This window comes from Nocardioides sp. Z40_12, from assembly GCF_058215795.1.
On the sequence record NZ_JBZAJA010000006.1, the window covers coordinates 169,778 to 224,804 of the forward strand.

Consider the following 55,027-nt stretch of genomic DNA (forward strand, 5'->3'; position numbering starts at 1 on the left):
CGATCACCGGCATCCGCCACCGCACTGGGGACTGGAACGGCCAGGCGGCCGAGTCCTCCCACCCGGTGGCTTTCACGGTCTTCGTCGCGTGCCGACCGTCCTTCGACCGGTGTCACGTCCTGCGCCTGTCGCAGCTCGGCAACCCCTTGAGGTGAGCACCCATGGGCCTCAAGGGCGTCGTCGCCGGGGTTGCCGCCGTCGTGCTGTTCGCGCCCGGCGCCGCAGTTCTCGGCGTGGCGACCCTGGTCAGCCCGGCCGAAGCAGGATCTGGCACCTGCCTCTGGGACGATCAGAGGATCGGCAGCCTTTCGGTCAAAGGCTCGGTCCCGGCCACCCTCAGCGCAACCAACGCGAACGGCGAGACGGTCACCCTCGACCAGCAGCAGCTCACCCGAGCGGCGTCGATCGTCGCGGTCGGCCACAACGACGGCGTTCCCGTGCGCGCTCAACTGATCGCCGTCATGACCGCGATGACCGAGTCCTCACTGAGGGGTCCTCTCGAACACGACTGCCTACCCGGCATCCGGCCGCCTCCCCAACGATGGGGACGGCAGCGACCACGACTCCGTGCGGCTGTTCCGGCAGCGACCGGCCGCCGCGTGGAGAACCGTCGAGGACCTGATGGACCCGGTCTGATCCTCCCGCGCCTTCTACGGCGGCCCGAACGGACCCAACAATGGCTCGCCTCGCGGCCTGCTCGACCTAGACGGCTGGGAGACGATGGAACCAGGCGCCGCCGCTCAAGCGGTGCAGGTCTCCGCCTACCCGGACCGGTACGCGGTGAACCAGCCGATCGCCGAACAGGTGCTGAGCACCCTCGCCTGCGTCTCGCTCACGAGCGATCTCGAGTGCGCCCAACCGTCGAACGCCCCATCGACACCGACTGAACTCCCAGCCGGCTTTCCCGGTGCCCTGATCGCGGCGGCAGCATCCCAGCTGGGCAAGCCCTGCGTGTGGGGCGGCGGCGACTTCAACGGACCCACCGGCGGAGGGTTCGACTGCTCAGGTCTCGTCCTGTACGCCGCCTACCAAGCTTCGGGTCGGCGTATCCGTCTCCCCCACTACACCGGCTTCCAGATCACGCTGGGGCAAGACATCGCCTGGGGCGACGAACAACCGGGCGACCTGATCTTATTCGGCTTCCCCGGGGCCGGAGGCCCGCACCACGTCGCGATCTACATCGGCGGCGAGCGGATCCTTCACGCACCCCGGACCGGTGATGTCGTCCGCTACGGGACGATCTCCGAGTTTGAGGGAGAGGTCATGACCGTCCGGCGGCTAGCGTGAATCCCGATGAGGATGGGTTCGCTGGGATGCAAACTGCTGTAGGTCACTCCAGCGAACCGACGCTGTCCCCGCATCCACGCACTCAGTCTGTCGATCGGCCGGAACGGCGCTTGAGGAAAGGCCATCGGGCGCGCTACCGCGGCAGTTGGCCCAAGTAAACCAACTCGCCCTCCACGAAGGTCGCTGCGTCCCCGTCGTCATCCACAAAGACGCGGCCTCCATCCGGCCTTACAACTAGAAACGCGTCGACCACGTTTGCCGCATCTCTTTCCTTGATCAGATCACGCAAGGGAACGTCGTCTCTTACGCGCACCATCGTGTGGCGTCGCGCTGAGAGAACCCATGCATCCCGGCCACGGGGATAGGGCCACGCGTCGCCTGGGGAAATCCGCGACCCGTCAGAGATCTCTCTGACCTGTGTCCAGGGAGCGAGGGGTTCATGTTCCCCGCGTCGATCTAGCGCCGCGGATGAGGCTTCGGCAAGAGCGTGGTAGCGCAGACCTTGGGCTACCAGCCGTTCCATGACATCGCGGCTCTCCTCATCCAGATCGCCCATCTCGAGGGCCCATTCATTGGTTTGCGTGAGCACGGCCACAGCTTCAAGGTGATCGTCCACCCACAATTCGATCTGGTCAAACACGTCAGGCAAGCCATTAACGTGGCGATGAGAAACACCCAGATCGTTGAGCAGGGACACCAGGTCCTGCTCGAGTCCCACAACTAATACGTTTGCGGGACCACCTTCACTTTCCGATGCTGCCACAGCCAAAGCTTGATTGATAAGGCGACCCGTTCCGACCGCAGCCGCGTGCAGATGTGCAAGAACTTCCCCAATTGTCGGTGGCAGTTCAGCAGGAACGGTCCCTTGGGCGGCAAGACTGTCTTGATGGGCCAAGAGATCCCGTCGGTGCTGCTCGGCAATCTCCGCTTCTTGTCGCCGACGCTCCGCCTCGGCACGAGCCATCACCAACTCGGCTTGGACTCGCGCGACCTCGGTCTCCGCCGCCGCCACGGCAGCCGTCTGCTTCTCCAGTGCGAGGACTAGTTCCGCTGAACGGTCAGATTCCTCGGCTTGCTCGGCCGCTCTGACCTCAGCCGCCGCCAGTGCGCGGGTCAGTTCCGCATTCTTCGCCGCAAGTTCGGACGCCTCATGGATGCTAGGCACGGCCGGCTCAATACCTGTGTGAAGCCTCCCAATCTGGTCAATGACAGACTGGATCTCGCGAGCACATCGTAATCTGAGTTCACTGGCCGCCAACGAGATCGCCTTCAGGCGACGAATTGCCTCTTCGGGATCCGCGCCTCCAGTCACGTAGTGACAATGCTCGTGCCGCGCAGTAGCGGCATTGGAGAGACGTCGTCCAAAAACATCCGGCATGGTGAAAAATGCCGCGCTTGCTCGCGCAGGCGACGTTGGATCCTGCAATTCTTTGAGCCAGAACAGTGGGTCGAGAGGGTGCGGAGTTCGCCGATTGCCGGCGACTACGCGCGGCCAATCCAGACCGTACCGGGTCTCCATCGAGCGATGAAACTTCCCGTGCGCATCCGCACCGAACAACCGTAGTGCTGAGTCCACACAGGCACGAAGAGTTTGTACGCCCAAATCTTCGGGCACTCCTAAACGCGCTTCAGAAGCGTCCCCGTCGTGCATTCTGTGAGTCCCCAATTCGTTCTCTAAGGCGTCCGTACGGCTAGGGGCAGGCTACGTTCGAAAGACGGCGTTAGTGGCTGTTACGCCAAGATGCGTAGCTTCTACACGACGAAGACCGCTTGCCGTGTCCCTCCTACCTGACGAGCATGCGAACAGTACGCCTCCTTCTCGCTGCCGTCGGGCCCGCCTTCGGAGCCGTCGGCACGGCAAGCAACCTCGGACCGTCGTCGCCCTGCCGACCTACGCCCTGATCGTCGCCGTCCTCATGCTCGTCATCTCGGCCACCACGTGGGCCGTCCCCTCCAACTCGGGCAGTTGGCACGATGCCTGCGACGCCGGGGTGGTGTGGGTCCGAGTAGCGGGGCATCTGGGTCCTGGGGCGCCGGCGGCATGGGCGCAACGGTCGGGTCCGCGGCAGCAGGAGTAGCTGCTGGAACGGCCGTGCTCAAGCCGCCTGCTGCTGCAGGACCCCGCTCGGCAACTTCGTCGCCGCCCAAGCGAAGACGCAGACCGATCACAACCACGCGGCCCCACCCGAATCCACACCACCAGGTGTCGCCGATTCACAGCTCTCGACCTCCGCGCAGAAGAGGTGAGTTCATGAGCGCCAGTCCCACTGCCGAGTCGCGGCTAACGCCGGTGAAGTTCTCCCGACTGAATCGACGAGGCGTGCTCCTCGGGCGCTCCAGTCGGCAGTTGGTGGTGGTCGGTCTCGGCGCCGCCAGCCTCATCCTGGGGCTGTACGCCGGCGTCGTCGTCCTGGCCCTCCCCGTGATCGCGGTGGCAGTCGTCTTGGCGTTCGTCGGCGTCGGTGGCCGCAAGCTCATCGAGTGGACCCCCATCGGAGCACGTTGGGTATGGCGAACCGCCGGCGGACAGCTGATCTACCGCCGCCGTGTCATCCGCCCACGCCCCACCGGAACCCTTGCTCTCCCTGGGAACGCCGCTCTCCGTCAGTGGGTCGACCCAGAGACCGGAGCGTGATGGTCCACGACCCCCACGCGGCGACCTTGACCGCGATCATCGGCGTGGCGCACCCGGCCTTCATGCTGCTGGATCCCGCCGAGCCGGAACGCCGCGTCGTCTCCTGGGGGCGGTCCTGGCGACAGTCTGCCGCTCCGTGCGCATCGCGTCCGTCCAAGTCATCGAGCGCACCCTGCCCGACTCCGGCAAGGGACTCGCGCAGTGGTGGGACAGCCACGGCACACAACTCGACCTGGGCATCGACGACGTACGCCGAGCTGATCGACCGAGCCGGACCCACCGGCGAACGGCACGCCAGCACCATCTCGATCTCGCTGGACATGAAGGCCGCGAGCCGCGCCTCTCGCGCCGCCGGCGGAGGCATGAAGGGCGCAGCCGCAGTGCTCCGCCAGGAGATGGCCACTCTGCTCGCCGCCCTCCGGTCTGCGGACCTCTCCCCCGGCGAATGGCTCTCCCCGGGCGACCTAGCCCTGATCCTGCGTTCGGCCTACGACCCAGCCGTCGCCGGGGCACTCGACCGCCACGGTGGCCTGGGTCGCGACCTCGCCATTGCCGGACCCGTCGCCGTGACCGTGTCCTGGGGAAGCCTGCGCAGCGACTCCGCACACCACTGCGTGCTTTGGGTCAGCGAGTGGCCACGAGCCCTCGTGTTCCCAGGATTCCTGGCCCCTGTCCTGCTGTCGTCTGGGATCCGGCGGACCTTCACGCTCCTCTACACGCCGCTGCGAACAGACCGCGCCGCCAGGGACATTCGCAAGAAGAAGACCGAGTACATCTCCGACGCCGCGCAGCGGCAACGCATCGGGCAGATCGAGGACGCCCAGCAATCGGCGGAGTACCAGGACGTCCTCCAGCAGGAAGCTGACCTCACGGCCGGCCACGGAGTTCTCCGCTGCACAGGACTCGTGGCCGTCAGCGCTACCGACCCCGACGAGCTTGAACAGGGGGTCGCCGCGATCGAGCAAGCCGCGATTCAAGCATCTTGCGAGACGCGGCGACTGTGGGGACAACAGGCTCAAGGGTTTACGGTCGCGGCCCTGCCCCTTGGTAGATCGGTTTGACGGCTGGCTCGACCAAACACGGTCGGCCAAACGCCACGCCTTCAAATCCTCTCGGCGTCGCCTAGGGGAAACAATCGCGGTCGAGGCTTCGGGAGGCTCGGAGTTAGCCGCTGCGCTTCACGATGACGTCGTCTGCCCTCTGGATGGAAAGCCATTCCTCACGTTGCAGCCCAAGGAGCTCTTGGCCTGGAAGGAGGAAGTCGTTGCCGTATGAGCCGACCTGATGGACCCCATGCTTCTCGAAGCGCGACGTTGACCACCCCAGCGGGCGTATCCTTTAGCCACACGACATCGCAGAACGGATCACGGATGCCACTCAGGTGTACCAAGTCAGCAATCGCCGCATTGGCCGTACTGGTTCCACTCTTATCCTCGTGCAGTCAAGACAAGGACGGATCCGTCGATTCGTCAATTGATAGGCTGCGTCTTGAGTACGTATTCGATCGCTGCAGCGACCAAGGTGGCGATCAAATCGAGTTCTACGGCGGGGAGATTTTGGTGCACGATGTGGTGGGATACATGCCTTCGCCCCTATCTTGCATTCGCGACGTGTTGGGTCTTAGCAGCGGCATTGGTCCGGGAGACAAAAGGGCTGGTTCTGACTTCCTAAATGCAGGCACGAAGGGCCAAGGTGGTTGGACTGAGGCCGGCGTGCGGTTCGACTGGCGAAACGAGCCATTCGAGGACCCTCGAGCAATTGGGGACGACCCAAGTGCTAGCGAATTCGTCATTTCCGACACGTCGGAACTGACCTGGAAAGAGCACGAACTGGAATTCCCTGAGGAATGACACTCCAGTCTTTGCCGATTGGGGTGATTTGTGTTTGCAACGCACATATGGGAACTCGCCCGACCGCAACGTCAAGCTTCTCAGACCGGCGCAGCCCCAATGTTTAACACTTGCGAACTTAGCAATGTACGGCCAGATCCACCGCGGCGTCTTCGGCCTCCGGTCCGTCTCCCATCGCCACCATGCGGGCAGCTTCGCACTGCTCGTTCGACCAGTCCTTGTATGACTCTGTTTCGCCACAGGCAGAGAGCACTAGGGGGACTGCAGCAAGAACCACCGCGTAGGACTTCATCCGCCCAACTTCGCACGTTTGCACACCCTTAGGGCACGCTTCTACAAACGCGCACTGAAGAGCTCATGCGCGAATCTGCGGCATGCGGGCCTGTCACGGATGCGTGGCGACCCCGCCTGCTTGTGCCCAGGGCGCCCCCTGGGCACAAGCGACGCACCTCTCCGATGAAGCACTCGTCGAGGAGGAAGCCATCGCGACGTTCGACCACTCTCGCGTTCACGCTGACGAGGCGCGGGAGGCTCTCCGACAGTTGGCTCACGCCACCCGCCACGTACAGGACCCGACCGGGATCCACCCCGTGCTGGGGGAGCTCACGAGCGGTCTCGCCTCGTTAGCGCAGTCGCTGCACCAGATCGCCGAGTTCCATGACGGACCGCTCGGTGCGCAGGCCTGGGTGGCCGGTGACGCGCGCATCGGACGTGCCGCGTCGTACCAAGTCTCGTGGGAACTGCACCGCGCAGCCGAGATTATTCATCATGTCGCGCACAGTGTCGCCAGAGCCCACGAGGTGGAGGCGACCATCGCCTACGACGTCCGCGTCTCCTCCGCCCTCGCGGCCGTCCCGCGACAGGCGAACGACCCCGGGCTGTCGCTGTGACGAACCATCTCGACGACCACCGTCTCCATTCGACCGTGCTCGTGTCTCCGGGGCGTGAGAAGCGGGCTGACCGAAGGCTCCGCAAGGGCTCAGCACGCGCTCTCATCGCCGAGGACCGTAAAGCGCGACGGTCGTCCGCACAGCAGAAGGTAGCCGAGCTCGCAGCCGAGAAGCGCTCAACTGAGCTACTCCCCCGCTCCGGTGAGCCCGGACCCGCCGCCCTGCGAACCCCTGGACGGTTCCGGCTCCCGCGCCATCAGGACACCTCCGCAACCCTCGCCGGCGCCTACCCGTTCCTCGCTGAAGGTGGACTCGGCAGCGAGGGCGTGTTCATCGGTCAGGACCTCCACTCAGGATCCTCCTTCGTCTACGACCCGTGGGTCCTCTACGCCCGCGGCATGATCACCGCGCCGAACCTGGTCCTGGCCGGGATCGTGGGCGCCGGCAAGTCGAGCCTCGCCAAGAGCCTCTACGCACGTTCCATTCCCTTCGGCCGCCGCGTCTACGTGCCCGGCGACCCCAAGGGCGAGCACACGCCCGTCGCCGAAGCCGTGGGCGGCAAGGCCATTGCCCTCGGTCACGGCATGCCGAACCGGCTCAACCCGCTCGACGAGGGGATCCGTCCGGCCGGACTCGACGACGCCCAATGGTTCAGCCAGGTGACCAGCCGACGCCGCGACCTGATCGGCTCCCTAGCCGAGACCGTCCTCGATCGACGCCTCACACCCCTCGAGCACACCGCCGTCGACGTGGCGCTGGACCGCACGGTGCGAGGCGCCGACGTACCGGTGCTCCCGATGGTCGTCGACCGACTGCTCGCGCCCGACCGAGCCGACGACCAGGACGGACGACTTGGCGAGGACGGAAGGCTGCCCGGCCACGCACTGCGCCGACTGGTGGCGGGCGACCTGGCCGGGCTATTCGACGGCCCCTCCACGGTGTCGTTCGACCCGTCCCTGCCGATGATCTCCCTCGACCTGTCGCGCGTGACCGAGAACGCCACCCTCATCTCCGTCCTCATGACCTGCGCCTCGGCCTGGATGGAGTCAGCGCTCATGGACCCGGCCGGCGGCCAACGATGGGTCGTGTACGACGAGGCCTGGCGCCTGATGTCGCACCCCGCGCTCCTGCGCCGGATGGATGCCCACTGGCGGCTCGCACGGCACTACGGGATTGCCAACATGCTGATCTTCCACAAGCTCTCAGATCTGGACAACGTCGGCGACTCCGGGTCCGCCATGCGTGCCCTCGCCTCCTCCCTGCTGGCCAACGCCGAGACCCGTGTTGTCTACCGCCAGGAGTCCGACCAGCTCGGCCCCACCGCGGCCGCGCTCGGTCTCACGGGCACCGAGCAGGCGCTCATCCCCACGCTCGGCACCGGCCAGGGGCTGTGGCGGATCAAGCACCGCTCCTTCGTCGTGCAGCACCAACTGCATCCCGCCGAGCTCGAACTTTTCGACACCACCGGCCGCATGACAGGAGGCACGACGTCATGAGCACACAGGTTCGTGCACGAACATCTCGCGAAGCCAAGCTCGAAGCCCTGCAGCAGACCCTGTCGGAGTCGGTCGCCGCGCTGGTCACCGGCGAGGACTGGAAGCGAGCGCTGACGTTCGCCGCCGCGTTCCGGTCACGCAGCTTCAACAACACCATGCTGATCTACGCCCAGCACTACGCGGCGTACCAGGAGAAGCGCGTCCCGCAAGCGACTCCGACGTACGTCGCCGGCTTTCACCAGTGGCTAACGCTGGGACGTCAGGTGGTGAAGGGCCAGCACGGGTACGCGATCCTGGCGCCAGTCACCGCCCGGTTCGCCTCGCCGAACCCAGCAGACCCCGGGTCATGGCACCGGCTCGCACGTGGCGAGCGGCCTGAGTTCGGCGAGACCGTGAAGTCGAAGCTCATCGGTCTCAAGCCCACCCATGTGTGGGACGTGTCCCAGACGACGGGCGACCCCGTTCCGGAACTCCCCCGCCCCGACTTGCTGCGCGGTGAGGCTCCCGCCGGTCTCTGGGATGGCCTCGCGGACCAGATCACCGCCCGCGGGTTCGAGCTCCGGTTGGTCTCCTCCGCCGCAGCGATCGGTGGAGCCAACGGCCTGACCGACTTCCTCGCCCGCGAGGTCTCGGTCCGAGCGGACATGGACGACGCGGCCCAGGTGAAGACGCTGGCTCACGAACTGGGCCACGTCCTGCTCCATGCCCCCCGCGAAAACGCCGCGTCGACCGACCTCGCCGCCGACGCGACCATGCACCGTGGCATCGCCGAGGTCGAGGCTGAATCGATTGCGCTGATGGTCGGCGCGACTCATGGACTCGACACCTCGGCGTACACCATCCCCTATGTCTCGACGTGGGCCGCGAGCGTCCCCGGGAAGACGCCCGTCGAGGTCGTGCAGTCGACGGCGGAGCGCGTCAGGGGCGCAGCGGTCGGAATCTTGGACAAGCTCGACACGCAGAAGGTCGGCGACGGCACCCCTCCGGGCCTGGACCGAGAGGCGTTGAGCCGCCGCGTCACGGCAGCGCCTGTCGCGACCAGTGCACGGACCGACGGGCCGGTGCTCGAGCGATGAAGATTCCCGTCGTGCTCAGCACCGTCCATGTTCGAGTCGGCGAGGACGGACACCTGCAGGTCGACGTCGACGGCACGCCGTACGACGTGGGACGGGCGCTCGCACGGGCCGACCTCAGCGCCGTGCTGGACCAGATCACCAGCGAAGCCGGAACTGCCGTACGCGTCGAGATCCGTGAAGCCGACGGCGCGACCTACGCCGACATCGCCACTCCACCGTCCGCGCCCGACACCATGTCAGCGGACGACCACGCACACCCCCGGCCTTCGTCGGGAATCACCGGCAGGGGCTTCCGTCCCGGTGAACAGGTCGCAGTCGCCTACGTCCTCTGCACCGAGACGGCAGGCGCCGACGGGCAAGCAGCCGTGAACCTCCCGCCCGCGCTTCTGTCCAAGCGCGGAAGCAGACTCGTCCTGATCGGGATGACGTCCGCAGCGGTGACCGAGATCGAGCAACCGGCGTGAACGCGCGCGGACGGTCCGTCGACAACGAACTGACCAACGCCGCGCTCATCGCGATCTGCGGCGCCTTCCTGCTCGCGCTCCTCCTGCGCGCCGCGGGTTCCGTCGCAGCGTTCCTGACCAGCGCGGAGCAGCCCGCCAACGGCGTAGCAGCCGGTCTGCGCGTACTCGCTCGACCCACCTCCCCGGGTACGGCGCTCGGCACCGATCGCCTGTCAGCAACGGCGTTCTGGGTCAGCCTCCTGGTCCTGGTCTCGCTGTTCCTCAGCGTCGCCTGGGGCGTATGGACGCTCATCGCACGCGCTCGACACCGGTCCGCCCACGACCCGCAGTGCATCGAAGGCACCGCGACCCGAAGGGACATCGAGGCCACAGCTTCCGAGAAGGCGTTGCTCCGTCGGGCCAGCACGCTGCGCCCCTCACTCAAGCGCGCCACCGCCTGCGACGTGGGCTACCTGCTCGGCAGGAGTCACGGTCGCGGCGTCTGGGCGTCCGTCGAAGACTCGATCCTCGTCCTCGGTCCGCCACGATCCGGCAAAGGGCTTCACCTGGTCATCAACGCAATCCTCGATGCACCCGGCGCCGTGGTGACCACCTCAACCCGACCCGACAATGTCACTGCCACTATCCATGCTCGACGGGCCCGCGGACCCGTAGCCGTCTTCGACCCGCAACGCCTCACGACCGGCATCAGCGCAGTGCAAGACGCCGGAGTCCGCTGGTCTCCCATTCGCGGCTGCGAGGACCCGCTGACGGCGATGATCAGGGCCACGGGCTTGGCGTCGTCGACCGGGCTCTCGGCTGGAGGGACCGAGTCAGGCGGGTTCTGGGAAGGTCGCGCCCGGGCCGTCCTCCAGGCGTTGCTCCACGCAGCCGCCCTCGAGCGGCTCTCGACACGGGTGCTATTCGAGTGGTCCCTGTCGGCGAACGCCGCGATGGACGCAGTCGGGATCCTCGCCAGCCATGGCGGTGCCGCGCCCGGCTGGGCCGACTCGCTCCAAGGCATGATCACCTCCGACCCGCGAACCCGTGACTCCATCTGGATGGCCGTCTCACAGGCCATGGCATCCCTTGCCGACCCCCAGGTCCTCAACGCAGTCAGCCCCGCACTCGGAGAAGAGTTCGATCCCACGGACTTTCTGACCCACAACGGGACGCTCTACCTCCTTGCTACGGGAGCTGGCGCGGGTGCCGCTTGGCCACTCGTCGCCGCGTTCATGGAGGACCTGACAGAGACGGCACGACATCTAGCCGCCTCGTCGCCGGGGGCGCGGCTCGACCCGCCGCTCCTGCTCGCACTCGACGAGATCGGAAACCTTGCTCCACTGCCCTCCCTACCGGTACTGATGGCCGAAGGTGGTGGCACCGGCATCACGACGATGCCCGTCCTCCAGTCGCTCTCGCAGGCGCGAGCGAAGTGGGGCGACCATGCCGCCAGCACGATCTGGGACGCAGCAATCGTCAAAGTGATCCTGGGCGGTGCCTCCTCCTCGAAGGATCTACAAGAGTTGTCGGTCCTGATCGGCGAGCGGGACGAGTTCACCGAGAGCATGACGATCAACGAGTACGGCGCTCGCTCCACGCAGCGGTCGAGCCGACGCCGACTCGTGCTGCCGCCAGAGCGCATACGCACGCTGCCGTTCGGCACCGGCTTGGTACTCCAGCGGAGCACCGCACCCATCGTCATAGGCCTCCGTCCTTGGCGCTCGCGCCGCTAGGCGCGACGCACACAGGACCCTGGGACCAAGTGTGGTGGTTACGCACTCAGGACCGAGGCGCCGTGACCGGTGCGGCGTACGCGCTTATAACGCCGGGTCATACATCTGGTATGTGTTAGTCGTGCCCGACATTCATCCCCATTTAACGCTGCAAGCCTTCGCGGCTGCCATTGACGAACTCCGACCCCACATCGACGTCAGCATCCTGGATCAACAACTCCAAGATATGAAGCGAATTCCCGCAAAATGGGAAGAGCCTCAGAACTGCCTCTTTCCAGGGTGCGACAATGACAGCATTCGCAATTCGCACACCATTCAGGACGCCGCGATTGCGGGCCAGTTTGGCTCGGAAGCGATGACTCCAAAGTGGAAAGGTGTGGCGAAGGGCTTCGAGCTAGTTCGCTCTGCCGTAACTGGCCTTTCAATATTCCCCGGTTACTGCCAGCGTGACGAGAATAAGTTCCCGTTCGAAACGCGGGTGAGGTTCGAGGACGACCGTGACGATGCTCTGCAGTTGATGCGAGCAGGACACCGCGAACTCTGGCAAGCACAAAATAGACACGATTTTGCCGATCAGCTCCACCGACTCTCTGAAGACATTGGGGAGGCCGCCCGAGCCTACAGAGGCGCTGCGCGTATGACTTTCAACCCAGAGCTAGGAGAGACCTTCGGGGAATACGCAGCCCTGCAGAGGGAAATGATCGCTCGCCTACGGCCTCTGGCGGAACGGCTGGAGTCTGCAGCTCTCGGGAATCGGAAATGTCAGCCCTTGTCGCGTGGCATCTTCGCCCAGGACATCGACCGGAAGCCCTATTTCTTCCACGCCGCCGTTGAGTTGCAAATACAAGATTTGCCCCTTTTGCTCATAGCACTTGTACCCAACCAAGAACACTCGCGAGTCATGCTTGCAATCGAACCCGGCTATGAACCCGTCCTCGATTACTACGTTGCACAATGGCTTTCCCCGTCCAAACTAGACTCATCTCTCGAAGCATGGATCCGACACGGAACGCTCGATTGGTACGCGGATCCGGTCTGGTGGAATGGCTTGACAGAGGAAGAGAGAATCTCAATCACGAAGGATGTTAACTCAGTTTAGCCGACGACCCCTTCATTGCTGGGAGTCGCGGCTCCGAATCTCGACTAACACCAGAACTAGGCACAACTAGGGCCAACAGTCCCCTCTACTTCGGCAGAGGTTGGGCTGGTACGACCTAGTCCGTGCCGCGCCTGACTCACCAGACTGACACCTAGTTCCAGATCATGGCCATCGTCACGCAGCGTGCACCTTCTCGTAAATCACTTCCCACTCCGGAAGCGAGCGGTCCAAGGAGTCACGATGTCCATTCCCATCCAGATGAGTCTGACCGGCTTCATCGCCAGCGAACCCGACCTCCACTTCACGTCGGCGGGCGCCGAGTACCTACGCGTCCGGGTGGGAGTCGAGCATTGGCGCAAGGAGGTCGACGGCAGGTTCACCAGGCAGGAGCCGACCTTCCACGACATGGTCGCGTTCGAGGCCACCGCACGCGAGGTGTACGCCCGGTTCCGCAAAGGCGACTCGTTCGTCGCAAGTGGCTACGTCCACAAGTACGAGGTCGAGGGGCACGAGCCCAGCGTGGTGAAGGAGGAGTTCGTCGCGCGGAAGATCGGCCACAACGTCAACAGGACGGCGTACGAGGTTCAGCGCCGATCGCTGACCCTCGCGACGCCCGCGGAGAAGGTGACTCCCGAGCGGTCCAGTCCGACCATCGGCCTGTGAGCAAGTGCGGCGGCTATGGACCTCTACACCGGATACGACGAGCCGGGCCAGCCCGGCGAAGCCGACTTCCTTCACGATGACCTGCCCGGTCCGATCAACTGGAACCTACTTACCGCGGACGAGGCGCAGTACGAGTGGCACGACCTCGACCGCTGGGTGAAGTGGCTCAAGACCAGCCATGGCCTGCCACCCTCGATCGTGCCGCCGTTCTATTACCTCCACGACGAGCTCGTCTGGGAGCTGTCTGCACTCCACACGCACTGGCTGAGCTGCTACCACCAAACCGCCTCGCCCTCGGCTCCGATGGCTTGGCGGCGGGACTTCGAGGACGCCAAGCACCGACTGCGGGACTGGGTCGCTGTCTCCGGCACTCGCCTTGACCGAGACCGCCCGACCCGGATTACGTCCTGGCCCGGCGAACCGTCGGCCCCCCAGGCAGCCGAAGTCAAGATCGCGGACCGCGACCGCCACTTCGAGGAGTTCGTCTGCGACGACGTCATGCGGCGTCGCCGACTCGAAGTCCTGGCCGAGCGGTCACGCGCTGACTGAACCGACGTCTTCCCACAGGGCCGATCCACGCTGCACCGTCCACAGGCCCGCTCCTCGTTCTCGCCGAACAGGCCACGCGGGAAGACCGTTAACCCATCGACTCAGGAAAGGCCGGCGATGCTTCTCCCCCACGCGACCGCTCTCGCCGAGACCCGCTCACTCATCGCCACGCTCGCCGACCGCGCCCCCACACCAGAGGCCTCGTCGGCCTTTGAGCGCGCCCTGATCGAGCTGGACCGTGTCTACGGCGATGAGTGCCCGGCCGTCGGCAAAACCGAGCACGTCGAGGATCGGGCGTGCCAGATCGCCCGGCTGACGTCCGGGCTCGAGGGGCTCGAGCAGTACGGCGTGGATCCGCTGCGCCTCGAGTTGCTCCTCGCGATGCTCGAGGACGCAGACACACCGGACGGCATGTGATGTACGGCGAGACCGGCGCGGAGATGCGCCAGGCGTTCGCCGCGCTCCTGCGGCAACACCGGGTGCAGCAGAAGCTCGGCCAGACGCAGGAGACGCGCGAGGAACTCGGACTGCTGGTCCGCCAGTACCGCCAGACGGTCCTCGTGTGGATGGGCCAGGCCATGCAGGCGTCCAGGCCCCTGGCCTTCTCCAACATGCCGAGGGCACAACCCAATCCTTTCCACGCGGTCGGAACGGCGGACTCCGGGCCCCCTGTGGCCGACGAACTCGCCGACGCCATCGCGAGTGCCACGTCCGACTCGACGGCCCAACGCGCGTCTTCCGCAGCCCTGTCTTCGCGACATGCCAATCCCCTGGTCGAGCAGTGGCGACTTGCCGCACGGGCCGCGGCTCTCGCGGAGCACGACACCGCGGAGCCCTTCGCTGGGCGAATGACCGCGGCCCAGGCGCAGGCGCTGGTCGGCGACGTTGCCGCGCTGACCCAGGCCCTCGTCGTCCTGGATCGTCGCTACAAGAACACCCCCGGTTGGGAACCTCTGGCACAGAACGCCCGCCTCGGTTGGGCGGCGCTCGCGGCGGCGCTCGACGTCAGCCTCGGACAGCCCGACTACGCGGTCGACCACGTGGGCTGGCGACCGAAGTCGAAGCTCATGGCCGGTCCCGCTCGGCCTGGGATCCTCGGCGTCCTCCAGGCGCAGCACAACCTCGTAATCCGGATGCGGACCGTCCCCAACGCGACGAACCTCCGTCTCGTCGTCGACTCCCAGCGTCTTCTTTCGGCACACCTGGTCCCGTTCGCCGCGCGGATCGACGAGCGGCTGGCGGCACGTTGGACCGAGCGTGCCGGTACTTACGCCCTCGTCCAGCGGCAGCTCCGCGACATTGCCGGCGTGCTGGGTAGAGGTGGCCAGGCCGCTGCCGAAGGCGCCATTGCCGTGGCCCGCATGCGTGGCGTCCCGCCGGACACGATCGTCGAACCTCGTGTCCTGGGCGGCTTCCAACTGCTCTTCACCCGGCTCGACCATCGCATCGCCGACGTCATCGAGGACGGGGTCGAGTGCGGCGCGCTCGCCCAACGCGTCACGCTCCCCCGGCTGGTGGCCGGCAGTGGTCAGATGGTCCACCCCGTCCGGGAGCGGTTCGTCCCGGTCGCCAGAGCTGTGGACCTGGAGGTCATCCGCACGGTTCGCGACCGTCTCCGGCCACGGGAACCGGTGCCCACGGCCACTCCGGGAACGACCCGCGTCGAGCTCAACTCCGCGGTGCTCCACCGCCCCCGCACCAGACCGCGTCCGGGTGCCCCTCAGATCTGACCACAGCGGTGCGGTGCCGCATGGCAACCGCCGCGCACCTGACAGCACAGGACGCGGGCACCCACCCGAAGACACGACACCGGACAGACCCCTACGAACCGAGGAGCAGGCGATGACACGCAAGACGGGCCTCCCCACCTACCTCACCCTGGAGGAGGCGGCAGACATGCTCGCGGTCTCCGTCAAGACCATCAGACGGCGGATCAGCGAGGGCAGCCTGCCCGGCTACCGGTGCGGCCGGAAACAGATCCGAGTGCGTCTCGACGAGCTCGAAACCACCATCCGACGCATCCCCACGGTCGGGTCCTGACGGGATCTATGGACACGTAGTGGACACGAACGCCGAATTGCGGAACCGCCTCTGAGGCCTGTTTTCGCAGGTCAGAGGCGGTTTAGGGTGGTGGGCGATACTGGGTTCGAACCAGTGACCTCTTCGGTGTGAACGAAGCGCGCTACCACTGCGCCAATCGCCCGCGTGGTGCGGCGGAAACACTAGCGCATGGCAGCGGCGGACTCACATCCGGGCCGGGTCACATGCCGGGAAGCTCGGGCACGACGCCGAACAGGCCCTGGACCTCGTCCCACCCGTCGACCGCGAAGTGGGGCCACCCGTAGGTGCCGAGGTAGGCCGACACCGCACCCGCCACCGTGACGGCGCCCAGCACCGCGAGGCCGATCCGGCGACGCCTGACCGCGGGGTCCATCTGGCGCGCCTTCTCGGTTGCACGGTGCGCGTAGTCGCGCAGTCGATCGACGACCCGGTCGGCCCAGTCCCACTCGGTGGAGAGGATGACGAAGCCGAGGATGATGGCCACGATGCCCGGACCGGGGGCGATCATCATCACCAGCCCGGCGACGATCACCACGGTGCCGACGCACGTGACCACCATCTTGGTGATCAGCCCGGTGACCGGGTTGGCGTGGGCGCGGGCGTGGAGCCGTCGCAGCCAGTGCGGCCCGTAGTCGAGCTCTGGGGCGTGGACGCCGTCGTCGACGCCCTCGCGCGCGAAGACATCAGCGGCGGGACCCTTGGACAGCTCTTCGCTCACGGCGATGAGCCTAACGGGTGGGTGGGGTCTGACCGATCGGACACAAAGTCGAAGTTCCCCTATATAAATCTTGACGTTTACTACCCAAGAGTGCTTCGGGAATGCGTTACTACTGCATCAGGACAGCAGTGGAGGACATCATGGCGAGCAAGTACGACCGTCGAGTCGCTGGCGCAGTCGAGCAGGAGATCACGATGCAGTGCGTCGACTCCTTGGGTCGCGGGCACGATCTGGAGACCGTCTTCTCCTACCGCGAGGACGACCCGTTCGCCGTCACGATCACCTTCCTCACCCCGGAGGGCGAGCTGCCCTGGACCTTCAGCCGCGAGCTGCTGGCCGAGGGGGTCTGCGCCTCCGCGGGCGTCGGAGACGTGCACGTCCTCCCCAGCACCGACGAGCACGGGCGCGAGGTCGTGGTGGTGGAGCTCAGCTCCCCCGACGGCCACCTCGTGACCCGCGCGAGCGCCCGCGAGGTGCGCCGCTTCGTCCGTCGCTCGTTCAACGTGGTGCCCGCCGGCGAGGAGTCCCAGTTCCTGCGACTCGACGCCATCATCACCCAGCTGCTCGCCCACTGACCTACGCCTCTCGGCCACGCCCTCAGGGCGTCAGGGCCGAGAACGGTCCCCCTGGCGGACTCACGGGTCGACGTCCGCCGCCTCCCGCTCGGCCCAGGTCCGCGCCGCCTCCCGGGTGACCGGACCCGGCGCGGGCAACGCACGGTCGTTCCACCGGTCCACCGCCTGCACGTCACGCGTGGTGGAGGCGAGGAAGACCTCGCTGGCCGTGTCCACCACCTCGATGGGCTCGTCCACCTCCCGCCCGCCGAACCACTCCAGCAGCAGCGCGCGCGTCACCCCGGCCAGGCACCCCGAGGCCAGCGTCGGCGTGCGCAGCTCGCCGTCGACGACGTAGAAGACGTTGGAGCCCGTGCCCTCGCAGAGGTGACCGGCCAGGTTGGCGAAGATCGCCTCACTGGCCCCCTGCTCGTGAGCGTGAGCCAAGGCGACGACGTTCTCGGCGTACGACGTGGTCTTGAGGCCGGCCAGTGCGCCGCGCTCGTTGCGCGGCCACGGCACCGTCACCACCTGCGTGGTCGCGGGCGTGGGGTCCATCGAGGCGGCCACCACCGCCAACGTCGGGTCGCCGTGCCCCCGACCGCTCCCCAGGGGCGCCGCACCGGCGGTGTAGGTGATGCGCAGGCGCCCCAGCGCGAGCGGCTCCGCCGCCAGCACCTCCGCGATCGCCTGGCGCACCAGACGGTCGTCGACCGGCGGCAGCCCCAGCCCTTCCGCGGACCGCGCCAGCCGCTCCAGGTGCCGGGTCAGCGCGAACGGCGTCCCGTCGACCACCTTCACCGCCTCGAAGACACCGTCGCCCACGGTGAAGCCGTGGTCGGTCACGGCCAGAGCCGGTCCGGTCGGGTCCTCGAGGAGGCGGCCGTCGATCCAGGTGCGCATGATCGGCACTCTAGGGATCGCCGACCCACCAGGGCCTCCTGAACACTCCCTGCGGACCCCCGGGTTTGGCACCCCCCCGACCATCGGCTACTGTTCTGCTCGCACGAACGGCCGGTTCACCGGTTGTGAGCGCAGGCGGACATAGCTCAGTTGGTAGAGCGCAACCTTGCCAAGGTTGAGGTCGCGAGTTCGAGTCTCGTTGTCCGCTCGGAGAGGTCTTTCCACCGGTCCTTCCCTGGAGGATCTCACGCGGTGGGTTGGCCGAGAGGCGAGGCAACGGACTGCAAATCCGTGTACACGGGTTCAAATCCCGTACCCACCTCCACAAAATTCAAGACCTGGGCGATTGGCGCAGCGGTAGCGCGCTTCCTTGACACGGAAGAGGTCACTGGTTCAAACCCAGTATCGCCCACCAGCAGATTCACGCTCAGCACGGCCGGTTCCCGTCAGGGAAGCCGGCCGTTCTGCATTCCCGGCCAGGGCCGCAACGGCCGGCCCCGGGTGAGCGCGACCAGCGTCCCCCGCCGGTCTCCCTGGCCGACGAGAGCGCCCGGCATCCGCGGTCAGCGCAGGACGAGCCCGCCGCGGGCCAGCTCCCCCACCTCGGGCACCTCGACGGCAAGCACGTCGCGCACCGCCCCCAGCCCGGACGTCAGCGCGACCCGGGGCACCCCGCGTGCCGCCAGCAGCTCGGCGAGCCACGGCACGAACTCGGCGAGCACCGCCTCGTCGTCGACAAGGTGGGCGGCGGCGACGAACCTGATGATGTAGACGAGGTCCTCCCGCGTCCGCCGGCCGGCCTCCGGGTCGTAGTCCGCGACGGCCGGTGCGAGACGCCCGAGCCGCTCGTGGGCGAGACGTGCCAGATCCGACGCCCGGCCCTCGAGCACGTCGTAGGCCGCCGGGACGGGCGCCGCCTCCGCCGTCTCCGGCAGCGCGTCCGCCCAGGACTCGAGGATCTCGGCCGCCGTCTCGGCCTGGAGGGCCCAGCCGTCGGCGCCCAGCGTCACGGCCCGGCGCGGGTCCGACCCGAAGGCCCGGCCCCCGGCCAGGACCGGGATGGCCCGCTCGTGGGCGACGCCGGCGATCCGCCGCACCCCCGCGAAGGAGAGGGGCAGGCTGCAGGAGACGATCACCGCCGCTGCGGGCCGCCGGTCCAGGTAGGCCGCGACGTGGGCGGCCGGGGTCGAAGCACCCAGACAGCTGGCGTCCCAGCCGCGGAGCCGGAGGATCTCGGCGACCAGCTGCGCGGCCAGCGAGTGCCAGTCACCCTCGGCGCACACCACCAGGACGTGCCCGCGGCTCTCCTCGACGGCCGGAACGCCCGCGACCACCGAGTCGAGCACCCTCGTGGTGAGTCCGGTGACCAGGTGCTCGTCGGCCACCGACCACTCGTTGCGCTGCCACCGGCGGCCCACCTCACGCTGCGCGGCACCCAGCAGGTCCAGGAGGACCGACTCCAGTCCCGCCCCCTGGTCGATCAGCCGGACGACGAGTCCGCGGGCCGCGGCGAGGTCGCCGGCGCGCGTCAGCTCGAGGTAGCGGTCCACCAGCGCGTCGGTGACCGCGCCGGGCGGCCGAGTCACGGGTAGTCCTCCGGATCGGCGGCGAACCAGCAGTCGCGCCCCGCCCGCTTGGCGCGGTAGAGGGCCCGGTCGGCGGCGACGACCGCCTCCTGGGCGCGTCCGTGGATCGCCGCCGTGCCGGCCGAGAAGGTCACCGGGTCGTGCCGGGTCGACTGCCAGGCCAGCCGGAGCCGCTCCAGGAAGGGCTGGGGCTCCGGGCTGCGCAGCACGACGAGGAACTCCTCGCCGCCCGTCCGGGCCACGTAGTCCGCGCTCCTGGCGGTCGCGGAGAGCGCCATCGCGAAGTCGCGCAGCACCCGGTCGCCGGCCTCGTGCCCCCCGGAGTCGTTGACGCGCTTGAAGTGGTCGAGGTCGAGGGCCACGATCGTCCCCTGGCGGATGCGCGGCAGGAGCCTGGTCAGCATGCGGCGGTTCCACAGCCCCGTGAGCGGGTCACGCGTCGCCTCGTCGGCGAAGCGCTGAGACCGGTCGAGCAGCTCCAGGGCCCGGTAGGCGTCCCGGACGAACATGGGGAGCTGTCGCTCCAGGGCTTCCCGCGCGGCGCTCCCGGGCGGCGCGGTGGCCAGCACCGGCGCCCCGGTGCCGAGCGCCAGGTCCACCGCCAGGGCGTCGGCGTGGTCGTCCCCCAGCGGTACGAGCGAGCCGCCCAGGTCCTTGACCAGGTCCCTGGCGGTGGCCAGGACGGCCTCGACGTCGGCGGCCCACAGCAGGCGTCGAGTCGCGTCGAGGACGAGCGACGACTGGTCATCGCCAGGTGGAGAGCCGACGGGCTCGCGCGGGCTGCTGTCTATGCCGCCATCATGGCAGAGCGCGGGCACCCTTGCGGGGTGCTGCACGCGGGGTCCGCCACGGCGCTCCCTCATGGCGCGGCCTGGAACCGGACGGTGAAGACGGAGCCGCGGGGCGAGTTGTCGGAGACCAGGATCCGGCCTCCGTGCTCCTCGGCCACCGCGGCGGCGATGCTGAGCCCCAGGCCCGGGCCGGCGACCGGCAGGTCCTGAGAGGCGGCACCGCGGAAGAACGGCGTGAACAGGTGCGGGAGCTCGGCGCGGGGAACACCCGGCCCGGTGTCCGACACCTCGATCGAGGCCGTCCCCGCGAACTCCGCGACCCGGCAGACCGCACGGCCGCCGGGAGGTGTGAACGTCACGGCGTTCTCGACCAGCTGACGCACCAGCAGCTCGAGCCTCGCGGCCTCGCCGAGCACCACGACGGGGTGATCGGGACACACCAGCTCCGGGACCACGCTGCCCGGCCCCGGCGGGTTCGGCAGGCTCGGCAGGCTCGTCAGCACGGACTGCGACACGTCGCGCAGGTCGACGAGTCCCGTGGCCGGGGTCCGCTCGGACTTGGTGTCCGAGAGCGTGACCAGGCTCTGGGACAGGTGCTGGATCCGGCCCACGTTGCGCCGGATGGCATCGGCGAACCGGGTGCGGCGCTCCTGGTCGTCGACGCCGTGCTCGAGCAGCTCCAAGAACCCCAGGATGCTGGTCAGCGGGGTCCTGAGCTCGTGCCCTGCGGTGGTCACGAAGTCCTCGCGGAGCCGCTCGAGCTCGACCTGCCGCTGGGCCGCCTGCTGCTCGCGGAGCAGCGCCTGGGCCAGCAGCTCGCCGGTGCGCCGCTCCTCGGTCACGTCGAGAGCCTGCGCGAAGTACCCGCTGACCCCACCGGAGGAGCCGAGCAGCGGCTGAACATTCACCGACAAGACGCGACGGCTGCCGTCTGCTCCTCTGATGTCCCACGAGCTGGTCGTCGCGACCGGCCCCCCGTCGGCCGGCACCCCCGCGGAGGCAGGGTCGGGGCCGGCCTCAGGCTCGGCCCGACGACGGTCGAGGTCCCCCAGGTGCACGGCGGGGTGGCGGCGGCGGTCGTACCGCGCGGGGTCCACCACGAAGAGCCCGGGGCCGGGCGGTACCCCGGCGGCGGACGCGCGTCGCTCCAGCTCGTCGGGTTCGAAGATGTCCATCGGGAAGGGCCTGCCGACGAGCTCGGCTCGCGGTCGCCCCACCAGGGCCTCGACCGCCGCGTTGCACCACGACACCACTCCTCTGGCATCGGTCGAGACGGCCAAGATGCTGCCGGGCACTGTTCTTCTCCTACGGACGGGGCGGTGTGACATGTGGGCGCGCGCGTGGCGACGTCAGGCAGCGAGTGCACCCTCGCACGGACCGGCGCACCCTGCGGGTCAGGGTGGGAGGCGTTCGCGGGGGGACGACCAGCTTCCTGTGGCGCTGGTCCCCGGGCGCCTGAAGACAGCCGATCGTGCGGGTGATCAACCCGCACGGGCACGACGAGGACCGTGTGTTCGGTAACCCGGCTGACCCTGGTGGGCCCCGTGGCTTTGCGTCCCCGACTCACATCGGGTTTGCCGTTTCGCACTGACACCAGACGCGTGGCCTGTCATCAGGATCCGGTTCGCGGGTGCACCGCTCCCCGTCTCACCCGTCACGGTGTCACGGCCCCCTGCCACTGTCCGGCGAATCGCCCGATACGTCGCGGTTGTCCCGCCACCTACGCTCAGTCCATGAGGCTCCCCACTCCCGCCGTCCTGCGCCCCGTCCTCCGCCACACCCCGCTGCGCGGTCCGCGGGAGAAGGTCCTGCTCGAGCTCGACCTGGGCCGCGGCGTGGCCGAGAGCCCCCCGGGCAGTCCGGTGGAGGCGCTGCGGGCCCTGCACACCCCGCTGCTGCGCACGCTCGTCGAGCACCTCGCCGACGCGGCCACGGACCCGGACGTGATCGGCCTGATCGCGACCGTCGGCGACGCTCCCCTGACGATGGCGCAGTCCGCGGAGCTCCGCTCGGCCGTCGCCGCCTTCCGCGCCGCCGGGAAGTCGACGCTGGCCTGGAGCCCGACCTTCGGGGAGCTCGGCCCCGGCAACACCGGCTACCACCTGGCGGCCGCCTTCGAGGAGGTCTGGCTCCAGCCCAGCGGCGCGGTGGGCCTGGTGGGCTTCGCCGGCGAGGCGGCCTTCCTGCGCGGGGCCCTGGACAAGCTCGGCGTCCAGCCGCAGCTCTCGCAGCGCCACGAGTACAAGACCGCCGCCGACATGCTGATGCGCACCGAGATGTCCGAGCCGCACCGGGAGATGCTCACCCGGCTCCTGGAGTCGACCACCGAGACCCTGGTCACCGACGTCGCCGGCGATCGCGGGCTGACCCGTGACGCCGTCCGGGCCGTCCTGGCCGAGGCGCCCCTGCGCGCCGAGGACGCACGCGAACGTGGCCTGGTCGACGTGCTCGGCTACCGCGACCAGGCCTACGAGGTGATGCGGGCACGGGCCGGGGGCGCCGAGCCCACGCTGCGCTACGTCGAGCGCCACGGCGCCGGCCGGTTCGACGGCCTCCTCCCGGAGTTGACGAGGTTGCCGGGCCACAAGCCGATCATCGGGCTGATCCAGGCCACGGGGCCGATCAACCTGGGGCGCGGGGACGGCGGTTCTCCGCTCTCCGGTGCCTCGGTCGGGTCTGAGCCGCTGACCGCGGCGCTGCGCGCCGCCGGTCGCGACGAGCACGTGAAGGCCGTGGTCCTGCGGATCGACTCCCCCGGTGGCTCCTACATCGCCTCCGACGTGATCCGGCGCGAGATCCAGGTGCTGCGGGAGTCGGGCACCCCCGTGGTCGCCTCGATGGCCTCGGTCGCCGCCTCCGGGGGCTACTACATCGCCATGCCCTGCGACACGATCCTGGCCAGCCCCGGCACCATCACCGGCTCCATCGGGGTGCTGGCCGGCAAGAACGTGCTGCGCGAGGGACTGGCCAGGATCGGGATCACCCGCGAGACCCTCGCCGGGTCCCCCCGCGCGGCGATGTTCTCCTCCAACCGCCCCTTCGACGACGACGAGCTGGCGGTGCTCGACGCCTGGCTCGACGAGGTCTACGCCGACTTCACCGCCAAGGCCGCCGCCGACCGCTCCATGGACGTCGAGCAGCTGCGCGCCGTGGCCCGGGGCCGGGTCTGGTCGGGCGCCGACGCCCAGCGGCACGGCCTGGTCGACACGCTCGGCGGCCTCGACGTGGCCGTCGACGAGGCCTGTCGGCTGGCCCGCGTCGACCGGCGCAAGACCGAGGTGCGCAGCATCCCGCGGCACCGTCCGCTGCAGGGCCTGTTCCCGCGGGAGAGCTCGGAGTCGGTGGAGGCGCGTCTCTCCCCCGCCACCACGGGCCTGCCCGCGCTCGCCGCCGGCCTGACGGTCGGCGAGGGTCCGGCGCTGTGGCGGCGGGCGCTGCCCGAGCTCGGCGCCCTCTGGGGCAGGCCGTACGCCGGGGTGCTGAGCCTGCCGCCGCTGCACCTGCCCGGCCTGCTCCCCGGCTGAGCGCGCGTCACAGCCGCAGGGTCCCGGTCACCACCCCGAAGACGCCCATCCCCGCGCCCGCCCACAGCAGCAGGCAGACGAGCAGCTCGGGGCGGGTGAAGGCCACCTCGCCGCGCTCGTGGCGCGCGCGCAGGTAGAGCAGCGTGCCCGGCGCGTAGATCAGGGAGCTGAACAGCAGGTACCTGGGACCCGCGGCGAAGAGCAGGAAGATCGCGAAGGCGACGGCCACCGTCGCGATCGCGAGGTCCCGGTGACGGGTGCGCTCCTCGTCGGAGCCGTAGCTGCGCCGGGTCACGGCCAGCTTGAGGGCGTAGGTCGCGACCAGGAGGTAGGGCACCACGGTGAGCGTGGTGGCCAGCTTGAGCATCACCTCGAGGGCGTCCTGGGTGATCAGCACCAGCAGCAGGAAGAGCTGGATGGAGACGTTGGTGGTGATCAGGGCCGCGATGGGCGTCCCGCGGCGGCTCACCCGGGTCAGGAAGCGCGGCATCACCGCGGTGCGGGCCGGCATGTAGAGCGTCTCGGCGTCGACCAGGTTCATGGCCAGGTAGGCCCCGAGCACCGAGATGATCACCGCGATGTTGATCAGGTCGTCGCCCCACGTCCCCACGACCGCCTCCAGGACTCCCCCCATCGAGGGCTGCTCGGCCGCCGCCAGCTCACGCCGGGGCAGCACGCCGTAGGAGGCCAGGGTGACCGAGGCGAAGAGCGCCAGGGTGCTCAGGAAGCCCAGCAGGGTGGCCCGGCCGACGTCCTCGCGGCGGCGCGCCAGCCGGGAGTAGATGCTGGCCCCCTCGATGCCGAGGAAGACGAAGGTGACCACCAGCATCGAGTCCTTGGCCTCCTCGAAGAGGGTGCCGCCCGTCCGCGGCCCCTCACCCCACAGGTTGTCGGCGAAGACCTGCGGGTCGAAGGCGAAGGACGCGATCAGGACGAAGACGATGATCGGCACCACCTTGGCCATGGTGACGATGCGGTTGACCACCACCGCCTGCCGGATGCCCCGCGAGATCAGCGCGTGCAGCACCCACACCACCACCGAGCTGAGCATCACCGCGAGCACCGTGTTGCCCTGCCCGAGACCGGGGAAGAAGGTGCCGAGGCTGGTCATCGCGAAGGTCAGGTAGAACACGCACGAGACGACGTTGCCGGCCCAGTAGCCCCAGGCGGCGTTGAAGCCGGCGTAGTCGCCCAGGCCGTCCTGGGCATAGACGTAGATGCCGTCGTCGAGGTCGGGCCGCCGCAGGGCCAGCGACTGGAAGACCAGGCAGAGCATCAGCATGCCGAGCCCGGCGATGCTCCATGCGACGGCCGCCCCCCACACGCCGGTGACGCCCGCGAGGTTGGCCGGCAGGGTGAAGACGCCGCCGCCCACGATGGAGCCGACCACCAGGCCGGCCAGGGTGAGGACGGAGACCTTCTGGGCGCGGGGAGCCGCGGTCCCCGCGTCCTTGCTCGGAGTCGTCGTCATGTCAGCGCTGTGGCCTGACGAGCGGGAACAGGATCGTGTCGCGGATGCTCAGGCCGGTCAGGTTCATCACCAGCCGGTCGACCCCCAGGCCCATCCCCCCGGTCGGCGGCATGCCGTACTCCAGGGCCTCGAGGAAGTCCTCGTCGACCTGCATCGCCTCGGGATCGCCGGCGGCCGCGAGCAGGGACTGCTCCACCAGCCGCCGACGCTGCTCGACCGGGTCGACCAGCTCGGAGTACGCCGTCCCCTGCTCCGCGCCGAAGAGCACCAGGTCCCACTTCTCCGAGAGCAGGGGGTCGTGCCGGTGCGGCCGGGTCAGCGGGGCGTTCTCCCGGGGGAAGTCGGTGTAGAAGACCGGGGTGGTGGTCTGCCCCTCGCAGAGCTCGTCGTAGAGCCCCTCCAGGACGGAGCCCCAGGCGGCGTCCAGGTCGAGCTCCAGCCCGATCCGCTCGGCGTGCTTGGCCAGGACCATCAGCGGAGTGGCGGTGGTGATCTCCTCGCCGAGGGCCGCCGAGACGGCCTCACAGACGGTCATGACCGGCCACTGCCCCGACAGGTCGTACTCGCGGACGTGGCCGTCGGCGTCGGCACGCCGGGCGACCGGAGCGCCGTGCACTGCGGTGGCGGCCTCCTGGATCAGTTCCTGGGTGAGGACCCGCATCGTGTCGTAGTCCCCGTAGGTCTCGTAGACCTCCAGGGAGGTGAACTCCGGGTTGTGCTTGAAGTCGGCACCCTCGTTGCGGAACTGGCGGCCCACCTCGAAGACCTTCTCCATGCCCCCGACCACCAGCCGCTTGAGGTGCAGCTCGGTGGCGATGCGCAGGTAGAGGTCCATGTCGTAGGCGTTGATGTGGGTCTCGAACGGCCGGGCGTTCGCACCTCCGTGGACGGTCTGCAACACCGGCGTCTCCACCTCGGTGAACCCCCGGGCCCGGAGCGAGTCGCGGATGCTGCGGACGACGGTGGCGCGCCGGTAGGCGGTGGTGCGCGACTCGGGGCGCACGATCAGGTCAACGTATCGGTGCCGCACCCGGGCCTCCGGGTCGGTGAGCCCCCGGTGCTTGTCGGGCAGGGGCCGCAGCGCCTTGCTGGTCAGCACCACGCTCCGGGCGCGCACGGAGAGCTCGCCGCGGTGGGTGGTGACGACCTCCCCGGTGACGCTCACGTGGTCGCCGAGGTCGATGGTGTGCTCCCAGAAGGCCAGCTCGGGCGCCGGGAGGTGCTGCGCGTCGACCATCACCTGGAGGTCGCCGCTGCCGTCGCGGAGCGTGGCGAAGCCGAGGTGTCCCATGTCGCGCTTGAGCATCACCCGGCCGGCCACCGAGACCTCGATCCCCGTCTCCGACCCGGCGGCGAGGTCGGGGTCGACCAGGCCGCGGACCTCCGCGAAGGTGTGGCTGCGCGGCGCGGTCACCGGGTAGGGGTCGATCCCGATCTCCCGGATCCGGTCCAGCTTGTCCCGGCGCACCCGCATCTGCTCGGGCAGGCGGTCGGGCGAGACCGCCTCGGCCACCACGTCGGGCGCCGGTGGGATCAGCGCCAGGACGGCGGCGGCGTGCTCGGCCCCGCCGCTCTCCAGCCCGCCGTCCCGGTCGGCACGTCGTCGCAGCCGGGCGACCGAGGGGGTGGTGAGGAACCCCTCCGCGCTGCCCGCCGCCGTGCCGACCCGCGGGAGGTCGGAGGCGTACTCGTAGCCGAGGTAGCGCGGCTGCCACTGCGGCAGGTACTTCGCGTTGGAGCGGTAGAGGGACTCCAGTTGCCAGTTCCTGCTGGCGAACATCAGCGCGTGCCGCCACAGCCGGGCGACCGGGGCGGCGCCGATCTCGGCCCCGCGCTCGAAGGCCTCCCGGAACATCGAGAAGTTGAGGGAGACCGGCCCGACCCCGAAGGTCGCCGACTCGGCGGCGAGGCTGGCCACCATCAGCTCGACCAGGCCGTTGTCCGCCGTGGGGTCACGGCGCATCAGGTCCAGCGAGAGCCCGGCCCGCCCCCACGGGACGAAGGTGAGGAAGCCGCGCAGCGCGCCTTCGGCGTCGCGGGCCTGGACCAGCACACAGTTCCCGTCCAGCGGGTCGCCGAGCCGCCCCAGCGCCATCGAGAAGCCGCGCTCGTCGCCGCCGTCGCCCCGCCAGGACGCCGCCGCCCGCCCGAGCTCGGCGAAGTCGGCCTCGGTGAGGCTCGCGTGCCGCACCACCCGGGTGGTGTAGCCGCGCCGGCGGAGCCGGGCGACCGACTGCCGCACCCCCTTCATCCCCGGCCCGTTCAGCGAGAACGAGCCGAGGTCGATCACCGCCTCGTCGCCCAGGTCGAGCATCGTCATCCCCGCGTCCGCGTGCGCCAGCGCACCCTCGTGGCCCGCCCCCATCACCGCCACCGACCAGCCGCTGGCCCGGGCCTCGGCCCGCCACCGGGCGATCGCGTCGGGCCAGTACGCCGGGTCCCCGACCGGGTTGCCGCTGGCCAGGCTGACCGAGCCCACGGCCCGGTAGGAGATCCCGGCACGCGCGGTCTCCGGCGCCCCGGTGTCCCAGACCACCGCCTTGTCCCGGCGGGTGGCGAAGTAGCCCAGGGAGTCGTGGTCGCCGAAGTCGCGCAGCAGCGCCCGGACCCTGGCCTCGTCGGCCACCCCGAGGGTGCGGGTGTCGCGTGGCGGACGGAACAGGATCAGCGTGGCCCCCAGGACGACCGCGGCGCCGAGCGCGCCGACCAGCAGCCGGACCCACCACGGGGCCGAGGCGTCGCTGTGCAGCCCGGCACGGCCCAGGTCGAGCAGCATCGAGTCGAGCACGTGGACGACCGCGTCGCCGTACCCGGGAGACCGGCCGAACCGGTCCACCAGCACCGCCCCACCCAGGACGGTGACCAGGCCACCGACCAGCAGCACGGCCGACGCCGCCAGCACGCTGCCGGGCACCTGCCGGGCCACGAACTGGGAGCGCACCCGCAGCGCGAGGACGATCGCCGCCCCCACCAGCACCAGCCCGACGAGCGCGGCCGTGAACCGGTCGCCCTGGGACATCGACTGGACCCGGCCCAGCTCGGGAAGACCGAGCCACCAGACGAGCACCACCCACCACGCCGCGCGCAGCCTCCGGCGGAGCCCGACGCCGGTGACCAGCAGCAGGGCCGCATAGACCAGGCTCGGGACCACCGGGATGGTCAGCAACGAGACCAGGTCGTCGGTGCGCAGGAAGTAGCGGTGCCACTCGGGGACGAGCGCCACCACGGCGGTGAGGGCGGCGAAGCCGAACATCACCCCGGCGAACCGGTCCGGCCAGCGGTCGTCGGCCGGGGTGCGCAGCACCATCCCCCACCCTCCCCCGGCACCCGGACGGGGCTCGACACTCGTCGTGCTCTGCCGGTGCGGTGGGCGAGGGTGGCTCATCGCGGTCTCCCCTCAGAGTGTGATGTCTGCCACGTTACTCGCGGACGGCCGGGCGTCCCCCGGCCAGAAGACCCAGGCACAGGACCCAGAGGCTGATCCCGACGATGTGCACCCGCTGGGTCGTGCCGATCGCCCAGGCGGGCCCGTCCGCGGCGAGCAGCCACCCGAAGAGCAGGCTGGCGGCGACCCCGGGGATCCAGAGGATCCAGCAGGCCGCCCGGTTCAGCCATCCGGGACCGTCTCCCCGGCTCCCCGCCCAGGCGGCGAGCACCCCCGCGAACAGGCCGAGGTCCGAGACCACCGTGATCGCGTTGTGCCACTCGGCCTGACGCCGCTGCTCGACCGCCTCGCAGATCAACCCCGGACCGCACGGAGCGGTCACCACCGCAGCCGCCGCCGCCCCCACGGCGAAGACGGCGGTGCCGCTCACGACCCCGGTACGCCACCAGCGCGCCGGCAGGGCGGCCCGGACCCGCGGCAGGAGCATCAGCACCAGCCCGGCGCAGACCAGGTCGGCAAGGCGGACCAGGCCGGCGTTCGGCTCCCCCGGGGCTGCCAGCTCGCTGACCACGTGCTCGAACCCCTCGAACCCCCGCAGCACCCAGTCGAAGGCGAAGCTCGAGTAGAGGAGCGCGGCGACCACGCCGGCGAACACCGGCAGCCGGTCGCGCGACCGGTCCGGGCTCACCCGCCGCTCCGGTCGGGAACCCCGGCATAGGCGCGCGCCGTTCCGCTGGACAGCGCGAGGATCACCAGGATGCTGCCCCCCGGGGCGAGCAGCGCGAACAGTTCGACCGGCCACCGACCGCCGACCAGGGACGTGACCATGGCGTCGGCAGCGGTGACGGAGCAGGCGGTCATCAGCAGCAGACGGGCCCAGTTCAGGCCGCGCACGACCCCGACCGCCAGCACCACGTCGACGACCGACGCCGCGAGCAGGGCGGAGACCAGCACAGGGTCGTCCTCCCGGCCGGTCACCACGGACCCGAGGTAGGCGACCGCGCGGCCCACCGCTACCCCGGCGCCGACGGCGACCGGGGACGGGATGCGCCGTACCGGTGGGGCCGGCGCAGGGTCGGGACCGGCGGGCATCCCCCGCAGGTCGAGGATCGGCAGGTCGCCGTCGGTGACGATCCGGTCACCGCCCCCGTTGCGATGGTGGTAGCCGGAGGAGAAGTTCTTGATCACCGAGCGGGCGACCTCGGGGTGCGCGTGGCTGACCGTGGCGACCACGAAGTCGCGCTCCACGTCGACCTCCGGCTCGATCCGGTGGGTGAGCTGGCCGGTGAAGAACGAGAGCCCCACCCGGCGGTCGTAGGTCGCCGCCGCCAGCCAGTCGACGCGGAACCCGCCCGGCAGGACCCACCCGTCGGGACAGCGCCAGAACCGGACGTGGTGCCGCCTCGTCGGGGTGCCCGCGACCTGCTGCTCGTAGGCGAAGTCCTGCTGCCGGTCGAAGAGCCGCAGCGGGCTGACCGGGGCGCTGGGGTAGCTGCGTCCCTGCACCACCCCGGCGACGATCGCCATCGAGGAGCGCAGGTCGACCGGGTCGGCCCGGATCCACCCGGCGCCGGCCATCGCGGCGTGGACCTGGGCCTCCCGGCCGAGCAGCGCGAGGTTGACCGGGTCGCCGAGCAGGCCGTCGCTGGTCCGGGTCCGGCCGACGAAGTAGCCGGGCAGGTAGATCGAGGTGAGGATCCGGTGCAGCCTCGGCAGCACCAGGTAGGCCGAGAAGCCCCAGAACGCCACCAGCAGCAGCGGGGGCCAGCCGGGGCGCAGGCCGTCGCGCAGCAGCACGTAGGAGAACCAGACCCCGGCGACCGCGGAGAACGCGAAGAACCAACCGTCCAGGACGGAGCTGGAGAAGCGGACCCGGGCGCCCGCGCGGATGCCCCGCATCCGGTCAGTGTGCATGAAGGACACCTGCGGCGACCAGGGTCCTCGGGCACCCCGCACGACTAGGCTGCTCAGCGTGCTCGAGGGCTTGGTCGCTGCCGCCGGGGCCGCCCTCTGCTACGGCGTGGCCTCGGTCCTGCAAGCCCTGGCCAGCCGCAGCACCGACCGGGTCGAGGGGCTCGACCCCCGGCTGCTGGTCCGGCTGCTGCGCTCCTGGAGGTACCTCCTCGGCGTCGGCCTGGACGGGCTCGGGTTCCTGCTCAGCCTGGTGGCGGTGCGGAGCCTGCCGCTCTTCGTGGTGCAGTCCGTGGTGGCCAGCTTCCTCGCCGTCACCGCGGTGCTGGGCGCGGTCTTCCTGCGGATGCCGCTGCGCCGGGCGGACCGGCTCGGCCTGGCGGTGGTCGTGACGGGGCTGGTGCTGGTCGGCGCGTCGGCGACCGAGGACCGGACCGTGGACGTGACCCGGAGCGAGCAGTGGGGGGTGCTGGTGGCCGCCGTCGCGCTCGGAGTCCTCGCCGTCCCGCTGGGCAGGCTGAGCGGCCCGAGGGGCGCCACCGCCCTGGGGGCCGTCGCGGGCCTGTCCTACGGGGTGACCGCGGTGGCCTCCCGGGTCCTTCCGGGCGACCTCTCCCCCGGCCACCTCCTCCAGGAGACGGGGCCGCTCCTCCGCAGCCCCGCGACGTACGGCCTGGTGGTCGCGGGCGCCGTCGCGATGCTCACCTACTCTATCGCCCTGCAGCGCGGGAGCGTCACCCGGGCGACCGCCCCGCTGGTGGTCGGTGAGACCGTGGCGCCCGCCCTGGTCGGGCTCCTGCTGCTCGGCGACCAGACCAGGGCGGGTTGGGGTCCGGTGGCCGCGGCCGGGTTCGTGCTGTCCGTCGCCGGGGCCGTCAGCCTCGCCCGGCACGGCGAGGTGGAGACTCCTGCGGAGGTGGACCGGACGGTGACGTAGGGTGCTGTTGCAAACCGTTCGCAACAAGGGGCCCCTTCCATGCGTCGCACCGGCACCACCCGTCACCGCGCCATTCTCCTGACGGTCCTCGCCTCCTCGGCCCTGGTCGGCTGCGGCAGCAACGAGACGACCTCCGCCGAGGAACCCCCGACCGAGCTGCGGCTGGCGATCGGCGGCGAGTCCGAGGAGGGCTTCGACCCCACGCTGGGCTGGGGGCGCTACGGCGCTCCGCTCTTCCAGTCCACGCTGCTGACCCGCGAGCCCGACCTGGGGGTCGGACTCGATCTGGCCACGGCGTACGAGGTCAGCGACGACGGGCTCACCTGGACCGTCGACCTCCGCCCCGACGCGGTCTTCACCGACGGTGAGCCGGTGACGGCCGACGACGTGGCCTACACCTTCAACACCGCCGCCGAGCAGGGCGGCCTGACCGACGTCACCGCGCTCGACGAGGCGGTGGCGGTCGACGCGGACACCGTGGAGCTCCGGCTCCGCGAGCCCAACAGCACCTTCGTCAACCGGCTGATCAGTCTCGGCATCGTGCCCGAGCACGCCCACGACGCCGGCTACGCCCAGGACCCCGTCGGCTCCGGCCCCTTCTCCCTCGTCGACTGGCAGCAGGGGCAGCAGCTGGTCGTCGAGCGCAACGAGGACTACTACGGCGAGAAGCCGGCGTTCGAGCGGCTGGTCTTCGTCTTCACCGACGAGGACGCCAGCCTCGCCGCCGCGCGCGCCGGTCAGGTGGACGTCGCCGCGGTGCCCTCGGCCCTGGCCACCCAGGAGATCGCCGGCATGAGGGTGCAGGCAGTCACCTCCCTGGACAACCGCGGTATCGCCTTCCCCACCGTCCCGGTCGAGGGCCGGCGCAGTCCGGCCGGCGAGCCGGTGGGCAACGACGTGACCGCCGACCGCGCGGTCCGGCGCGCCGTCAACCTCGCCGTCGACCGGGAGGCCCTGGTCGAGGGCGTCCTGGAGGGCTACGGCTCGTCCGCGACCGGCCCCGTCGACGGGGCGCCGTGGCACGAGCCGGCCTCGAGCATCGAGGACGACGACGTCGACGCCGCGGCAGCCGAGCTCGAGCGGGCCGGCTGGACCGACGACGACGGCGACGGGGTGCGGGAGAAGGACGGCACCCCGGCCTCCTTCTCCCTGCTCTACCCGGCCGGCGACTCGCTGCGCCAGGGGCTGGCACTGAACGTGGTGGACATGGTGGCCCGCGCGGGCATCGAGATCCGGCCCGAGGGCGTGAGCTGGGACGAGATCTACCAGCGGATGCACACCGACGCCGTGCTCTTCGGCTGGGGCAGCCACGACCCGACCGAGATGTACAACCTCTACCACTCCTCGATGGCGGGGACCGAGTCCTTCAACCCCGGCTACTACGAGAACGCGGCGGTCGACCGGCACCTCGACGCGGCGCTGGCCGCCACCGACCCCGAGGAGGCCAACCGGCACTGGCGCGCCGCGCAGCTGGACGACGACGGCGCCGGCTTCACCGCCGGCGCGGACGCCGCCTGGGCCTGGCTGGTCAACCTGGAGCACACCTACTTCGTCGAGGAGTGCCTCGACCTCGGACCGGCGCACGTCGAGCCCCACGGACACGGCTGGCCGCTGACCGCCGGCATCACCGGATGGCGGTGGGGGTGCTGAGCCTCTCGCCCACGAGGGCCCGCAGGCTGGCCGGACGTGCCCTGCGGCTCGCCAGCCTGATGGCCGCGGTGGCGGTCGGGTGCTTCGCCCTGATGGCCGGCTCCCCGGTCGACCCCGTCGAGGCGTACGTCGGCGCCGACAGCGCCGCGGTCGGCGCCGAGCAGCGCGCGCAGATCGCCGAGCGCTGGGGCTTGGACGACCCGCCGGTGGAGCGGTTCACCGCCTGGGCCGGCAACGTGCTCACCGGCGACCTGGGCACCTCCCAGGTCTTCGGCGAGCCGGTCACCACGGTGATCGGCGAGCGCTTCGCCGCCAGCCTCTCGCTGATGGCGCTGGCCTGGTTGTTCTCGGGTGTCCTCGGCTTCACCCTCGGCCTGGCCGCCGGCGCGCTCCGCGGACGGCTGCCCGACCGGGTGCTCACCTGGTGGGCCTACACGCTGGCCTCGGCTCCGACGTTCTGGATCGGGCTGCTCCTGCTCTACGTCTTCTCCGTCTCGCTGCAGTGGACGCCGGTCTGCTGCGCCGCCCCGATCGGCACCCTCCCGGGCGAGGCGTCCCTGGCCGACCAGCTGCACCACCTGCTGCTGCCCGCGCTCACGCTCAGCGTGGTCGGGATCTCCCCGGTCCTGCTGCACACCCGGCAGGCCACGATCGAGGTCCTCGCCAGCGACCACGTCGCGTTCGCCCGGGCCCAGGGCGAGCGGCTGCCCGGCCTGGTCCTGCACCGGGTCGCACGCAACGCGGCCGGTCCGGCGCTGATGCTGCAGTTCGCCTCCGTCGGTGAGCTCTTCGGCGGCTCCGTGCTGGCCGAGCAGGTCTTCACCTACCCCGGGCTGGGTGAGGCGACGACCACGGCGGCGCTGCGCCAGGACGTGCCTCTGCTCCTGGGCATCGCCCTGTTCACCGCGGTGCTGGTCTTCGCCGGCAACGCGCTCGGCGACCTCGCCCACCGGGCCGCCGTCCCCCGCACGAGGCAGGCGTGGGCATGACGGCCGGCGACGCCTCCGGACTCCTCGGGACCGCCAGCGCACGGGCCCCGCGCTGGGGCGACCGACGCACCCGCACCCTGGTCAGCCTCGGGGTCGCGCTGCTCGTCGTGGTCGCGGTGGTCGTGGCCGGCACCCTGGCCGCGGGACCCGCCCAGCTCACCGACCTGTCCGAGCGCAACCAGGGCCCCTCGCTGGACCACCTCTTCGGCACCGACCGGCACGGTCGGGACCTGCTGCTGCGGACCCTGGTCGGGCTGCGGCTGAGCCTGCTGGTCGGGACGCTCGCCGCCGCCCTCTCGGGCGTGATCGCCCTGGCGCTCACCCTGCTCGCCACGGCCGGCGGCCGGTACGCCGCCGCCGCGGTCACCTGGCTGGTCGACCTGTTCCTGGCGCTCCCGCACCTGGTGCTGCTGATCCTGCTCGCCTTCGCCCTCGGCGGCGGGACGGAGGCGGTGGTGCTGGCCGTGGGGCTGACCCACTGGCCGCGGCTCACCCGGGTGCTGATGTCGGTCGGCCGGGAGACGGTGACCGGGGACTTCGTGGCCGCCTCCCGGGCCCTGGGCCACGGCCCCTGGCACGTCGCCCGCCGGCACGTCGCGCCGCACCTGGTGCCGCACCTCAGCGTCGGGGTGGTCCTGATGTTCCCGCACGCGATCCTGCACGAGGCCGCCCTCTCCTTCCTGGGCCTCGGCGTGGATCCGGGTCTGCCCGCGGTCGGCGTGCTGCTCGCCGAGTCGATGCGCTCGCTGTCGGCGGGCCACTGGTGGCTGGCGCTCCTGCCCGGCGTGGGACTGCTGCTGGTGGTCAAGCTGGTCGACCGGATCGGCGAGGACCTGCGCCTGCTGCTCGACCCGAGGAGTGCACACCTGTGAGCGTCCCTGTGAGCGTCCCCGTGAGCGTCCCCGTGAGCGTTCCTGCGACCGCCGAGCGCCTGCCTGCCCACGACACGGCCCCCGACCCCTCACCCCGTCCCGGACCCGGCGAGGAACCCACCCGGGCCCCGCTGCTGGAGGTCGAGGACCTGGTGATCCGGTTCCAGCAGTACGAGCGAGGGCTGCGGCGCCGCGTCGTCACCGCCGTGGACGGGATGTCCCTGACCGTGCGCGAGGGGGAGGTCGTGGCGCTGGTGGGTGCCAGTGGCGCGGGCAAGAGCCTGCTCGGCCATGCCGTCCTGGGTCAGCTGCCCCCCAACGCCCACGAGCAGGGACGCATCAGCTGGCGCGGCGACGACGTCGACCTCCGGGCCCGGCGCCGGCTGGCCGGCCGCCACACCGCCCTGCTCCCCCAGTCGCTGACCCACCTGGACCCCACGGCGACGGTGGGTGCGCAGGCCCGGCGGAGCGCCCGGCTGGTCGGTGCGAGCCGCCGCGAGGCTCGCGTGCTGGCGCGCGAGGCGGTGCGTGAGCAGGGTCTGGCCGACAGCGTCCTGGACCTCTACCCCCACCAGCTCTCCGGCGGCATGGGTCGCCGCGTGCTCACCGCGCTGGCGCTGATGGGAGACCCGGCGCTGGTGATCGCCGACGAGCCCACCCCGGGGCTGGGGCCCGAGAGCGTCGCCGCGGTGCTGGACCGGCTGCGCCGGATCGCACGGGCCGGCAGCGGCGTCCTGCTGATCACCCACGAGCTCGGGCCGGCGCTCCGGGTCGCCGACCGGGTGGTGGTGGCCCGTCGTGGCCAGACCGTCGAGCACGCCCCGGCGTCGGCGTTCTGCGACGACGGCGGGCACCTCGTGCACCCGTACAGCCGGGCCCTGTGGCAGGCCCTGCCGCAGAACGACTTCGTGGTGGCACCCGAGGTGGCGTCGTGCTGAGCGGCGAGGACCTGTGGTTCCGTCACCGCCGGCGCGACGCCTGGGTGCTGGCCGGCGTGAGCCTGCACGTCGCCCCGGGTGAGGTCGTGGGCCTGTGGGGTGCGTCGGGCACCGGCAAGTCCACGCTCGCCTCGCTGCTGGCCCAGCACCGCAGCGCGGAGCGCGGCGTGGTGCGCGTGGACGGGGCCACGACACCACCCCGGGGCCGGCCGCGGCCGGTCCAGCTGGTGCTCCAGCACCCCGAGCGGGCGATGAACCCCCGGTGGCGGGTCCGGGACGTGCTCCGGGAGGCCCGCCCCGACGGTGACCTCCTCGCCTGCGCTCCCGACGGGCCGGCGGGCACGCTGGTGGAGTCGCACTGGCTGGACCGGCGCCCGCACGAGATCAGCGGCGGGGAGCTCCAGCGGGTCAACCTGGCCCGGGCGCTGCTCACGGAGCCGGCGTACGTGCTCGCGGACGAGATCTCCTCCAGCCTGGACCCGCTGACCCAGGCGCTGCTGTGGCAGCACCTGCTCGCCCAGGTCCGTGAGCGTCGGCTCGGGGTGCTGGCGATCTCGCACGACCAGCCCCTGCTGGACCGGGTCGCCGATCGCGTCGTCGCCCTCGCCGGAGCCGACCAGGCAGCCCGAGACGCAGCCGCAGACGCAGCAGCGGCCGGCTCCCAGAAGCCGACCGCCACCTCCCTGCACCGAATCACCTGAGGAAGGCGTACTTCCTCACCATCGGCAGGCGCTCCCAGGCGGCACCGAGGCCGAGGTAGCGTCCCGCGCCCATCAGGGCCAGGAGCACCAGGACGCCGGCGTAGACCAGGTGGTCGTCCATGAACGGGTTGTTGTCCAGGGGCAGCGCCGCCGCCCACATCAGCACCATCATCACGGAGCCGGAGGCCGCGGCCAGGCGGGTGAAGACCCCGAGCATCAGGGACAGACCGATGCCGAGCAGGCCCGCCATGAAGAGCCAGTCGGCCCAGGCGTGACCGGCCATCGAGTTGAAGAAGCCGGCGAAGGGGCCTTCGGTGCCGCTCAGGAAGCCGGTCGTCGGGCTGCCGCCTTCGAGCCAGGCCCGCTCGGCGGGGGTGGCGAAGCCGAGACCGATCAACTTGTCCAGGAAGGCCCAGAGGAAGACCCAGCCCAGGGAGAGCCGGAGGAGTCCTGCGGTGACCGCGACGCCGACCGGGTGGCGGCGGGCGTGGGCCTGGTCCGCGTCGTCGTGGCCGATCATGTGGGCGACGATCTCGCTGAAGGCGTGGTGGGTGTGGGCCTCTCGAATGCTGTGGCTGACGTTCATGACGTGCCTCCGGGCGGTGTGCGGCCGGCGTGTCGAAGGACCCTGTGTCCTCCACCGGAGCACTTTCTTTCACTCCCCACCCTGCTCCTGCGCAGGCTCCACGTCAGCAGTTCGGGGCCGTGTCCTGGTGTCTGTCGCGTCACGCAGGACAGCCTGGCCTGGGCCCCGGTCCCGGGACGGACGCCTGGTCGGACGGGGGTCGGGCGCGAGGTGAGGGCATGGGCCCTGGACCTCCGGGTACGGAACCCGAGGCCCCGGTCACCGTCCGGGGCCGCACGCACCTCCCGAGGAAAGGAACACTCGTGTCCGAGCTCCTGGACGAGAACGGCAAGAACCACAAGCGCGTCGCCTTCCTGACGGCGACCGAGGGCATCGAGCGGGTCGAGCTGGTCGAGCCCTGGGACGCGGTCAAGGACGCCGGCCACACGGCCGTGCTGATCTCCACCGAGAGTGGCGAGGTGCAGACCTTCGACCACCTCGACAAGGCCGAGACCCGTCCCGTGGACGAGGTCGTCGGCGACGCCGACGTGGACGCCTACGACGCCCTGGTGCTGCCCGGCGGGGTGGCCAACCCCGACGCGCTGCGGATGGACGAGCAGGCGGTCGCCTTCATCAAGGCGTTCGTGGCCTCCGGCAAGCCCGTCGCCGCCATCTGCCACGCCCCCTGGACGCTGGTGGAGGCGGACGTCCTCAAGGGCCGCACCCTCACCTCGTGGCCCAGCCTGCAGACCGACATCCGCAACGCGGGCGGCCAGTGGGTGGATGAGAAGAACGTGGTCGACGGCAACCTGATCACCAGCCGGAACCCCGACGACATCCCCGCCTTCATCAGCGCCCTGCTGGAGGCCCTCCAGCACGGGGTGGACTCCGCGGCACCCACCGCCTGAGGAAGAGGGAAGGCACGAGGACCTACGCTTGGCCCGTGCCTCTCCTCCCCCCGCCCGATCCGTCCGTCCGCCAGCTGGCCGCCGACCGCCTGGCCGCCCTGGCCACGCCCCCCGGGGCGCTGGGGCGCCTCGGGGACCTGGCCTGCTGGTTCTCCGCCACCCAGGGCTCGGTGCCGCCGCCGCCGCTGGAGCGGGTCCGCCTGGTGATCTTCGCCGGCGACCACGGCGTCGCCCACCACGGCGTCTCCGCGTTCGGCCCCGAGATCACCGCGGCCATGGTCCGCACCTTCCTCGCCGGCAAGGCGGGGGTGAACGCCCTGGGCCGCGCCCACGGGGTCGACATCCGCGTGCTGGACGTGGCGGTCGACGACGACCTCGAGGGCGTGCCCGCCGAGGTCACCGCGCGCAAGATCCGGCGCGGCAGCGGAGCCCTCCACCTCGAGGACGCGCTCTCCTCCTACGAGACCCAGCGCGCGCTCGCCCTCGGCCGCTCGGTCGCCATGGAGGAGGTGGGCGCCGGCGCGCAGCTCCTGCTCAGCGGAGACATGGGGATCGGCAACACCACCCCCGCCGCGGCCATGGTCGCCGCCGTCCTCGGCGTCCCCGCCTCCGAGGTCACCGGGCGCGGCACGGGGCTCGACGACGACGCCCTGGCCCACAAGGAGCGGGTGATCGCCCAAGCCCTGGAGCGGGCCGGCGGCCGCGTCCAGGACCCGGTGGAGATCCTCACCGCCCTGGGCAGCGCCGACCTGGCGGCCACCACGGGCTACCTCGTCACCGCCGCCGAGCTCGGGATCCCGGTCCTGCTCGACGGCCTCATGTCCGTGGCGTGTGCCCTGGTCGCGGAGGCGATGGCGCCGGGCGCGGCCACCTGGTTCCAGGCCGGCCACCGGTCGACCGAGCCCGCCCAGCAGCTCGCGCTGGCCAAGATGGGACTCGACCCCCTGCTCGACCTGGGCATGCGCCTGGGCGAGGGCAGCGGCGCGGTGACGGCGGTGCCCGTGCTGCGCAGCGCGGTGGCGCTGCTGCGCGACGTGGCGCTGCTCGCCGACCTCGCCCCCGATGCGTGACGGCTGGCTCCTCGCGGTCGGCACCCTGACCGTCCTGCCCGTCCCGCCGCCACGGACGGTGGACCGGGCGAGCGCCCGCACCGCGGTGCTCCTCGCCCCCGTCGCAGTGCTGCCGCTCGCGGGCCTCGCCCTCCTCGTGGCGTCACTCGGGCACCTGGCCGGGACCCCCAGCACCGTGGTGGCACTGCTCGTCGTGGCCTCGCTCGCCCTCGGCACCCGGATCCTGCACTGGGACGGGCTCTCCGACACCGTCGACGGCCTCACCGCCTCCTACGAGCGCGAACGGGCGCTGGCGGTGATGAGGTCCGGCACGTCGGGTCCTGCCGGAGTCCTGGCCACGGTGCTGGTCGCGGGCGTCCAGGTCGCGGCCCTCTCCACGCTCCTGGCCCACCCGCGCGGCGCCCTGGTCGCCGCGGTCCTGGTCTGCGTCTCGCGCGGCGCGCTGGCCCTGACCTGCCTGCGCGGCGTCCCGGCCGCCCGCTCCGACGGTCTCGGGAACCCCCTGGCCGGCGTGGTCCCGGTGGCCGGGGCCCTCGTCGTGTGGGGTGGGCTGCTGGCGGCCACCACCGCCGTCGTCGCCTGGTCCGGCGTGGACTGGTGGCGGGCTCCCCTGGCCCTGGGGATCGCGGCGACGGTGGTGCTGGTGCTGGTCCGCCGGGCCACCCGACGGCTCGGCGGCGTCACCGGGGACGTCTACGGCGCCGCGGTCGAGCTCGCGTTCGCGGCGCTGCTGGTCGCGCTGGTCTAGCCGGTCCCTGCGAGCCCGCCGCCGTCAGCACCGGCACCGGCACCGGCTCAGAGCACCAGCACCCGTCCCGCGACCACCAGGTGCACCTGGTCGCAGACCTCCGCCACTCGCTGGTTGGCCGTGCCCAGCAGGTCGCGGAAGACCCGCCCCGAGCGGTGCTCCGGCACCACCCCGAGCCCGACCTCGTTGGTCACCACCACCACCCGGCCCGGGTGGTCCCGGATCGCGGTGAGGACCGGCTCGAGGGCCCCGGTCAGCAGCGCACGCAGGACCTCGTCCGGCTCGTCCCAGGCCGCCGCGGAGTCGACGACGGCGGTGAGCCAGGTGCCCAGGCAGTCGAGGAGGACGGTCGCCGAGCCGGCGGCCGCGAGCGCGGCCGGCACGTCGTGCCCCTCCACGGTGCGCCAGGTGCCGGGGCGGCGTTCGCGATGGGCCTCGATCCTGGCGCGCCAGTCCGCGTCCTCGGCGTCCGGCACCGGGCCGGGGGCGACGTAGACGACCGGCTCGTGGGGGGCCGCCAGACGCTCCGCGTGACTGGACTTGCCCGAGCGGACCCCTCCGGTGACCAGCACGGTGCGCCAGGACGGCTGCGGCTCGCTCACGCCCGCTCGGCGGAGGAAGCGGCGGAGTCGGCGGACTCCTCCCCGTGGGTGCCGGGCCGCGGCGCCCACGGCAGCTCCTTGGCCGGCCGGACCACCACGAGCCTGTCCCCGCGGGCCAGCTGGGTGACCACGGGGTCGAAGTAGCGGTAGACCTTCTCGTCGCGGACCACCGCGATGACCTGGTCGGGCAGGCGCTGGGGCTGCTGGCCGACCTCGTTGACCAGCAGGTCGCGCTCGGCCACCTCGAGGCCCTCGCCGTAGGTGAGCAGGTCCTCCATCACCGAGCCCAGCAGCGGGGACAGCGAGGAGAGGCCGAGGAGCCGTCCCACGGCCTCGGAGGAGGTGATGACCGAGTCGGCGCCCGACTGGCGCATCAGCGGCACGTTCTCCTGCTCCCGCACCGCGACCACGATGAAGGCGTCCGGGTTGAGCTGGCGCACCGTCAGGGTGGCCAGCACGTTGGAGGCGTCCAGGTCGGTGGTGATGATCACCTGGCGTGCCTCGTGCACGTCGGCCTGGCGCAGCACCTGGCGACGGGTGGCGTCGCCGGTCACCACGGCCAGCCCGTCCTCGTGGGCGTCGGCCAGCGCCAGCGGGCTCGGGTCCACGACCACCACCGACCCCTTGTCGAGGCCGTTGCTCAGCAGGGTGTGCACCGCGCTTCGGCCCTTGGTGCCGTAGCCGATGACGACGACGTGATCTCCCATGCTCTTCCTCCACCGGGCGACCCGGAACATCTCGCGGCCCTGGGAGGCGAGGACCTCCAGGGTGGTGCCGATCAGCAGCACCAGGAAGGCGATGCGTGCCGGGGTGACGACCAGGGCGTTGATCAGCCTCGCCTGGTCGGTCACGGGGCTGATGTCGCCGTACCCGGTCGTGCTCAGCGTCACCGTGGTGTAGTAGATCGCGTCGAGCAGGCCGACCTTGCCGTCGTGGGAGTCCCGGTAGCCGTCGCGGTCCAGGTAGACCAGGAGGACGGTACCGAACAGGACGGCCAGGGCGGCCAGGATCCGGCGGCCGAGCTCCCACCACGGGGAGCGCTCCGGGTCGGGCAGCGCGACCCGACTCGCTGCGGGACCCGGCTGCGCCGACGGTTGGCTCACCGAGTCAGTCTTTCACGCCCATGCGCACCCGGAGGCGCTGCACGAGCTCGTGGCGTGCCCGCGTCGTGGCGCTCTGCGGGAAGACCGTGTCGAAGGCGGCGTTGACCGCCGCACCGATGAGCACCGCGATGGCGAGCACGTAGAGCCACAGCAGCACCGCGATCGGCGCGGCGAGCGGACCGAAGATCGACTTGGAGTCGGCGGCGGTCACGGTCAGGATCCAGCGCAGCACCCAGGAGCCGACGATCCAGCTCACCAGCGAGAACGTCGCACCCGGCAGGTTGAAGCTCCAGTTCGTCCGCACCGGCACCGACACGTGGTAGAGCGTGGCCAGGAAGCAGATGCAGACCACGATCACGGTCGGCCAGTAGAAGCCCATGAGGAACTGCAGGTCGCCCGGGAGCCACTCCCTCAGCTGACCGGGGCCCAGCACGATCAGCGGGATCGTGACGGATCCGGTGAGGAGCGCGAGCAGGTAGAGACCGAACGACAGGGCGCGGGTCCGCACGATCCCGCGCTCGCCTCCCAGCCCGTGCATGATCGTGATGGTGTCCACGAAGACGTTGAGCGCGCGGGAGCCGGACCACAGGGCGAGCACGAAGCCCACCGAGACCACGTCGAAGCGCCCGGGGCGCAGCACCTGGTCGATGGTGGGCGCGATGACCCCGTCGACCGCCCGCTCGGTGAGCGCCTGCGAGGCGAGCTCGATGATGGCGCGCCGTACGTCCTCCACCTGCGCGGCCGGGTACTGGTCGGAGACGAAGCCGATCGCACCGGTCAGCGCGAAGACCAGCGGTGGCACGGAGAGGATCGCGAAGAACGCCGCCTCGGCGGCCAGTCCGGTGACCCGGTAGCGCATGCACGCGCCGAAGGTGGTCACCACCAGCCGCCACACCACGTCGCGGAGGCCGGTCCACCGGACGGTGGTCCCCGCCCCCCTGGACGGTCGAGTGGGCGGCATGGCCACACGGTATCGACCGGACGCCGTCCATCACCGGACCGACGTGGCTGCGTCTTGGTTGAAAACGCCCCTACCGGGCCCCCTGCCGGTCCTACCCTGTCGGGACATCAGCCGCCGAACCAGACAGGCACCCATGGCCACGCAGGGCAGCACCATCTTCACCGTCGGCACGTTGCTCAACCGGGCCCAGGACCAGGGCACCCCGGTGCGCGTGCTGGTGGAAGGCGTCTGGCTCGAGGGCACCCCGGTCGCCTCCGACGGCCACGGCGTCATCCTGGACAACCCCGCGGACGGCCAGTACCTGGTGCGGACCAACTCGATCACGGTGGTGCTCTACCTCCGCGAGAGCGAGGACCCGGACTCGGAGCCGGCCCGCACCCACGCCCGGGCAGAGCACGAGCCCGCAGCCCGGGCGGGGGCGCCGACCGCGGCCCGTCCCGGCTACGCCCCCAGCGCGCGTCGCGCGGTGGAGGCCGGAGCCGGCACCCCCGACTGACCTCAGGCCAGGTCGAGACCCGGGTAGAGCGGGTACTTGTCCAACAGCTCCGCGCTGGCGTCACGCACGCGGCCAGCGACCCCGTCGGCCAGGGTGTAGGAGGCCTTGGACGCGCCGCCGGCCTTGGTCAGGCCGGCCTCGGTGTTGGCCAGCACCTCGACGATGAGCTCCGCGACCCGGTCGAACTCGGCGTGGCCGAACCCGCGGGTGGTCAGGGCGGGGGTGCCCAGCCGCACGCCGGAGGTGTACCAGGCGCCGTTCGGGTCCGCGGGCACCGAGTTGCGGTTGGTGACCACACCGGCGTCGAGCAGCGCCGACTCCGCCTGGCGTCCGGTCAGCCCGAACGAGGTGACGTCGAGCAGCACCAGGTGGTTGTCGGTGCCGCCGGTGACCAGCTTGGCCCCGCGTGTCGCGAAGCCCTCGGCCAGCGACTTGGCGTTGTCGGCGACCCGCTGGGCGTAGTCCTGGAACTCGGTGGTCCGCGCCTCCGCGAGGGCGACCGCCTTGGCGGCCATCACGTGGGAGAGCGGGCCGCCCAGCACCATCGGGCAGCCGCGGTCGACGTCGGCGGCGAACTCCTCCTGGGCCAGCACCATGCCGCCGCGCGGGCCGCGCAGCGACTTGTGCGTCGTGGTGGTCGTGACGTGGGCGTAGGGCACCGGGTTCTCCTCGCCGGTGAAGACCTTGCCGGCGACCAGGCCGGCGAAGTGCGCCATGTCGACCATCAGCACGGCGCCCACCTCGTCGGCGATCTCACGCATCTTGGCGAAGTTGACCCGGCGCGGGTAGGCGCTGTAGCCGGCGACCAGGATCAGCGGCTTGAACTCGCGGGCCTTGGCGGCCACCACGTCGTAGTCGAGCAGCCCGGTCTCCGGGTCGGTCCCGTACTGCTGCTGGTGGAACATCTTGCCGCTGATGTTGGGCCGGAAGCCGTGCGTGAGGTGGCCGCCGGCGTCCAGGCTCATCCCGAGCAGCCGCTGGTTGCCGAGGTCGTGGCGCAGCGACTCCCAGTCGGCCTCGGTGAGCTCGTTGACGTTCTTGGCGCCCAGGCGGGCCAGGGCGGGGGTCTCGACGCGGTTCGCCAGGATCGACCAGAAGGCCACCAGGTTGGCGTCGATGCCGGAGTGCGGCTGCACGTAGGCGTAGGGGGCGCCGAAGAGCTCGCGCGCGTGCTCGGCGGCCAGCGACTCCACGGTGTCGACGTTCTGGCAGCCGGCGTAGAACCGGTGCCCGACGGTGCCCTCGGCGTACTTGTCGCTGAGCCAGGTGCCCATGGTGAGGAGCACGGCGGGCGAGGCGTAGTTCTCGGAGGCGATGAGCTTGAGCGAACCTCGCTGGTCGGCCAGCTCCTGCCGGGTGGCGGCGGCGATCCGCGGCTCCACCGAGGCGATGACCTCGAGCGCGGAGTTGTAGGCGGTGCTGGTCAGCTCGGAGAGGGAGTCGGTCATGACCCCAGCCTAGTGAGCCCCGGGCCGCGGTTCGGCGGTGACGCCCCCGTGGGGCGCACGAGCTCGCGCTCCGGGTGTGACCTGCACCTCACCCCTCGCGGCGGCAGGCTCCGACCCGCCATCTGGATTCCATAATTTGAGACAGGCGTCCACATGTCGGACATAAACCTTGTGGAGTCCCTGTCCGGCCAATGAGACTCCTTGACATGATCAGCCGCGCCACCCACAAGTTCCTCGTGGTCCGTCGCCACGTGGACTACGGGCGCACCCGCAGCATGATCTGTTGGCCCCGCTGACGCCCACCACCCCTCCGCGCGGCGACGATGCGCGCGGCCCTCAGCGAACAAGGACCATCACGATGACTGCCACCCCTGCTCCCGCTCGCACCGCCCGCCCGCGTCCCAAGCGCGGCGAGGGCCAGTGGGCCCTCGGCTACTCCGAGCCGCTCAACAAGAACGAGCAGGCCAAGAAGGACGACAACCCGCTCAACGTCCGGGCTCGCATCCTCAACATCTACTCCAAGCGCGGGTTCGACTCCATCGACCCCGCCGACCTCCGCGGCCGCTTCCGGTGGATGGGGCTCTACACCCAGCGGGCCCCCGGCTTCGACGGCGGCAAGACCGCCCAGCTCGAGGAGGAGGAGCTCGACGACCGCTTCTTCATGATGCGGGTCCGCACCGACGGCGCCGTCCTGGACGCCGAGGCGCTCCGCGCCCTGGGCAGCGTCTCGCAGGAGTTCGCCCGCGGCACCGCCGACATCACCGACCGCAACAACATCCAGTACCACTGGATCGAGGTCGAGAGCGTGCCGGCGATCTGGGAGCGGCTCGAGGGCGCCGGCCTGACCACCCTCGAGGCCTGCGGCGACTCGCCCCGGCCGTTCCTCGGCTCGCCTGTCGCCGGGATCGCCCGGGACGAGATCATCGACGGCACCTGGGCGCTGGAGGAGATCAAGCGCCGGGCGCTGAACAACCCGGAGTTCTCCAACCTCCCCCGCAAGTTCAAGACCGCGCTGACCGGTCACCCCAGCCACGACGTGGCGCCCGAGGTCAACGACATCTCCTTCGTCGGCTCGGTCCACCCCGAGCACGGTCCCGGCTTCGACGTCTGGGTCGGTGGCGGTCTCTCCACCAACCCGATGCTCGCCCAGAAGCTCGGCGTCTGGGTGCCGCTGGCCGAGGTCCCCGACGTGTGGGAGGCCGTCTGCGGCATCTTCCGCGACTACGGCTACCGCCGGCTGCGCTCAAAGGCGCGGCTGAAGTTCCTGGTGGCCGACTGGGGCGTGGAGCGGTTCCGCGAGGTGCTGGAGCAGGAGTACCTCGGCCGCACCCTCATGGACCACGCCTCTCCCGTCTCCCCGCTGACCCAGGGCGACCACATCGGCGTGCACGAGCAGAAGGACGGCCGGTTCTACGTCGGTGCCGCGCCGGTGGTGGGTCGCGTCAACGGGCAGGTGCTGCTCGACCTGGCCGACCTCGTCGACAAGTACGGCGCCCGCGGCGTCCGCCTGACCGCCTACCAGAAGCTCGTGGTGCTCGGCGTCGACGGCGCCGACACCGACGCGTTCGTCGCCGACCTGCGCCGCATCGGCCTCGACGCGACCCCGTCCAACTGGCGCCGCAACACGATGGCGTGCACGGGCATCGAGTTCTGCAAGCTGGCGATCGTCGACACCAAGGACCGCGCCCGCGCACTGGTCGCCGAGCTCGAGCGGCGCTTCCCCGGCCTCGACGTGCCGATCACCGTCAACGTCAACGGCTGCCCCAACGCCTGCGCGCGCACCCAGGTCGCCGACATCGGCCTCAAGGGCCAGCTGGTCCTCGACGCCGACGGCAACCAGGTCGAGGGCTTCCAGGTCCACCTGGGCGGCGCGCTGGGGCTGGGCGCCAACTTCGGTCGCAAGCTGCGCGCCCACAAGGTCACCAGCGCCGAGCTCGACGACTACATCACCCGCGTCGTCTCCGCCTTCCTGGCCGAGCGTGCCCCCGACGAGCACTTCGCCGCCTGGGTCGCCCGCGCCGACGAGGCCCACCTGCGCGGCGAGCGCGCCCTGGAGGGGGTCTGAGATGAGCGAGCGTGCGGTGCCCTACCACTGCCCCTACTGCGGGGAGCAGGACCTGTTCCCCCAAGAAGGCCACGGGGCCTGGGAGTGCCGCGCCTGCCTGCGCGCCTTCAGCGTCAAGATGCTGGGCATGATCCGGCCCGGAGGTGGTGCCCGATGAGTCTCTCCACCCAGGCGGCCCGCGAGTTCCGCGGCACCCACACCGCCGACCGCTCCCCCGAGGAGCTCCGGGAGCTGGTCTCCCACGTGGGGGCCGAGCTGGAGCTCGCCCCGGCCGAGCACATCATCGAGTGGGCCGTCGCCACCTTCGGCGACCGGTTCTGCCTCACCAGCTCGATGGGCGACGCGGTGCTGGCCCACCTGGCCAGCAAGGTGGCCCCCGGCGTCGACGTCGTCTTCCTCGACACCGGCTACCACTTCGCCGAGACGATCGGCACCCGTGACGCCGTCGAGGCGACCCTGCCGGTCAACCTGCTGACCATCACCCCGGTCAGCAGCGTCGCCGAGCAGGACGCCGAGCACGGGCCCGAGCTCTTCCGCACCGATCCCGACCTGTGCTGCGCGCTGCGCAAGGTCAGGCCGCTCGCCGACGCCCTGTCCGGCTACGACGCCTGGGCCACCGGGCTGCGTCGCGCCGAGACCCACAACCGGGTCATCGCCCCGGTCGTCGGGTGGGACGCCCGCAAGGGCAAGGTCAAGGTCTCCCCCCTGGCCCGCTGGTCCGACGAGCAGGTCGACCGCTACATCGCCGAGAACGGCGTGCTGGTCAACCCGCTGGTCTACGACGGCTACCCCAGCATCGGCTGCTGGCCCTGCACCCGTCGGGTCGCCCCCGGCGACGACCCCCGCAGCGGCCGCTGGGCCGGTACCGGCAAGACCGAGTGCGGGATCCACTCATGAAGACCTCATCCCTCGTCACCACCCTCAACAAGATCGACAACGTCGTCGATGCACACCTCACCCGAGATGGGAGGCCATGCTGATGGCTGCTCCTGCATTGGTTGCACTCGCCCACGGAAGCCGGGACCCCAGGTCCGCGGCGACGATCAAGGCCCTCGTCGACGAGGCCCGCCGCATGCGTCCGGACCTCCGGATCGAGCAGGCGTTCCTCGAGCTGTCCCGGCCGTCCTTCCAGACGACCGTCGACCGGCTCGTCAAGGCCGGCCACGACGAGATCGTGGTGGTGCCGCTGCTGCTCACCGAGGCCTACCACGCCAAGGTCGACGTGCCCCAGGCCGTCGCCGAGGCGATGGCGAGCCACCCGGGGGTCAAGGTCTGCGCCACCGCGGTGCTCGGCCTCGAGCCGGCCTTCCTGGAGGTCCTCGACCTGCGGATGCGCGAGGCGCTCAAGGACGCGCGGGTGCGCGAGCTCGACGCCCTCGTGCTGGCTGCCGCCGGGTCCTCCGACGCCCTGGCCAACCAGTCCGTCGCCCGGCTGGCCCGGGTCTGGGGCAGCCGCCACAAGCTCCCGGTCACCGCCGCGTTCGCCTCGGCGGCGCCGCCGGCGACCGGCGAGGCGGTCCGCGCCTTCCGCAACCAGGGCAAGCGGCACATCGCGGTCGCCTCGCTCTTCCTCGCGCCCGGCTTCCTGCCGGACCGGGCCGCGGAGCTCGCCCTGGAGGCCGGGGCCGTCGCCGTCTCGGCGCCGTTGGGGGCCCACCCCGAGGTCGCGCGCACGATCCTGGCCCGGTACGCCGTCGGCGCCGTGGAGCTCGTCCCCGTCTGAGCGACGCCGCTGTCGGCCCGGTCGGGTGACCCGCGTCCGCGCCCGGGTCACCCGACCAGGCTGGCCAGCAGGTGCTCGAGCTGGCCGGCCGGGTCGCCGGTGATCCCGCCGTGCACCGGGCCGGGCTGCAGGACCGTCGACTTCGGCGCCTTCAGGAAGCCGAAGCGCGTCCCCCGCGGCTTGGTGCCGGCCGCGCCGCCGCGGGGGTCACCGGCACAGACGCCCTCGACGAAGGCCAGAGCCGCGCAGACCTGGTCGACGTCGAGTCCCGAGTCGAGCGCCCGCAGCCGCTCCGGGCTGGCCCGCCAGGCCACCTCGAGGAACTCCGCGCCCTGGCAGTGCAGCACCACGCCCACGTTGAGGAACTCCTCCCGCTCCGGTCGCGGGACGCACCTGAGCACCACGTACTCGTAGGGGTACCGGGTCATCACGCCTCCCCGGGCAGCCAGGCACGGCTCTCGAGCCGGGCGGTGAGGAAGTCGACGTACGCCGCCCGCAGCTCGGCGGGGGTGGCCCCCGGCACCGACCTCAGCCACTCGTCGGGCACCAGCTCGACCACCTCGGCGAAGACCTCGCGCGAGAGCACGGCACGCGCCTGCTCGTCGGCGGCCGCGACCTTGGGAGCGAAGGCCTCGAGCACGTGGTCGCTGACGTCCCACGGCTGGCGGGCGAAGCGCTGGGGGTCGGTGACCCCACCGCTCCAGGCGTGGTGGAAGTAGAGCGCGGCGCCGTGGTCGATCACCCAGACGTCGCCGTGCCACACCAGCAGGTTGGGGTTGCGCCAGCTCCGGTCGACGTTGGCGGTGAAGGCGTCGAGCCACAGGATCCGGGCGGCGGTCCCGGGGTCGATGGACTGCTCGCCGTCGTAGCCGAAGGCACCCGGCAGGAAGTCCACCCCGAGGTTGAGCCCGACACTGGCCACGAGCAGGTCCTGGACCTCCTCGTCGGCCTCGTAGCGCGCGATCTCCGCGCCCAGGTCGAGGCCCACCAGCCGCGGGGTCCGCAGCCCGAGGCGCCCGGCGAGCTCGCTGACCAGCACCTCGGCGACGAGGACCCGGACGCCCTGGCCGGCACCGAGGAACTTGCACACGTAGATGCCGAGGTCCTCGGCCTCGACCAGCCCCGGCAGGCTGCCGCCCTCCCGCAGGGGGGTGACGTACCGGGTGACCTGGACCCGGGGGATCACCTGTCCCCCATCGCCGCGAGCCGCGCCTTCTCCGCCTCGACGTCGAAGGCGGCGGGCGGCCACTCCAGCTCCAGGCCGCGCAGCGCCTCGAGCAGGAGCTGCGCCACCGCGAGGTTGCGGTACCACTTGAGGTCGGAGGCGACGACGTGCCAGGGGGCGTGCTCGGTGCTCGTCCGGGTGAGGGCGGTCTGGTAGGCCTCCCGGTAGGAGTCCCACAGCACGCGCTCGTCGAGGTCGCCCGGCTCGTACTTCCAGTGCTTGGCCGGGTTGTCCAGCCGGGCCTGGAGACGTTCGCGCTGCTGGGCCCGGGAGACGTGGAGCATGCACTTGACCAGCGTCACCCCGCTCGCCACCAGCTCGGACTCGAAGTCGTTGATCGCCTGGTAGCGACGCTCGATCTCCTCCGGCGGCGCCCAGCCGTGCACCTTCACCACCAGGACGTCCTCGTAGTGGCTGCGGTCGAAGACGCCGATGTGCCCCGGGGTGGGCACCGCCCGGCGGATCCGCCAGAGGAAGTCGTGCGCGAGCTCCTCGTCGGTGGGCCGCTTGAAGCTGGTGATCTGGAGCCCCTGAGGATCGACCAGGCCGAGCGCGCGCCGGATGACCCCGCCCTTCCCGCTGGTGTCCATCCCCTGAAGGACGAGCAGGACCCGGCGCTGGGAGCCCGTCGTCCGGTTGGCCCAGAGGCGCTCCTGGAGATCGGCGAGCTCGTCGGCCAGCCCGGCCAGCGCGGCGCCCCCGGCGCTCTTGCCGCCGTGGAAGCCCGGCGTGGCACCCGCCGAGGCCTCGTCGAGGGCGATCCGTCCCGGCACCGCCCGCAGCGGCGCGGTGTCCACGGAGTGGCCGGCGAGGTCGGGCATGGAGGAAGACTAGTCGGTCTCCCCCGCGGCCCCCAGCTCGTCGCGGACGACGGCGAACGCCAGGCCGCTGCCGTAGCCCTTGCGGGCCAGGAGCCCCACGAGCCGCCGGGTGGCGGTGTCGCGGTCGAGGCGCGCCATGCTGCGCAGCTTCTTGCGGACCAGCGCCCGCGCGGCCTGTTCCTCGTCGTCGGGGTCGATCTCGGCGATCGCCTCGCGGACCACCTCGTCCTCGATCCCCTTGCGGCGCAGCTCCTGGGCCAGGGCCCGACCGGCCAGACCCTTGCCCGGCTGGCGGCTGGCGATCCAGGCCCGGGCGAAGGCCTCGTCGTCGATCAGGCCGACTTCCTCGAACCGGTCGAGCAGCCTCGTGGCGATGTCGTCCGGCACGTTCTTGGCGGCGAGCTTGTCGGCGAGCTCCTTGCGGCTGCGCGCCCGGCCGGTCAGCTGGTCGAGCAGGATCTTCCGCGCGACCGCCTCGTGGTCGGCCGGGGGTCCGGCCTGGACCGGGTCCTCAGGAAGGTCCCCGGTCCAGGCCGCGACCCCGTGGTGGACGTCGCCGCGCCACGACGGGCCGGTGGAGCCGGCCACGTCAGAAGTCACTGACCCCGATGGGCTCGTCGGAGAGGTCGTCGGCCGGCGTGTCGACCTGCGGGCCCACGCCCAGCTTCTCCAGGATCCGCTTCTCGAGCTCGTTGGCCAGGTCGGGGTTGTCGCGCAGGAACGAGCGGGCGTTCTCCTTGCCCTGGCCGAGCTGGTCGCCCTCGTAGGTGTACCAGGCGCCGGCCTTGCGGACCAGTCCTGCCTCGACGCCCACGTCGATCAGGCCGCCCTCGCGGCTGATGCCCTTGCCGTACATGATGTCGAACTCGGCCTGCTTGAACGGCGGCGCGACCTTGTTCTTGACGACCTTGACCCGGGTCCGGTTGCCGACCATCTCCTGGCCGTCCTTGAGCGTCTCGATACGACGCACGTCGAGACGGACCGAGGAGTAGAACTTCAGGGCCCGACCACCGGTCGTGGTCTCCGGGGACCCGAACATGACGCCGATCTTCTCGCGGAGCTGGTTGATGAAGATCGCGGTGGTGCCCGAGTTGTTGAGGGCACCGGTCATCTTGCGCAGGGCCTGGCTCATCAGTCGCGCCTGGAGACCGACGTGACTGTCCCCCATCTCACCCTCGATCTCGGCCCGGGGCACCAGGGCCGCGACGGAGTCGATGACGATGAGGTCCAGGGCGCCCGAGCGGACCAGCATGTCGGCGATCTCGAGGGCCTGCTCGCCGGAGTCGGGCTGGGAGACCAGGAGCGCGTCGGTGTCGACGCCGAGGGCCTTGGCGTAGTCCGGGTCGAGCGCGTGCTCGGCGTCGATGAACGCCACGATGCCGCCGCCGGCCTGGGCGTTGGCCACGGCGTGCAGGGCGACGGTGGTCTTTCCGGAGGACTCCGGTCCGTAGATCTCCACGACCCTGCCCCGGGGCAGCCCACCGAGGCCGAGGGCCACGTCGAGGGCGATGGCGCCGGTCGGGATCACCTCCAGCGGGGCACGGGTCTCGTCGCCCAGTCGCATGACCGAGCCCTTGCCGAACGACTTCTCGATATTGGCGAGAGCAGCGTCCAGCGCCTTCTCACGGTCTCCACCAGCCATGTCATGCCCCATTCGTCTTGTCGGATGCCAGGTACGTCTTCGACGCTAGAGCGGACCACCGACAGGACCTGATCAGCCCGGTCTTCGCTGTGGACGACTCCGCTCCGCGTCGTACCTGTGGAGACAGCGTAGCCCGAACAGGTGTTCGATCACCTCACCCGGGCCGGGCGTGTCGCGGCACCCGCAGCGCCGCGCCCACCACGACCAGCGCCAGCCCGGCGCAGCAGGCCGCCAGCACCGGGTAGCCCCAGGCCCCGACCACCAGGCCGGCGAGCGCACTGAAGCCCGCCGCGGTCAGGCTCATGGTCATGTCGGCCGCCCCCTGCACGTCGGCCCGGACCTGCAGCGGCGCGTGGTCGGCCACCAGGGTGGAGGCGGCGATCGTGACGCACGACCAGCCCAGTCCCAGCAGGAAGAGGCCGGCGAAGATCTGCCACGAGGTGCCCTCCGGCGCCAGCGCGCACAGCAGCAGCGACGCGAGCAGGACCACTCCCCCGGCTCCCATCACCTGGGCCCGCCCGCACCGGTCGGCCGCCACCCCCACCAGCGGGGAGAAGGCGAACATCCCCAGGACGTGCACGGAGATGACGAACCCGATGACCTCGAGCCCCGCCTCGCCGTGCTCCATGTGCAGCGGTGTCATCACCATCACCGCCACCATCGTGGCGTGGGCGCCGGCGAGCCCCACGACGGCCACGCCCAGCACCGGACGCTCCCGCACCGTCGCCACCACCCGTCCCCAGGAGGTCGGGGCCACCGGGCGGGCTCCCTCGCGGACAGCGCCGCTCGCGTTCGCCTCCTCGCCGGCCAGCCGCCGGGCCAGCAGCAACGGGTCGGGTCGCAGGAGGAGCAAGGAGGCGAGCGCGGCCGCCGCCATCCCCACCGCGCCGAGCACGAACGGCCCGGTGAGTCGAGGGATCTCCAGCGTCGAGGCGAGCGAGGAGGCAGGGCCGGTGAGGTTGGGTCCGACCACCGCCCCGATGGTGGTGGCCCACACCACCACGGAGAGCGCGCGGGCCCGGCTCGCCGCCGGGGCGAGATCGGTGGCGGCGTACCGCGCGGCGTTGTTGGCCGCCGTGGCGGCACCGAGCAGGACCATGCCGCCGAGCAGGACCAGCAGGCTCCCCCACACGCCCGCCAGGACCGCGAGCCCGCCCCCGCACGCCGCGACGAGGTAGCCGGTGACCAGGCCGCGGCGACGACCGGCCCGCGACATGAGTCCGGCCAGCAACCAGGCTGCGGCCGCCGATCCCAGCACCTGGAAGGTCTGGGCCAGCCCGGCCAGCGCCTCGGAGCCGGAGAGGTCGCGGGCCAGCAGCGACGCGGTGGCGATGCCGATCGTCATGCCGAGCGCCCCGACCGCCTGGACGACGACGAGGGCGAGGACCGTGCGTCGCTGCACCTTGGCCACGGCGTGGGGTGACGTCACCGGTGCCGTCGACGGACCCGTCACCGCAGCGAGTCCGGGAGCTCCAGGTGCTGCCAGACGGCCGCCCAGACCTGCTTGGGCGCCATCTTGGCCTCGAAGGCCTCCTGGACGGTGCGCGAGCCCAGCTCGGGCATGACGAAGAGCTCGGCCCAGGACCTGGCCTGAGCGCCCTTGACCTCCTCCAGCCGAGCCCAGAACTCGGTGTGCCTCACAGCGGCCTGCCGAGGTCGTGGAGGTGATGGAGCACGTCGTGGAGGTGGTAGCGAGCGAGGGTGAGCACCGTGAAGCGGCTGCCGTTGCTGCGGATCCCGGTCCGCCCCTCCAGCGCCGGCGTCACGGTGGCGTAGAGGCCCCCGACCGTGCCGGCGGCCTCGATCAGCTCGAGCTCGACCGTGCGCGGCTCCTGCTCGGCGTAGCGCCCGGACACCGCAGCCGCGTCCTGGTCCCAGTCGGCGAAGCGCGCGCCGTCGTGGGCCAGCATCGCCTCCAGGCGCTCGGCGAAGACCCGGTGGACGTCGCGCACGTGGCACGCGTACTCCAGCGCCGACCAGCGTCCGGGCACCCAGGTCCAGTCCTTGGTGTCGGGGACGAGGTCGCACGGGTCGGGCACTCGCACATTGAACCAGCCCCACCTGAAAGAATGGGGCCCATGCCTTCCTTCTCCACCCGGTCCGCCACCGAGAGCGACCTGGCGGTGATCTCCGACATCTACAGCGACGCGGTGGAGCACTCCACGGCGACCTTCGACCTGGAGCCCCCTGACCTCGACTACTGGCGGGCCCGTCTCGACGGCCAGCACCCGGGCGACCACCTCCTGGTCGCCGTCGACGAGTCGGACCGGGCGGTCGGGTACGCCTACTCGTGGTCCTTCCGCCCACGTCCCGCCTACGCCCGGACCCGCGAGACCTCGATCTACCTCGACGCCAGCGTCCGGGGGCGTGGGGTCGGCCGGCTCCTCTACCCGGCCCTGCTCGAGACCATGGCCGTCTCCGGGGTGCACTCCGCCGTGGCGCTGGTCGCCCTGCCCAACCCGGCGAGCGAGGCGCTCCACGTGGCCGCGGGGTTCGAGAAGGTCGGGGAGATGAAGGAGATCGGCTTCAAGTTCGACCAGTGGATCGACATCGCGTGGTACCAGAAGATGCTGGTCACGCTGCCCTGACGACGACCCGTCAGGTCAGCAGCAGCGCCGCGAGCCGGCGCCGCACGACGACGAGCCCGAGCAGGCCCATGGCCAGCAGGTAGACCACGCTCACCGCCGAGGCCGCCGACAGGTGCCCGGTGGTCAGCTCCCGGCAGAGCACCACCCCGCGGTAGAGAGGGGTGACCTCGATCAGCCAGCGCAGCGCCCCGTCGCCGTAGGTGCTGATCGGGAAGAAGGTCGCGGAGAAGAGGAAGAGCGGCAGCTGGGCCAGGGTGATCTTGTCGAAGTCCTGGAACGACTTCATGTAGGTGGTCAGCGCCATGCAGACCGCCGAGAAGGCGAAGGCGATGAGGATCGCCGCGGGC

General features: G+C 70.9%; 57 protein-coding genes, 4 tRNA genes and 1 riboswitch (2 of these 62 cut by a window edge). Of the genes, 36 read left to right on the forward strand and 25 right to left on the reverse strand.

The features are described 5' to 3' along the window. Positions 1–155, forward strand: partial view of a hypothetical protein gene (locus AC4BG9_RS13010; RefSeq protein WP_490571528.1) — the 3' portion only. Its footprint begins 4 nt before the window's first position; the window shows 155 of its 159 coding nt (coding positions 5–159); the start codon falls outside the window, past its left edge; its stop codon occupies positions 153–155. Positions 156–720: 565 nt separating this feature from the next. Beyond that, positions 721–1,287, forward strand: a complete 567-nt coding sequence (locus tag AC4BG9_RS13015) for a C40 family peptidase (RefSeq protein ID WP_490571529.1) — start codon at positions 721–723, stop codon at positions 1,285–1,287. Between the two features lie 133 nt (positions 1,288–1,420). Here AC4BG9_RS13015 and AC4BG9_RS13020 read toward each other — a convergent pair whose 3' ends face one another. Continuing rightward, positions 1,421–2,806, reverse strand: coding sequence for a hypothetical protein (locus AC4BG9_RS13020; protein ID WP_490571530.1), 1,386 nt, complete (start codon positions 2,804–2,806; stop codon positions 1,421–1,423). A gap of 256 nt (positions 2,807–3,062) precedes the next feature. Here AC4BG9_RS13020 and AC4BG9_RS13025 point away from each other — a divergent pair, with 256 nt between their 5' ends. From AC4BG9_RS13025 to AC4BG9_RS13090, 14 genes are all read left to right on the forward strand, one after another. Next, positions 3,063–3,365, forward strand: coding sequence for a DUF6112 family protein (locus AC4BG9_RS13025; RefSeq protein WP_490571531.1), 303 nt, complete (start codon positions 3,063–3,065; stop codon positions 3,363–3,365). Between the two features lie 173 nt (positions 3,366–3,538). Then, a complete protein-coding gene (locus AC4BG9_RS13030; RefSeq protein WP_490571532.1) occupies positions 3,539–3,922 on the forward strand; it encodes an SCO6880 family protein in 384 nt (127 codons plus the stop codon). A 26-nt stretch (positions 3,923–3,948) separates the two neighbouring features. Beyond that, on the forward strand, positions 3,949–4,983 hold the full coding sequence (locus AC4BG9_RS13035; RefSeq protein ID WP_490571533.1) for an SCO6880 family protein: 1,035 nt from the start codon (positions 3,949–3,951) through the stop codon (positions 4,981–4,983). Positions 4,984–6,362: 1,379 nt separating this feature from the next. Then, the gene (locus AC4BG9_RS13040) at positions 6,363–6,662 is read left to right on the forward strand and encodes a hypothetical protein (RefSeq protein WP_490571534.1); all 300 of its coding nucleotides are present in this window, start codon (positions 6,363–6,365) and stop codon (positions 6,660–6,662) included. 326 nt (positions 6,663–6,988) lie between these two features. Next, positions 6,989–8,158: an ATP-binding protein gene (locus AC4BG9_RS13045; RefSeq protein ID WP_490571535.1), complete on the forward strand. Its 1,170-nt coding sequence runs from the start codon at positions 6,989–6,991 to the stop codon at positions 8,156–8,158. Further along, positions 8,155–9,234 carry an ArdC-like ssDNA-binding domain-containing protein gene (locus tag AC4BG9_RS13050; RefSeq protein ID WP_490571536.1) on the forward strand — a complete coding sequence of 360 codons (1,080 nt, stop codon included), beginning with the start codon at positions 8,155–8,157 and terminating at the stop codon, positions 9,232–9,234. The genes AC4BG9_RS13045 and AC4BG9_RS13050 overlap by 4 nt, the downstream gene beginning before the upstream one ends. Continuing rightward, positions 9,231–9,698 (forward strand): hypothetical protein, encoded by a 468-nt coding sequence (locus AC4BG9_RS13055; RefSeq protein WP_490571537.1) that lies wholly within the window; start codon positions 9,231–9,233, stop codon positions 9,696–9,698. Before AC4BG9_RS13050 ends, AC4BG9_RS13055 begins: the two co-directional genes overlap by 4 nt. After that, positions 9,695–11,413 carry a type IV secretory system conjugative DNA transfer family protein gene (locus AC4BG9_RS13060; protein ID WP_490571538.1) on the forward strand — a complete coding sequence of 573 codons (1,719 nt, stop codon included), beginning with the start codon at positions 9,695–9,697 and terminating at the stop codon, positions 11,411–11,413. Before AC4BG9_RS13055 ends, AC4BG9_RS13060 begins: the two co-directional genes overlap by 4 nt. A 112-nt stretch (positions 11,414–11,525) precedes the next feature. Beyond that, positions 11,526–12,512, forward strand: coding sequence for a hypothetical protein (locus AC4BG9_RS13065; protein ID WP_490571539.1), 987 nt, complete (start codon positions 11,526–11,528; stop codon positions 12,510–12,512). Between the two features lie 240 nt (positions 12,513–12,752). Continuing rightward, positions 12,753–13,175, forward strand: a complete 423-nt coding sequence (locus AC4BG9_RS13070) for a single-stranded DNA-binding protein (protein WP_490571540.1) — start codon at positions 12,753–12,755, stop codon at positions 13,173–13,175. Between the two features lie 15 nt (positions 13,176–13,190). Next, positions 13,191–13,724: a hypothetical protein gene (locus AC4BG9_RS13075; RefSeq protein ID WP_490571541.1), complete on the forward strand. Its 534-nt coding sequence runs from the start codon at positions 13,191–13,193 to the stop codon at positions 13,722–13,724. 117 nt (positions 13,725–13,841) lie between these two features. After that, complete coding sequence (locus AC4BG9_RS13080) at positions 13,842–14,141, forward strand: hypothetical protein (protein WP_490571542.1); 300 nt, start codon at positions 13,842–13,844, stop codon at positions 14,139–14,141. Further along, positions 14,141–15,454: a hypothetical protein gene (locus AC4BG9_RS13085; RefSeq protein WP_490571543.1), complete on the forward strand. Its 1,314-nt coding sequence runs from the start codon at positions 14,141–14,143 to the stop codon at positions 15,452–15,454. The genes AC4BG9_RS13080 and AC4BG9_RS13085 overlap by 1 nt, the downstream gene beginning before the upstream one ends. A 112-nt stretch (positions 15,455–15,566) precedes the next feature. Next, entirely contained in the window at positions 15,567–15,764 is a 198-nt protein-coding gene (locus AC4BG9_RS13090; RefSeq protein ID WP_490571544.1) for a helix-turn-helix domain-containing protein, read from the forward strand. A gap of 88 nt (positions 15,765–15,852) precedes the next feature. Here AC4BG9_RS13090 and AC4BG9_RS13095 read toward each other — a convergent pair. Both AC4BG9_RS13095 and AC4BG9_RS13100 read right to left on the reverse strand, forming a co-directional pair. Beyond that, positions 15,853–15,927: transfer RNA gene (locus AC4BG9_RS13095), tRNA-Val, on the reverse strand. A gap of 57 nt (positions 15,928–15,984) precedes the next feature. Further along, positions 15,985–16,503, reverse strand: coding sequence for a PGPGW domain-containing protein (locus AC4BG9_RS13100; RefSeq protein WP_490571545.1), 519 nt, complete (start codon positions 16,501–16,503; stop codon positions 15,985–15,987). Positions 16,504–16,604: 101 nt separating this feature from the next. Here AC4BG9_RS13100 and AC4BG9_RS13105 point away from each other — a divergent pair, with 101 nt between their 5' ends. After that, on the forward strand, positions 16,605–17,078 hold the full coding sequence (locus tag AC4BG9_RS13105) for an SsgA family sporulation/cell division regulator (RefSeq protein ID WP_490571546.1): 474 nt from the start codon (positions 16,605–16,607) through the stop codon (positions 17,076–17,078). A 60-nt stretch (positions 17,079–17,138) separates the two neighbouring features. Here AC4BG9_RS13105 and AC4BG9_RS13110 read toward each other — a convergent pair whose 3' ends face one another. Further along, positions 17,139–17,960: an aminotransferase class IV gene (locus AC4BG9_RS13110; protein ID WP_490571547.1), complete on the reverse strand. Its 822-nt coding sequence runs from the start codon at positions 17,958–17,960 to the stop codon at positions 17,139–17,141. A gap of 135 nt (positions 17,961–18,095) precedes the next feature. Here AC4BG9_RS13110 and AC4BG9_RS13115 point away from each other — a divergent pair. The 3 genes from AC4BG9_RS13115 to AC4BG9_RS13125 all read left to right on the forward strand — a co-directional run bounded on the left by AC4BG9_RS13115 (position 18,096) and on the right by AC4BG9_RS13125 (position 18,375). After that, positions 18,096–18,168 (forward strand) — tRNA-Gly (locus AC4BG9_RS13115). A gap of 43 nt (positions 18,169–18,211) precedes the next feature. Next, a tRNA-Cys gene (locus AC4BG9_RS13120) sits at positions 18,212–18,285 on the forward strand. Positions 18,286–18,300: 15 nt separating this feature from the next. Next, a tRNA-Val gene (locus AC4BG9_RS13125) sits at positions 18,301–18,375 on the forward strand. Between the two features lie 148 nt (positions 18,376–18,523). Here AC4BG9_RS13125 and AC4BG9_RS13130 read toward each other — a convergent pair. Genes AC4BG9_RS13130 through AC4BG9_RS13140 form a run of 3 tightly spaced genes read right to left on the reverse strand, consistent with a single transcriptional unit; the run spans position 18,524 to position 21,632 of the window. Next, the gene (locus AC4BG9_RS13130; protein ID WP_490571548.1) at positions 18,524–19,546 is read right to left on the reverse strand and encodes a cobalamin B12-binding domain-containing protein; all 1,023 of its coding nucleotides are present in this window, start codon (positions 19,544–19,546) and stop codon (positions 18,524–18,526) included. After that, positions 19,543–20,409 carry a GGDEF domain-containing protein gene (locus tag AC4BG9_RS13135; RefSeq protein WP_490571549.1) on the reverse strand — a complete coding sequence of 289 codons (867 nt, stop codon included), beginning with the start codon at positions 20,407–20,409 and terminating at the stop codon, positions 19,543–19,545. Before AC4BG9_RS13135 ends, AC4BG9_RS13130 begins: the two co-directional genes overlap by 4 nt. Further along, the gene (locus AC4BG9_RS13140) at positions 20,406–21,632 is read right to left on the reverse strand and encodes a PAS domain-containing sensor histidine kinase (protein WP_490571550.1); all 1,227 of its coding nucleotides are present in this window, start codon (positions 21,630–21,632) and stop codon (positions 20,406–20,408) included. The genes AC4BG9_RS13135 and AC4BG9_RS13140 overlap by 4 nt, the downstream gene beginning before the upstream one ends. Positions 21,633–21,850: 218 nt before the next feature. After that, a riboswitch (cyclic di-GMP riboswitch) is annotated at positions 21,851–21,926 on the reverse strand. Positions 21,927–22,070: 144 nt separating this feature from the next. Between AC4BG9_RS13140 and sppA the strand changes: the two genes are divergently transcribed. Further along, positions 22,071–23,861, forward strand: a complete 1,791-nt coding sequence (gene sppA, locus AC4BG9_RS13145) for a signal peptide peptidase SppA (RefSeq protein WP_490571551.1) — start codon at positions 22,071–22,073, stop codon at positions 23,859–23,861. Positions 23,862–23,868: 7 nt separating this feature from the next. Here sppA and AC4BG9_RS13150 read toward each other — a convergent pair whose 3' ends face one another. The 4 genes from AC4BG9_RS13150 to AC4BG9_RS13165 all read right to left on the reverse strand — a co-directional run bounded on the left by AC4BG9_RS13150 (position 23,869) and on the right by AC4BG9_RS13165 (position 30,616). After that, the gene (locus AC4BG9_RS13150) at positions 23,869–25,332 is read right to left on the reverse strand and encodes a basic amino acid/polyamine antiporter (protein WP_490571552.1); all 1,464 of its coding nucleotides are present in this window, start codon (positions 25,330–25,332) and stop codon (positions 23,869–23,871) included. Position 25,333: 1 nt separating this feature from the next. Then, positions 25,334–28,639, reverse strand: coding sequence for a bifunctional lysylphosphatidylglycerol synthetase/lysine--tRNA ligase LysX (gene lysX / locus AC4BG9_RS13155; protein ID WP_490571553.1), 3,306 nt, complete (start codon positions 28,637–28,639; stop codon positions 25,334–25,336). Positions 28,640–28,751: 112 nt separating this feature from the next. Further along, entirely contained in the window at positions 28,752–29,405 is a 654-nt protein-coding gene (locus AC4BG9_RS13160) for a DUF998 domain-containing protein (protein WP_490571554.1), read from the reverse strand. Further along, positions 29,402–30,616 (reverse strand): LssY C-terminal domain-containing protein, encoded by a 1,215-nt coding sequence (locus AC4BG9_RS13165; RefSeq protein WP_490571555.1) that lies wholly within the window; start codon positions 30,614–30,616, stop codon positions 29,402–29,404. The genes AC4BG9_RS13160 and AC4BG9_RS13165 overlap by 4 nt, the downstream gene beginning before the upstream one ends. 73 nt (positions 30,617–30,689) lie before the next feature. Between AC4BG9_RS13165 and AC4BG9_RS13170 the strand changes: the two genes are divergently transcribed. Genes AC4BG9_RS13170 through AC4BG9_RS13195 form a run of 6 tightly spaced genes read left to right on the forward strand, consistent with a single transcriptional unit; the run spans position 30,690 to position 36,715 of the window. After that, positions 30,690–31,565 carry a hypothetical protein gene (locus AC4BG9_RS13170; protein WP_490571556.1) on the forward strand — a complete coding sequence of 292 codons (876 nt, stop codon included), beginning with the start codon at positions 30,690–30,692 and terminating at the stop codon, positions 31,563–31,565. A gap of 39 nt (positions 31,566–31,604) precedes the next feature. Beyond that, positions 31,605–33,215, forward strand: a complete 1,611-nt coding sequence (locus AC4BG9_RS13175) for an ABC transporter substrate-binding protein (RefSeq protein ID WP_490571557.1) — start codon at positions 31,605–31,607, stop codon at positions 33,213–33,215. Then, positions 33,197–34,204 carry an ABC transporter permease gene (locus tag AC4BG9_RS13180; protein WP_490571558.1) on the forward strand — a complete coding sequence of 336 codons (1,008 nt, stop codon included), beginning with the start codon at positions 33,197–33,199 and terminating at the stop codon, positions 34,202–34,204. Before AC4BG9_RS13175 ends, AC4BG9_RS13180 begins: the two co-directional genes overlap by 19 nt. Next, on the forward strand, positions 34,201–35,076 hold the full coding sequence (locus AC4BG9_RS13185; RefSeq protein ID WP_490571559.1) for an ABC transporter permease: 876 nt from the start codon (positions 34,201–34,203) through the stop codon (positions 35,074–35,076). Before AC4BG9_RS13180 ends, AC4BG9_RS13185 begins: the two co-directional genes overlap by 4 nt. Before the next feature lie 32 nt (positions 35,077–35,108). After that, positions 35,109–36,014: an ATP-binding cassette domain-containing protein gene (locus AC4BG9_RS13190; RefSeq protein ID WP_490571560.1), complete on the forward strand. Its 906-nt coding sequence runs from the start codon at positions 35,109–35,111 to the stop codon at positions 36,012–36,014. Further along, positions 36,008–36,715, forward strand: a complete 708-nt coding sequence (locus AC4BG9_RS13195; protein WP_490571561.1) for an ABC transporter ATP-binding protein — start codon at positions 36,008–36,010, stop codon at positions 36,713–36,715. The genes AC4BG9_RS13190 and AC4BG9_RS13195 overlap by 7 nt, the downstream gene beginning before the upstream one ends. Here the strand turns inward: AC4BG9_RS13195 and AC4BG9_RS13200 are convergent. Further along, positions 36,708–37,301, reverse strand: coding sequence for a DoxX family protein (locus AC4BG9_RS13200; RefSeq protein ID WP_490571562.1), 594 nt, complete (start codon positions 37,299–37,301; stop codon positions 36,708–36,710). The two genes, AC4BG9_RS13195 and AC4BG9_RS13200, sit on opposite strands and share 8 nt — an antisense overlap. Before the next feature lie 302 nt (positions 37,302–37,603). Here AC4BG9_RS13200 and AC4BG9_RS13205 point away from each other — a divergent pair, with 302 nt between their 5' ends. From AC4BG9_RS13205 to AC4BG9_RS13215, 3 genes are read left to right on the forward strand one after another with little or no spacing between them, the layout of a single operon-like run. After that, positions 37,604–38,188, forward strand: a complete 585-nt coding sequence (locus tag AC4BG9_RS13205; protein WP_490571563.1) for a type 1 glutamine amidotransferase domain-containing protein — start codon at positions 37,604–37,606, stop codon at positions 38,186–38,188. 35 nt (positions 38,189–38,223) lie between these two features. Further along, the gene (cobT, locus tag AC4BG9_RS13210; RefSeq protein WP_490571564.1) at positions 38,224–39,258 is read left to right on the forward strand and encodes a nicotinate-nucleotide--dimethylbenzimidazole phosphoribosyltransferase; all 1,035 of its coding nucleotides are present in this window, start codon (positions 38,224–38,226) and stop codon (positions 39,256–39,258) included. Then, the gene (locus tag AC4BG9_RS13215; RefSeq protein ID WP_490571565.1) at positions 39,251–40,006 is read left to right on the forward strand and encodes an adenosylcobinamide-GDP ribazoletransferase; all 756 of its coding nucleotides are present in this window, start codon (positions 39,251–39,253) and stop codon (positions 40,004–40,006) included. Before cobT ends, AC4BG9_RS13215 begins: the two co-directional genes overlap by 8 nt. A gap of 47 nt (positions 40,007–40,053) precedes the next feature. Here the strand turns inward: AC4BG9_RS13215 and AC4BG9_RS13220 are convergent, their stop codons facing one another. From AC4BG9_RS13220 to AC4BG9_RS13230, 3 genes are read right to left on the reverse strand one after another with little or no spacing between them, the layout of a single operon-like run. Continuing rightward, on the reverse strand, positions 40,054–40,608 hold the full coding sequence (locus AC4BG9_RS13220; RefSeq protein ID WP_490571566.1) for a bifunctional adenosylcobinamide kinase/adenosylcobinamide-phosphate guanylyltransferase: 555 nt from the start codon (positions 40,606–40,608) through the stop codon (positions 40,054–40,056). Further along, entirely contained in the window at positions 40,605–41,711 is a 1,107-nt protein-coding gene (locus AC4BG9_RS13225; RefSeq protein WP_490571567.1) for a potassium channel family protein, read from the reverse strand. The genes AC4BG9_RS13220 and AC4BG9_RS13225 overlap by 4 nt, the downstream gene beginning before the upstream one ends. Before the next feature lie 4 nt (positions 41,712–41,715). Continuing rightward, entirely contained in the window at positions 41,716–42,672 is a 957-nt protein-coding gene (locus AC4BG9_RS13230) for a YihY/virulence factor BrkB family protein (protein WP_490571568.1), read from the reverse strand. A 133-nt stretch (positions 42,673–42,805) separates the two neighbouring features. Between AC4BG9_RS13230 and AC4BG9_RS13235 the strand changes: the two genes are divergently transcribed. After that, on the forward strand, positions 42,806–43,168 hold the full coding sequence (locus AC4BG9_RS13235; protein WP_490571569.1) for a hypothetical protein: 363 nt from the start codon (positions 42,806–42,808) through the stop codon (positions 43,166–43,168). 2 nt (positions 43,169–43,170) lie between these two features. Here the strand turns inward: AC4BG9_RS13235 and AC4BG9_RS13240 are convergent, their stop codons facing one another. Continuing rightward, the gene (locus AC4BG9_RS13240) at positions 43,171–44,616 is read right to left on the reverse strand and encodes a glycine hydroxymethyltransferase (protein ID WP_490571570.1); all 1,446 of its coding nucleotides are present in this window, start codon (positions 44,614–44,616) and stop codon (positions 43,171–43,173) included. A 358-nt stretch (positions 44,617–44,974) separates the two neighbouring features. Here AC4BG9_RS13240 and AC4BG9_RS13245 point away from each other — a divergent pair, with 358 nt between their 5' ends. The 4 genes from AC4BG9_RS13245 to AC4BG9_RS13260 all read left to right on the forward strand — a co-directional run bounded on the left by AC4BG9_RS13245 (position 44,975) and on the right by AC4BG9_RS13260 (position 48,404). Next, positions 44,975–46,681, forward strand: coding sequence for a nitrite/sulfite reductase (locus AC4BG9_RS13245; RefSeq protein WP_490571571.1), 1,707 nt, complete (start codon positions 44,975–44,977; stop codon positions 46,679–46,681). 1 nt (position 46,682) lies between these two features. After that, entirely contained in the window at positions 46,683–46,838 is a 156-nt protein-coding gene (locus tag AC4BG9_RS13250; protein ID WP_490571572.1) for a hypothetical protein, read from the forward strand. Beyond that, positions 46,835–47,578, forward strand: a complete 744-nt coding sequence (locus AC4BG9_RS13255; RefSeq protein ID WP_490571573.1) for a phosphoadenylyl-sulfate reductase — start codon at positions 46,835–46,837, stop codon at positions 47,576–47,578. The genes AC4BG9_RS13250 and AC4BG9_RS13255 overlap by 4 nt, the downstream gene beginning before the upstream one ends. 82 nt (positions 47,579–47,660) lie before the next feature. After that, entirely contained in the window at positions 47,661–48,404 is a 744-nt protein-coding gene (locus AC4BG9_RS13260) for a sirohydrochlorin chelatase (protein ID WP_490571574.1), read from the forward strand. A 47-nt stretch (positions 48,405–48,451) separates the two neighbouring features. On the opposite strand, the gene AC4BG9_RS13265 is transcribed toward AC4BG9_RS13260, so the two are convergent. The 8 genes from AC4BG9_RS13265 to AC4BG9_RS13300 all read right to left on the reverse strand — a co-directional run bounded on the left by AC4BG9_RS13265 (position 48,452) and on the right by AC4BG9_RS13300 (position 54,131). Further along, entirely contained in the window at positions 48,452–48,832 is a 381-nt protein-coding gene (locus tag AC4BG9_RS13265; protein ID WP_490571575.1) for a DUF3037 domain-containing protein, read from the reverse strand. Next, positions 48,832–49,590, reverse strand: a complete 759-nt coding sequence (locus AC4BG9_RS13270; RefSeq protein ID WP_490571576.1) for a HipA family kinase — start codon at positions 49,588–49,590, stop codon at positions 48,832–48,834. The genes AC4BG9_RS13265 and AC4BG9_RS13270 overlap by 1 nt, the downstream gene beginning before the upstream one ends. Next, complete coding sequence (locus AC4BG9_RS13275) at positions 49,587–50,450, reverse strand: PPK2 family polyphosphate kinase (protein WP_490571577.1); 864 nt, start codon at positions 50,448–50,450, stop codon at positions 49,587–49,589. Before AC4BG9_RS13275 ends, AC4BG9_RS13270 begins: the two co-directional genes overlap by 4 nt. Before the next feature lie 9 nt (positions 50,451–50,459). After that, the gene (locus tag AC4BG9_RS13280; RefSeq protein ID WP_490571578.1) at positions 50,460–51,038 is read right to left on the reverse strand and encodes a regulatory protein RecX; all 579 of its coding nucleotides are present in this window, start codon (positions 51,036–51,038) and stop codon (positions 50,460–50,462) included. A 1-nt stretch (position 51,039) separates the two neighbouring features. After that, entirely contained in the window at positions 51,040–52,092 is a 1,053-nt protein-coding gene (gene recA / locus AC4BG9_RS13285; RefSeq protein ID WP_490571579.1) for a recombinase RecA, read from the reverse strand. 154 nt (positions 52,093–52,246) lie between these two features. After that, positions 52,247–53,521 carry an MFS transporter gene (locus tag AC4BG9_RS13290; RefSeq protein WP_490571580.1) on the reverse strand — a complete coding sequence of 425 codons (1,275 nt, stop codon included), beginning with the start codon at positions 53,519–53,521 and terminating at the stop codon, positions 52,247–52,249. Between the two features lie 20 nt (positions 53,522–53,541). Beyond that, positions 53,542–53,733, reverse strand: coding sequence for a DUF3046 domain-containing protein (locus AC4BG9_RS13295; RefSeq protein WP_490571581.1), 192 nt, complete (start codon positions 53,731–53,733; stop codon positions 53,542–53,544). Then, entirely contained in the window at positions 53,730–54,131 is a 402-nt protein-coding gene (locus tag AC4BG9_RS13300) for a DinB family protein (RefSeq protein WP_490571582.1), read from the reverse strand. The genes AC4BG9_RS13295 and AC4BG9_RS13300 overlap by 4 nt, the downstream gene beginning before the upstream one ends. A 39-nt stretch (positions 54,132–54,170) precedes the next feature. Between AC4BG9_RS13300 and AC4BG9_RS13305 the strand changes: the two genes are divergently transcribed. Continuing rightward, positions 54,171–54,680 carry a GNAT family N-acetyltransferase gene (locus AC4BG9_RS13305; RefSeq protein ID WP_490571583.1) on the forward strand — a complete coding sequence of 170 codons (510 nt, stop codon included), beginning with the start codon at positions 54,171–54,173 and terminating at the stop codon, positions 54,678–54,680. 10 nt (positions 54,681–54,690) lie between these two features. Here AC4BG9_RS13305 and AC4BG9_RS13310 read toward each other — a convergent pair whose 3' ends face one another. Beyond that, a protein-coding gene (locus AC4BG9_RS13310) for an ABC transporter permease (protein WP_490571584.1) crosses the window boundary here: on the reverse strand, positions 54,691–55,027 show its 3' end. 476 nt of this gene lie beyond the right edge of the window; the window shows 337 of its 813 coding nt (coding positions 477–813); the start codon falls outside the window, past its right edge — the gene reads right to left on this strand; the stop codon is at positions 54,691–54,693.

What these genes read in the sequence shown, in the direction of transcription:
- AC4BG9_RS13015 (WP_490571529.1), top strand. Translation starts at nt 721, where the DNA reads ATGGAACCAGGCGCCGCCGCTCAAGCGGTGCAGGTCTCCGCCTACCCG.
- AC4BG9_RS13020 (WP_490571530.1), bottom strand. Translation starts at nt 2,806, where the DNA reads ATGGAGACCCGGTACGGTCTGGATTGGCCGCGCGTAGTCGCCGGCAAT.
- AC4BG9_RS13030 (WP_490571532.1), top strand. Translation starts at nt 3,539, where the DNA reads ATGAGCGCCAGTCCCACTGCCGAGTCGCGGCTAACGCCGGTGAAGTTC.
- AC4BG9_RS13050 (WP_490571536.1), top strand. Translation starts at nt 8,155, where the DNA reads ATGAGCACACAGGTTCGTGCACGAACATCTCGCGAAGCCAAGCTCGAA.
- AC4BG9_RS13055 (WP_490571537.1), top strand. Translation starts at nt 9,231, where the DNA reads ATGAAGATTCCCGTCGTGCTCAGCACCGTCCATGTTCGAGTCGGCGAG.
- AC4BG9_RS13070 (WP_490571540.1), top strand. Translation starts at nt 12,753, where the DNA reads ATGTCCATTCCCATCCAGATGAGTCTGACCGGCTTCATCGCCAGCGAA.
- AC4BG9_RS13075 (WP_490571541.1), top strand. Translation starts at nt 13,191, where the DNA reads ATGGACCTCTACACCGGATACGACGAGCCGGGCCAGCCCGGCGAAGCC.
- AC4BG9_RS13080 (WP_490571542.1), top strand. Translation starts at nt 13,842, where the DNA reads ATGCTTCTCCCCCACGCGACCGCTCTCGCCGAGACCCGCTCACTCATC.
- AC4BG9_RS13085 (WP_490571543.1), top strand. Translation starts at nt 14,141, where the DNA reads ATGTACGGCGAGACCGGCGCGGAGATGCGCCAGGCGTTCGCCGCGCTC.
- AC4BG9_RS13090 (WP_490571544.1), top strand. Translation starts at nt 15,567, where the DNA reads ATGACACGCAAGACGGGCCTCCCCACCTACCTCACCCTGGAGGAGGCG.
- AC4BG9_RS13105 (WP_490571546.1), top strand. Translation starts at nt 16,605, where the DNA reads ATGCGTTACTACTGCATCAGGACAGCAGTGGAGGACATCATGGCGAGC.
- AC4BG9_RS13110 (WP_490571547.1), bottom strand. Translation starts at nt 17,960, where the DNA reads ATGCGCACCTGGATCGACGGCCGCCTCCTCGAGGACCCGACCGGACCG.
- AC4BG9_RS13135 (WP_490571549.1), bottom strand. Translation starts at nt 20,409, where the DNA reads ATGAGGGAGCGCCGTGGCGGACCCCGCGTGCAGCACCCCGCAAGGGTG.
- sppA (WP_490571551.1), top strand. Translation starts at nt 22,071, where the DNA reads ATGAGGCTCCCCACTCCCGCCGTCCTGCGCCCCGTCCTCCGCCACACC.
- AC4BG9_RS13150 (WP_490571552.1), bottom strand. Translation starts at nt 25,332, where the DNA reads ATGACGACGACTCCGAGCAAGGACGCGGGGACCGCGGCTCCCCGCGCC.
- lysX (WP_490571553.1), bottom strand. Translation starts at nt 28,639, where the DNA reads ATGGTGCTGCGCACCCCGGCCGACGACCGCTGGCCGGACCGGTTCGCC.
- AC4BG9_RS13165 (WP_490571555.1), bottom strand. Translation starts at nt 30,616, where the DNA reads ATGCGGGGCATCCGCGCGGGCGCCCGGGTCCGCTTCTCCAGCTCCGTC.
- AC4BG9_RS13175 (WP_490571557.1), top strand. Translation starts at nt 31,605, where the DNA reads ATGCGTCGCACCGGCACCACCCGTCACCGCGCCATTCTCCTGACGGTC.
- AC4BG9_RS13180 (WP_490571558.1), top strand. Translation starts at nt 33,197, where the DNA reads ATGGCGGTGGGGGTGCTGAGCCTCTCGCCCACGAGGGCCCGCAGGCTG.
- AC4BG9_RS13185 (WP_490571559.1), top strand. Translation starts at nt 34,201, where the DNA reads ATGACGGCCGGCGACGCCTCCGGACTCCTCGGGACCGCCAGCGCACGG.
- AC4BG9_RS13200 (WP_490571562.1), bottom strand. Translation starts at nt 37,301, where the DNA reads ATGAACGTCAGCCACAGCATTCGAGAGGCCCACACCCACCACGCCTTC.
- AC4BG9_RS13215 (WP_490571565.1), top strand. Translation starts at nt 39,251, where the DNA reads ATGCGTGACGGCTGGCTCCTCGCGGTCGGCACCCTGACCGTCCTGCCC.
- AC4BG9_RS13230 (WP_490571568.1), bottom strand. Translation starts at nt 42,672, where the DNA reads ATGCCGCCCACTCGACCGTCCAGGGGGGCGGGGACCACCGTCCGGTGG.
- AC4BG9_RS13235 (WP_490571569.1), top strand. Translation starts at nt 42,806, where the DNA reads ATGGCCACGCAGGGCAGCACCATCTTCACCGTCGGCACGTTGCTCAAC.
- AC4BG9_RS13240 (WP_490571570.1), bottom strand. Translation starts at nt 44,616, where the DNA reads ATGACCGACTCCCTCTCCGAGCTGACCAGCACCGCCTACAACTCCGCG.
- AC4BG9_RS13245 (WP_490571571.1), top strand. Translation starts at nt 44,975, where the DNA reads ATGACTGCCACCCCTGCTCCCGCTCGCACCGCCCGCCCGCGTCCCAAG.
- AC4BG9_RS13250 (WP_490571572.1), top strand. Translation starts at nt 46,683, where the DNA reads ATGAGCGAGCGTGCGGTGCCCTACCACTGCCCCTACTGCGGGGAGCAG.
- AC4BG9_RS13255 (WP_490571573.1), top strand. Translation starts at nt 46,835, where the DNA reads ATGAGTCTCTCCACCCAGGCGGCCCGCGAGTTCCGCGGCACCCACACC.
- AC4BG9_RS13260 (WP_490571574.1), top strand. Translation starts at nt 47,661, where the DNA reads ATGGCTGCTCCTGCATTGGTTGCACTCGCCCACGGAAGCCGGGACCCC.
- AC4BG9_RS13265 (WP_490571575.1), bottom strand. Translation starts at nt 48,832, where the DNA reads ATGACCCGGTACCCCTACGAGTACGTGGTGCTCAGGTGCGTCCCGCGA.
- AC4BG9_RS13275 (WP_490571577.1), bottom strand. Translation starts at nt 50,450, where the DNA reads ATGCCCGACCTCGCCGGCCACTCCGTGGACACCGCGCCGCTGCGGGCG.
- recA (WP_490571579.1), bottom strand. Translation starts at nt 52,092, where the DNA reads ATGGCTGGTGGAGACCGTGAGAAGGCGCTGGACGCTGCTCTCGCCAAT.
- AC4BG9_RS13305 (WP_490571583.1), top strand. Translation starts at nt 54,171, where the DNA reads ATGCCTTCCTTCTCCACCCGGTCCGCCACCGAGAGCGACCTGGCGGTG.